This is a genomic window from Butyrivibrio sp. INlla21 (assembly GCF_900116875.1).
Lineage (GTDB): Bacteria > Bacillota > Clostridia > Lachnospirales > Lachnospiraceae > Butyrivibrio.
Window position 1 is genome coordinate 57,672 of the sequence record NZ_FPCC01000005.1, and the last position, 57,671, is coordinate 115,342.

Annotated in this window: 51 protein-coding genes, 8 tRNA genes and 1 riboswitch (2 of these 60 cut by a window edge); of the genes, 10 read left to right on the forward strand and 49 right to left on the reverse strand. The window is 43.2% G+C overall.

What is annotated here, in order from left to right; all coding sequences use genetic code 11:
* The 3 genes from BM377_RS03865 to BM377_RS03875 all read right to left on the reverse strand — a co-directional run.
* On the reverse strand, positions 1–660 hold the 5' portion of the coding sequence (locus tag BM377_RS03865) for a carbohydrate ABC transporter permease (RefSeq protein ID WP_092244018.1). It extends 249 nt beyond the left edge of the window; only the first 660 of its 909 coding nucleotides appear in the window; the start codon lies at positions 658–660; its stop codon lies beyond the left edge, outside the window.
* Between the two features lie 101 nt (positions 661–761).
* Positions 762–2,174, reverse strand: a complete 1,413-nt coding sequence (locus tag BM377_RS03870) for a type 2 periplasmic-binding domain-containing protein (protein ID WP_092244021.1) — start codon at positions 2,172–2,174, stop codon at positions 762–764.
* A 75-nt stretch (positions 2,175–2,249) separates the two neighbouring features.
* The gene (locus BM377_RS03875) at positions 2,250–3,275 is read right to left on the reverse strand and encodes a LacI family DNA-binding transcriptional regulator (protein WP_092244024.1); all 1,026 of its coding nucleotides are present in this window, start codon (positions 3,273–3,275) and stop codon (positions 2,250–2,252) included.
* Positions 3,276–3,663: 388 nt separating this feature from the next.
* Between BM377_RS03875 and BM377_RS03880 the strand changes: the two genes are divergently transcribed.
* The 3 genes from BM377_RS03880 to BM377_RS03890 all read left to right on the forward strand — a co-directional run bounded on the left by BM377_RS03880 (position 3,664) and on the right by BM377_RS03890 (position 7,591).
* Positions 3,664–6,117 carry a glycoside hydrolase family 94 protein gene (locus BM377_RS03880; protein WP_092244028.1) on the forward strand — a complete coding sequence of 818 codons (2,454 nt, stop codon included), beginning with the start codon at positions 3,664–3,666 and terminating at the stop codon, positions 6,115–6,117.
* A gap of 204 nt (positions 6,118–6,321) precedes the next feature.
* Entirely contained in the window at positions 6,322–7,107 is a 786-nt protein-coding gene (locus BM377_RS03885) for a murein hydrolase activator EnvC family protein (RefSeq protein WP_177223786.1), read from the forward strand.
* A gap of 16 nt (positions 7,108–7,123) precedes the next feature.
* Entirely contained in the window at positions 7,124–7,591 is a 468-nt protein-coding gene (locus BM377_RS03890) for a bactofilin family protein (protein ID WP_177223787.1), read from the forward strand.
* A gap of 64 nt (positions 7,592–7,655) precedes the next feature.
* On the opposite strand, the gene BM377_RS03895 is transcribed toward BM377_RS03890, so the two are convergent.
* Positions 7,656–7,943: a YerC/YecD family TrpR-related protein gene (locus BM377_RS03895; protein ID WP_092244037.1), complete on the reverse strand. Its 288-nt coding sequence runs from the start codon at positions 7,941–7,943 to the stop codon at positions 7,656–7,658.
* A 213-nt stretch (positions 7,944–8,156) separates the two neighbouring features.
* On the opposite strand from BM377_RS03895, the gene BM377_RS03900 reads away from it, so the two are divergent.
* Entirely contained in the window at positions 8,157–8,357 is a 201-nt protein-coding gene (locus BM377_RS03900; protein ID WP_013281837.1) for a cold-shock protein, read from the forward strand.
* Between the two features lie 168 nt (positions 8,358–8,525).
* Here the strand turns inward: BM377_RS03900 and hisA are convergent, their stop codons facing one another.
* The 3 genes from hisA to dapA are packed head-to-tail and all read right to left on the reverse strand — an operon-like array spanning position 8,526 to position 11,012.
* The gene (gene hisA / locus BM377_RS03905; protein WP_092244040.1) at positions 8,526–9,302 is read right to left on the reverse strand and encodes a phosphoribosylformimino-5-aminoimidazole carboxamide ribotide isomerase; all 777 of its coding nucleotides are present in this window, start codon (positions 9,300–9,302) and stop codon (positions 8,526–8,528) included.
* Between the two features lie 11 nt (positions 9,303–9,313).
* Positions 9,314–10,069: a 4-hydroxy-tetrahydrodipicolinate reductase gene (dapB, locus tag BM377_RS03910; RefSeq protein ID WP_092244044.1), complete on the reverse strand. Its 756-nt coding sequence runs from the start codon at positions 10,067–10,069 to the stop codon at positions 9,314–9,316.
* Positions 10,070–10,127: 58 nt separating this feature from the next.
* Entirely contained in the window at positions 10,128–11,012 is an 885-nt protein-coding gene (gene dapA / locus BM377_RS03915; RefSeq protein WP_092244047.1) for a 4-hydroxy-tetrahydrodipicolinate synthase, read from the reverse strand.
* A 106-nt stretch (positions 11,013–11,118) separates the two neighbouring features.
* A riboswitch (Lysine riboswitch) is annotated at positions 11,119–11,292 on the reverse strand.
* Positions 11,293–11,457: 165 nt separating this feature from the next.
* Here dapA and typA point away from each other — a divergent pair.
* A complete protein-coding gene (gene typA, locus BM377_RS03920; protein ID WP_092244050.1) occupies positions 11,458–13,296 on the forward strand; it encodes a translational GTPase TypA in 1,839 nt (612 codons plus the stop codon).
* Positions 13,297–13,352: 56 nt separating this feature from the next.
* Here the strand turns inward: typA and BM377_RS03925 are convergent, their stop codons facing one another.
* Positions 13,353–13,985 carry a YigZ family protein gene (locus BM377_RS03925; protein WP_092244053.1) on the reverse strand — a complete coding sequence of 211 codons (633 nt, stop codon included), beginning with the start codon at positions 13,983–13,985 and terminating at the stop codon, positions 13,353–13,355.
* Between the two features lie 97 nt (positions 13,986–14,082).
* Here BM377_RS03925 and BM377_RS03930 point away from each other — a divergent pair, with 97 nt between their 5' ends.
* The 4 genes from BM377_RS03930 (at position 14,083) to BM377_RS03945 (ending at position 19,310) form a co-directional block, all read left to right on the forward strand.
* Positions 14,083–16,890, forward strand: a complete 2,808-nt coding sequence (locus tag BM377_RS03930) for a transglycosylase domain-containing protein (RefSeq protein WP_092244056.1) — start codon at positions 14,083–14,085, stop codon at positions 16,888–16,890.
* Positions 16,891–16,968: 78 nt separating this feature from the next.
* Positions 16,969–17,049: transfer RNA gene (locus BM377_RS03935), tRNA-Leu, on the forward strand.
* Between the two features lie 95 nt (positions 17,050–17,144).
* Complete coding sequence (locus BM377_RS03940) at positions 17,145–18,521, forward strand: MATE family efflux transporter (RefSeq protein ID WP_092244059.1); 1,377 nt, start codon at positions 17,145–17,147, stop codon at positions 18,519–18,521.
* Between the two features lie 144 nt (positions 18,522–18,665).
* Complete coding sequence (locus BM377_RS03945) at positions 18,666–19,310, forward strand: DUF4867 family protein (protein ID WP_092244062.1); 645 nt, start codon at positions 18,666–18,668, stop codon at positions 19,308–19,310.
* A gap of 115 nt (positions 19,311–19,425) precedes the next feature.
* Here BM377_RS03945 and BM377_RS03950 read toward each other — a convergent pair.
* The 33 genes from BM377_RS03950 to BM377_RS04110 all read right to left on the reverse strand — a co-directional run bounded on the left by BM377_RS03950 (position 19,426) and on the right by BM377_RS04110 (position 48,140).
* A tRNA-Lys gene (locus BM377_RS03950) sits at positions 19,426–19,498 on the reverse strand.
* Positions 19,499–19,535: 37 nt separating this feature from the next.
* Positions 19,536–19,607, reverse strand: a tRNA-Gln gene (locus BM377_RS03955).
* A gap of 47 nt (positions 19,608–19,654) precedes the next feature.
* Positions 19,655–19,728 (reverse strand) — tRNA-His (locus BM377_RS03960).
* Positions 19,729–19,811: 83 nt separating this feature from the next.
* Positions 19,812–19,885 (reverse strand) — tRNA-Arg (locus BM377_RS03965).
* Positions 19,886–20,053: 168 nt separating this feature from the next.
* Positions 20,054–20,124: transfer RNA gene (locus BM377_RS03970), tRNA-Gly, on the reverse strand.
* Positions 20,125–20,157: 33 nt separating this feature from the next.
* Positions 20,158–20,232, reverse strand: a tRNA-Pro gene (locus tag BM377_RS03975).
* 85 nt (positions 20,233–20,317) lie between these two features.
* The gene (locus tag BM377_RS03980) at positions 20,318–20,797 is read right to left on the reverse strand and encodes a metallophosphoesterase family protein (RefSeq protein ID WP_092244065.1); all 480 of its coding nucleotides are present in this window, start codon (positions 20,795–20,797) and stop codon (positions 20,318–20,320) included.
* A 21-nt stretch (positions 20,798–20,818) separates the two neighbouring features.
* Entirely contained in the window at positions 20,819–21,439 is a 621-nt protein-coding gene (rdgB, locus tag BM377_RS03985) for an RdgB/HAM1 family non-canonical purine NTP pyrophosphatase (protein WP_092244068.1), read from the reverse strand.
* On the reverse strand, positions 21,436–22,470 hold the full coding sequence (locus tag BM377_RS03990) for an N-acetylmuramoyl-L-alanine amidase (protein WP_092244072.1): 1,035 nt from the start codon (positions 22,468–22,470) through the stop codon (positions 21,436–21,438). Before BM377_RS03990 ends, rdgB begins: the two co-directional genes overlap by 4 nt.
* A 6-nt stretch (positions 22,471–22,476) precedes the next feature.
* Positions 22,477–23,625 carry a THUMP domain-containing class I SAM-dependent RNA methyltransferase gene (locus BM377_RS03995; RefSeq protein ID WP_092244075.1) on the reverse strand — a complete coding sequence of 383 codons (1,149 nt, stop codon included), beginning with the start codon at positions 23,623–23,625 and terminating at the stop codon, positions 22,477–22,479.
* 74 nt (positions 23,626–23,699) lie between these two features.
* Positions 23,700–23,773, reverse strand: a tRNA-Arg gene (locus tag BM377_RS04000).
* Positions 23,774–23,866: 93 nt separating this feature from the next.
* The gene (locus BM377_RS04005; RefSeq protein ID WP_092244079.1) at positions 23,867–25,006 is read right to left on the reverse strand and encodes an HD domain-containing phosphohydrolase; all 1,140 of its coding nucleotides are present in this window, start codon (positions 25,004–25,006) and stop codon (positions 23,867–23,869) included.
* Positions 25,007–25,030: 24 nt separating this feature from the next.
* The gene (locus BM377_RS04010) at positions 25,031–26,218 is read right to left on the reverse strand and encodes an acetyl-CoA C-acetyltransferase (protein WP_092244081.1); all 1,188 of its coding nucleotides are present in this window, start codon (positions 26,216–26,218) and stop codon (positions 25,031–25,033) included.
* Between the two features lie 90 nt (positions 26,219–26,308).
* The gene (locus BM377_RS04015; RefSeq protein WP_092244084.1) at positions 26,309–27,028 is read right to left on the reverse strand and encodes an energy-coupling factor ABC transporter ATP-binding protein; all 720 of its coding nucleotides are present in this window, start codon (positions 27,026–27,028) and stop codon (positions 26,309–26,311) included.
* Complete coding sequence (cbiQ, locus tag BM377_RS04020) at positions 27,025–27,804, reverse strand: cobalt ECF transporter T component CbiQ (protein WP_092244087.1); 780 nt, start codon at positions 27,802–27,804, stop codon at positions 27,025–27,027. The genes BM377_RS04015 and cbiQ overlap by 4 nt, the downstream gene beginning before the upstream one ends.
* The gene (locus tag BM377_RS04025; RefSeq protein WP_092244090.1) at positions 27,804–28,814 is read right to left on the reverse strand and encodes an energy-coupling factor ABC transporter permease; all 1,011 of its coding nucleotides are present in this window, start codon (positions 28,812–28,814) and stop codon (positions 27,804–27,806) included. Before BM377_RS04025 ends, cbiQ begins: the two co-directional genes overlap by 1 nt.
* A 143-nt stretch (positions 28,815–28,957) precedes the next feature.
* Positions 28,958–30,007 (reverse strand): electron transfer flavoprotein subunit alpha/FixB family protein, encoded by a 1,050-nt coding sequence (locus BM377_RS04030; RefSeq protein ID WP_092244093.1) that lies wholly within the window; start codon positions 30,005–30,007, stop codon positions 28,958–28,960.
* Between the two features lie 28 nt (positions 30,008–30,035).
* Positions 30,036–30,827, reverse strand: a complete 792-nt coding sequence (locus tag BM377_RS04035; protein ID WP_092244096.1) for an electron transfer flavoprotein subunit beta/FixA family protein — start codon at positions 30,825–30,827, stop codon at positions 30,036–30,038.
* A gap of 139 nt (positions 30,828–30,966) precedes the next feature.
* The gene (locus BM377_RS04040) at positions 30,967–32,127 is read right to left on the reverse strand and encodes an acyl-CoA dehydrogenase (RefSeq protein ID WP_092244099.1); all 1,161 of its coding nucleotides are present in this window, start codon (positions 32,125–32,127) and stop codon (positions 30,967–30,969) included.
* 34 nt (positions 32,128–32,161) lie between these two features.
* Positions 32,162–33,034 (reverse strand): 3-hydroxyacyl-CoA dehydrogenase family protein, encoded by an 873-nt coding sequence (locus tag BM377_RS04045; RefSeq protein ID WP_092244102.1) that lies wholly within the window; start codon positions 33,032–33,034, stop codon positions 32,162–32,164.
* A 55-nt stretch (positions 33,035–33,089) separates the two neighbouring features.
* Positions 33,090–33,884 (reverse strand): enoyl-CoA hydratase-related protein, encoded by a 795-nt coding sequence (locus BM377_RS04050; protein WP_026514595.1) that lies wholly within the window; start codon positions 33,882–33,884, stop codon positions 33,090–33,092.
* 83 nt (positions 33,885–33,967) lie between these two features.
* Positions 33,968–35,158 carry an acetyl-CoA C-acetyltransferase gene (locus BM377_RS04055; RefSeq protein ID WP_092244105.1) on the reverse strand — a complete coding sequence of 397 codons (1,191 nt, stop codon included), beginning with the start codon at positions 35,156–35,158 and terminating at the stop codon, positions 33,968–33,970.
* A 181-nt stretch (positions 35,159–35,339) separates the two neighbouring features.
* Positions 35,340–37,379, reverse strand: a complete 2,040-nt coding sequence (locus BM377_RS04060; protein WP_177223788.1) for a CotH kinase family protein — start codon at positions 37,377–37,379, stop codon at positions 35,340–35,342.
* A 44-nt stretch (positions 37,380–37,423) separates the two neighbouring features.
* Positions 37,424–37,954, reverse strand: coding sequence for a ribosome hibernation-promoting factor, HPF/YfiA family (gene hpf / locus BM377_RS04065; RefSeq protein WP_092244110.1), 531 nt, complete (start codon positions 37,952–37,954; stop codon positions 37,424–37,426).
* Positions 37,955–38,360: 406 nt separating this feature from the next.
* Entirely contained in the window at positions 38,361–39,692 is a 1,332-nt protein-coding gene (locus BM377_RS04070) for a C40 family peptidase (protein WP_242948084.1), read from the reverse strand.
* Positions 39,693–39,761: 69 nt separating this feature from the next.
* Positions 39,762–40,703 carry a thioredoxin-disulfide reductase gene (trxB, locus tag BM377_RS04075; RefSeq protein ID WP_092244113.1) on the reverse strand — a complete coding sequence of 314 codons (942 nt, stop codon included), beginning with the start codon at positions 40,701–40,703 and terminating at the stop codon, positions 39,762–39,764.
* A gap of 116 nt (positions 40,704–40,819) precedes the next feature.
* Positions 40,820–41,596: an HAD family hydrolase gene (locus BM377_RS04080; protein WP_092244116.1), complete on the reverse strand. Its 777-nt coding sequence runs from the start codon at positions 41,594–41,596 to the stop codon at positions 40,820–40,822.
* 14 nt (positions 41,597–41,610) lie between these two features.
* Positions 41,611–42,333 (reverse strand): elongation factor P 5-aminopentanone reductase, encoded by a 723-nt coding sequence (ymfI, locus tag BM377_RS04085; RefSeq protein ID WP_092244119.1) that lies wholly within the window; start codon positions 42,331–42,333, stop codon positions 41,611–41,613.
* A 70-nt stretch (positions 42,334–42,403) separates the two neighbouring features.
* On the reverse strand, positions 42,404–42,757 hold the full coding sequence (locus BM377_RS04090) for a response regulator (protein ID WP_092244123.1): 354 nt from the start codon (positions 42,755–42,757) through the stop codon (positions 42,404–42,406).
* A 25-nt stretch (positions 42,758–42,782) separates the two neighbouring features.
* Entirely contained in the window at positions 42,783–43,670 is an 888-nt protein-coding gene (locus BM377_RS04095; RefSeq protein ID WP_092244126.1) for a chemotaxis protein CheX, read from the reverse strand.
* A gap of 116 nt (positions 43,671–43,786) precedes the next feature.
* A complete protein-coding gene (locus BM377_RS04100) occupies positions 43,787–45,544 on the reverse strand; it encodes a flagellar basal body-associated FliL family protein (RefSeq protein ID WP_092244129.1) in 1,758 nt (585 codons plus the stop codon).
* Between the two features lie 134 nt (positions 45,545–45,678).
* A complete protein-coding gene (locus BM377_RS04105; protein WP_177223789.1) occupies positions 45,679–46,818 on the reverse strand; it encodes an SseB family protein in 1,140 nt (379 codons plus the stop codon).
* A gap of 44 nt (positions 46,819–46,862) precedes the next feature.
* Positions 46,863–48,140, reverse strand: a complete 1,278-nt coding sequence (locus BM377_RS04110) for a M18 family aminopeptidase (RefSeq protein WP_092244135.1) — start codon at positions 48,138–48,140, stop codon at positions 46,863–46,865.
* 213 nt (positions 48,141–48,353) lie between these two features.
* Between BM377_RS04110 and BM377_RS04115 the strand changes: the two genes are divergently transcribed.
* Entirely contained in the window at positions 48,354–49,622 is a 1,269-nt protein-coding gene (locus BM377_RS04115) for an ArsB/NhaD family transporter (protein ID WP_092244138.1), read from the forward strand.
* Between the two features lie 51 nt (positions 49,623–49,673).
* Here the strand turns inward: BM377_RS04115 and BM377_RS04120 are convergent, their stop codons facing one another.
* From BM377_RS04120 to coaBC, 8 genes are all read right to left on the reverse strand, one after another.
* Positions 49,674–50,639, reverse strand: coding sequence for a 4Fe-4S binding protein (locus BM377_RS04120; protein ID WP_092244141.1), 966 nt, complete (start codon positions 50,637–50,639; stop codon positions 49,674–49,676).
* Positions 50,640–50,658: 19 nt separating this feature from the next.
* Positions 50,659–51,303 (reverse strand): peroxiredoxin family protein, encoded by a 645-nt coding sequence (locus tag BM377_RS04125; RefSeq protein WP_092244143.1) that lies wholly within the window; start codon positions 51,301–51,303, stop codon positions 50,659–50,661.
* Positions 51,304–51,351: 48 nt separating this feature from the next.
* Complete coding sequence (locus BM377_RS04130) at positions 51,352–51,627, reverse strand: barstar family protein (RefSeq protein ID WP_092244146.1); 276 nt, start codon at positions 51,625–51,627, stop codon at positions 51,352–51,354.
* Between the two features lie 32 nt (positions 51,628–51,659).
* The gene (locus BM377_RS16395) at positions 51,660–52,688 is read right to left on the reverse strand and encodes a ribonuclease domain-containing protein (protein WP_242948085.1); all 1,029 of its coding nucleotides are present in this window, start codon (positions 52,686–52,688) and stop codon (positions 51,660–51,662) included.
* A gap of 87 nt (positions 52,689–52,775) precedes the next feature.
* On the reverse strand, positions 52,776–54,656 hold the full coding sequence (locus BM377_RS04140; protein WP_092244149.1) for a thiamine pyrophosphate-binding protein: 1,881 nt from the start codon (positions 54,654–54,656) through the stop codon (positions 52,776–52,778).
* 4 nt (positions 54,657–54,660) lie between these two features.
* Positions 54,661–55,440: a glucose-1-phosphate cytidylyltransferase gene (gene rfbF, locus BM377_RS04145; RefSeq protein WP_092244152.1), complete on the reverse strand. Its 780-nt coding sequence runs from the start codon at positions 55,438–55,440 to the stop codon at positions 54,661–54,663.
* 78 nt (positions 55,441–55,518) lie between these two features.
* Complete coding sequence (locus BM377_RS04150; RefSeq protein WP_092244155.1) at positions 55,519–56,745, reverse strand: glycosyltransferase; 1,227 nt, start codon at positions 56,743–56,745, stop codon at positions 55,519–55,521.
* A gap of 5 nt (positions 56,746–56,750) precedes the next feature.
* On the reverse strand, positions 56,751–57,671 hold the 3' portion of the coding sequence (coaBC, locus tag BM377_RS04155; RefSeq protein ID WP_092244158.1) for a bifunctional phosphopantothenoylcysteine decarboxylase/phosphopantothenate--cysteine ligase CoaBC. Its footprint extends 291 nt past the window's final position; 921 of the gene's 1,212 nt are visible here — the last part of the coding sequence; the start codon falls outside the window, past its right edge; the stop codon is at positions 56,751–56,753.

Consider the following 57,671-nt stretch of genomic DNA (forward strand, 5'->3'; position numbering starts at 1 on the left):
TCTGAGAAGTGGCAATGTGATCTTATAGAAAATCTGAGTAGCCGTAGCACCGTCAACCTGCGCTGCTTCAAAAAGCGAAGGATCGATACCCATCATACCGGCCATCAGAAGAATTGTCGTATTACCAAACCACATGATACAGTTCATGAAAGCAACAAGCCAACGAACTGACCAAACGTGTGCCATAAACTGGTACGCTTCCTTGATCACTCCGATCTGTAAAAGAATGGAATTGATAGGTCCGGAAAGCGAAAACAAAGTAAAGAACAACATCGCAAAAGCTGATGCCATAATAAGGTTGGGAAGGTACATTACTGTCTTGAAGAATGCCTGTCCCTTAAGTCTGAGTGATGGATCTGTGAACCATGCACCAAGTACAAGTGAAATGATGATCTGAGGAACAAATCCCATTATCCACATGATCATTGTGTTCTTAAAGTATGTCGGAAGATCTCCGTTTGTAATAATAGTTATGAAGTTCTGTATACCTACAAAATTAGGTCCGATTATCTTAAGGCCCGATCTGTAGTTTTCAAAGAATGAATTATAAATAGTTGTTACTAAGGGTATCATCTGAAAAACCAAATATATTACAATAAAAGGTATCAGGAAAATATATCCCCACTTATTGTATCTAACTACTTTGCTTGTTTTCTTCATAAGCGCTCCCTTTTCTTAATATATGGGGCGCACTAACCCTAATGCGCCCCGTAATACCCTCTAATAAGAAATAACTTAATAGATTACCTCTAATCTATAGATTAGTCTGTTGTTACGTCAGGATACTTCTCTTTGATAGCTGTCTTGAATGCTGCAAGTGCCTCATCAAGAGTAGCGTTTCCGTCGAAGTAGTTCTTCATTGCTCTCTGGAACTCTTCGTTACATCCCTGATCGTATGCACACTGATTTGAAAGGTCGCAGTTCTCAGCTCCCTTAGCAAACATTGCAAGAGGATTCTGTCCGCCAAGTACATCAAATGCGAACTCGTCCTTGCCTGCTGCCTCTTCCATAGCGGGCTTGTTGTTTACGAAATCACTGTCAGCTGTAACGATATCAAGCATGATATCCTTGTTTGTTGTAAGAGCCTTCATGATGTCTGCGATAAGAACAGCGTTATCTGTTCCCTGAGCTGCGCAGATCCATGTTCCGCCCCAGAAGAAGCCCTGAGGTCCCTCTGTTGCTCCCCAACCACCTGCATTAGCGATTGAGCCTTCCTTGTCAGCAGCCATTGAGAAGTTGATCATCCAAGCGGGTCCAAAGTAGCAGAATACCTTTCCGTCAGGATAGAATCCCTTGTTCCAGTCTTCGCTCCAAAGGTCTGAAGTTGAAGCAACCTCACCCTTGTCAGCCATATCCTTAGACATCTCAACCCACTTCATGATGTTCTCGTCGATAACAACCTTGCCATCCTGTACCCACTTACCTGATACGTTGTTAGAGAATACACGATAAGCATCGTTTGTTGTAGCTGTCATGCTGTATCCGGCCTTCTTCATCTCAGCAGCTGTCTTTGAGAATGCATCCCAATCAGCTACAGCCTTCTGAACTTCTGCAGGATCGTCTGATCCGAGAACTTCCTTAGCAGCCTCACGGTTGTAAATAAGAACACCGGGGCAACCCTGCCATGAAAGTCCCTTAAGAACGCCGTTAGAATCTGTCATAACATCCTGTGTGTATTTGTACTGATCAGCGATATCAGCATCTGTGATACCAAGATCAGCTACAGGCAATGTAACGTCTTCATCTACATATTTAAGAGCATAGTCTGCTTCTACAAGGAATATATCAATCTTATCATCTGCTGCTGCATCAGCCTGCTTGAGAAGGTTCTCATCGAGGTTGTTCTGATAAGCATTGTCCTGGTTAGGAGTAATGTTCCACTTTACAGTTACATCACCGATTGTACCTGTGGTAGCATCTACCTCAGTATATCCCGGATAGTGATCCTTAACTCTTCTCTGGAACTCGTCATTCCAACAATAAATGTTGAGTACCTTTCCCTCATCTGCTGCAACTGCTGTTGTATCAGCTGCAGGAGTTTCTGCTGTTGCGTCTGTTGCTTCTGCTGCAGGTGCATCTGATGTAGGAGCTGTAGCAGCTGTGTTACCACATGCTGTAAGCATTCCGGCTACCATAGTTGCAGAAAGAACTACGCTAAGAAATTTCTTCTTCATAACCTTTAATACCTCCCTCTTTTATTTGAGTTTGTCATTGTATGTATTTAAAACAGCTCTCCGCCGTCTTAAACCTTAATTAAGTTTTTTGACCGAAGCTCCCGGTTCAAGCGTTCCCTTAACAACAATCTGTTCTATAAGTGTTCCCTTAGGATTGTTGATAAGATCTATAAGCTTGGTGGCTGCGATCTTACCGATCTTCTCACTGTCCTGAACAATGGTTGTCATCTTGGGTGTGAGGCGGCTTGAAATCTCAAGTCCGTCGTATCCTACAACGGATACATCATCGGGGATCTTAAGCCCTCTGTCTCTGATGGCATTGATGCCACCGAGCGCGGCAAAATCATCCGGGTAAAAAATACATGTCGGAGGATCCTGCAGATTCAACAATTTATTGGTAGCTTCATAAGCTGCATCCGTATCACGATACGGAGCTATTACTACATATTCATCCGGAATATCTATTCCGTGTTCCTGCAGTGTCTTATAGAAGCTTGCAAGTCTGCTCTGTGTAACGGATGATTCAACGCCTCTCACATATGCTATCTTCTTGTGTCCCTGACTGCACACATATTCGGTGAGCTCTCTCATACCGTTAACATTATCCGATATAACTGCGATTCTGTTATAGAAGATATGGTCGATAGTAACAACGGGAATACTACTCTTGACCAGCTCATCAACTTCCGGATCGAAGAAATCCACACAAGCGATAACCACTCCGTCAAAGCCTCTGTATATTGCATGAGACAAATATGACATGTTGTTGATCCTGGCCTTACCTCCATTGATGAAGGTAATATCAAATCCATTCTCCTCAGCCGTGTTCTTAAAACTGTTAAGAACGTGATTAAAGTAATCATGAGTAAGACCACTGTTAGCCTCATCCACAAACAACACTCCGATGTTGTTGGTCCTGTTTGTCTTAAGAGCCTGTGCTGCAGCGTTGGGTCTGTACCCCAAACTCTCGGCAACCTGTCTTATATGTTCCTTAGTTTCCTGACCGATGTCATGATGATCATTAAGTGCTTTCGAAACAGTCGCAACCGACACCCCGCAGGCTATGGATATGTCTTTTAGTGAAACTTTCCTCTTAGCCATATCAATTTCCCGTCTCTGTACTTAATCGTTTTCGTGAAATCAATATACATCATTTTCCCGTCAAAAGCAATATGAACGGCTTGTTTTTTTGTGCATCTTATACATTTTTGTCTGATTCTACCAAAAATTCTTTTGGTTTTTTATCTATTATTACGATTCTCTTTTATGTTTGTCCCTGTTTTATTGCTATTTTAATTAAACGTTTTCGTATTCATCCCCTGTAACCCTCATGGTTGACGGCATTTTTGGAGTTTTTTCTGCAACATTCAGTATCTATGCGGTTTTCAAGCTCTGTTTTTTATCAATTTTTATGTTGCATTACTGCAGATTACCATATATAATGTGCGTATATATTTCCGAAAACGTTTAAGTTAACTGGAGGGTAAGTATGAAATACGGATTTTTTGACGATCAGGCGTGTGAGTACGTCATCACAACGCCCAAGACTCCTCTTCCTTGGATCAACTATCTCGGAAACAAGGAGTTCTTTACACTTATTTCCAACACTTGTGGCGGATACACATTTTTCAAGGATGCCAAGCTTTTAAGACTTACAAGGTATCGTTACAACAATGTTCCTTATGACAACAACGGTAAATACTTCTATATTAAGGATACAACCGATTCATCTAATGAAGTTATTTGGAATCCGGGATGGCAGCCCGTTAAGACTGCTCTTGACAGCTATGAGTGTCGTCACGGACTTGGATACAGCAAATTCACTTCTACCAAGAACGATGTTAAGGCAGAACTCCTTACTTTCGTTCCCATGAATGATAACTGCGAAGTTTCCAAGATCACTGTAACCAACAACAAGAACACTGCTGCTAAGCTTTCTCTTTTCTCTTATGTAGAATGGTGTCTCTGGAATGCAGACGATGATATGAAGAATTTCCAGCGTAACCTCAGCATCGGTGAAGTAGAGGTTGTAAACGGCGGTTCTGCAATTTTCCACAAGACAGAGTACAGAGAGCGTAGAAATCACTATGCGGTATACGGCGTTAACACAGCCGTTGACGGATTTGATACAAGCAGAGACGCTTTCCTTGGTGCATACAACGGTCCCGACAGCCCTGATGTTGTTGCTGACGGCAAGTGCACAGGTTCAATCGCAAGCGGATGGTCACCCATCGCTTCACAGCAGATCAACATCGAGCTTGCTCCCGGCGAATCCAAAACATTTATCTTCACTCTCGGATACATCGAGAATCCTCAGGATGAGAAGTGGGAAGCTCCCGGCGTGATCAACAAGAAGCGCGCATTCGAGATGCTTGACAATTACAAGACTGTTGAAGCTGTAGACAAGGCTCTTGCAGAGCTCAACGATTACTGGAAGAATCTTCTTACTATTTACCATGTATCATCTTCCAATGAGAAGGTTGACCGTATGGTTAATATCTGGAACCAGTATCAGTGCATGGTAACATTCAACATGTCACGTTCTGCTTCTTATTATGAGTCAGGTATCGGTCGTGGAATGGGATTCAGAGATTCTTGTCAGGATCTTCTCGGATTCGTTCACCTTATTCCCGACAGAGCAAGACAGCGTATCATTGATATCGCTTCAACTCAGTTCCAGGATGGTAGTGCATATCATCAGTACCAGCCTCTTACCAAGAAGGGTAACTCCGACATCGGTTCAGGCTTCAACGATGATCCTTTATGGCTCATCGCAGGTACAAGTGCATATATAAGAGAAACAGGTGACCTTTCTATCCTTAAAGAAATGGTTCCTTTCGATAACGATATGAGTGTTGCCAAGACACTTATGGAGCACCTTAAGTGTTCATTCAACTTCACAGCTACTCACAAGGGTCCTCACGGTCTTCCTCTTATCGGACGTGCCGATTGGAACGACTGCTTGAACCTCAACTGCTTCTCAGAGCATCCCGGAGAGTCTTTCCAGACATTCGGTCCTTCAGAAGGTCCTGTAGCCGAATCAGTATTCATCGCAGGAATGTTCGTTAAGTACGGTGAAGAGTACGCTCAGCTCGCAGAACTCCTCGGCGACAATGCAGAGGCTGAAAGAGCTCGTGCTGAAGTTAAGAAAGTTTATGATGCTACATGCACAGCCGGATGGGATGGCGAATGGTTCGTAAGAGCTTATGATGCATATTCCAACAAGGTTGGTTCAAAAGAATGTGAAGAAGGTCAGATCTACATCGAGCCTCAGGGCTTCTGTGTACTTGCAGGAATCGGTGTTGAAGAAGGTCTTGCAGCCAAGGCTCTTAAGAGCGTTGAAGAAAGACTTGATACCAAGTACGGAGTAATGATCTTCCAGCCCGCTTATACCAAGTATCACCTTGAACTCGGTGAAGTCAGCTCATATCCACCCGGATACAAGGAGAACGGCGGTATCTTCTGCCACAACAATCCTTGGGTATCAATTGCCGAGACTGTTCTCGGACACGGTAACAGAGCATTCGAGATCTATAAGAAGACATGCCCTGCATACATTGAAGATATCAGCGAGATTCACTGCACAGAGCCTTATGTATATTCACAGATGGTTGCAGGTAAGGATGCTAAGTTCTTCGGTCAGGGTAAGAACAGCTGGCTTACAGGAACAGCAGCTTGGACATTCGTCAACATATCACAGTATATCCTTGGCGTATATCCCACACACAACGGTCTTTCAATCAATCCTTGTGTGCCTGCTGACTTTGGTGATTTCTCACTCACAAGAAAATACCGTGGTGCAACATACAACATCAGCGTTAAGCAGAACGGTGCCGAGAAGGGTATCAAGAAGCTTGTCGTAAACGGTAAAGAAATTGAAGGAAATATCATCCCTTACGATGAGAGCGTTAAGGAATACACTGTAGAAGCTATCATGGGTTGATCTTAACAATCAGTATTTCGATATTTTTACTCTTGTTTAATACATTTTGCCCTGTCGGATCTCATAAATTCGGCAGGGTCTTTTTTTGCCCGTAAGCCCGCTAAAATACGCCTTTCCGCGGCCTTCTCTTTTGACCCGAAGAGTCCAAAAGTTGCGAACACCCTTTCAAATATGGTAAAATACGTTGTTGAGTCGGAGGTGAATATGAGCGCAGATATGACTAAGCCCAGAAAACACAGACACAGAAGAAATTATACTTTTATGGTTATTTCGGGAGACTCAGACGGAACGACTAAACGTCTCCATTTAGACCATTTCAAGACTCAGGTTTTGGCTTACTCAACCTTTGCCATCGGTCTAATCTTGATCTGCTATATAATTTTTTCCGCGATGACCATCAGCAACCTCAGATCGATCCAGGTCGATCAGAAGTCACAGATTCAGACTCTTACTACAGAGAATGAAAGACTTACAACCACCAATGATACTCTCAGCAATGAGGCAGAGCAGCTTCGTGCAGCACTGAACATGAGACTGGAAAACGAGCAGCAATCCGCTGAAGAAGCTGAGAGCAATGCCATCCCTTCAGGCTTCCCTCTTACAGGAAAGGCTAACATGGATCTGGCTGTAGATAACGTTGATTCCAACAATATCACAAAATTTGAAGACAGAGCTTCCAATGAAGAAGAAGGCAATCCATTGGTTCTTTTCTCCGCTGCAGAAGGAAACAATATTATCGCTGCAGGTACGGGAACGGTACTGAGTGTCACATCAGATGCCAAATTCGGCAATTACGTATCCATAGATCACGGCAACGGATATATTTCCATCTATCGCAATTCAGGTACACCGATTGTTTCTGAGGGCGATGAAGTGGATCGTGGCGATATACTTTTTGTTATAGACGGTAACAACACCAAACTGGGTTATCAGATCCAGAAGGATGATAATTATATAAACCCGGAGGAGCTCATAGAGATAAACGGTTAAAATGGAGGATTTACGAATGTTTGGAAATGCAAAAAAAGAAACTGACATACCTGAGAGCACATTACTTGAACAGGTTGGAACCATCATCGGTCCCGGTGCTGTGATCGACGGTCCGCTTACCACGAAGGACTCTACAAGAATTGACGGAACAATCAAGGGTAACGTTACAATAAGCGGTGCTCTCATAGTCGGACAGACCGGCAAGATCATCGGAACAGCTTCAGGTGTAAACATCTATGTCGCAGGTGAGATAAACGGAAACGTATCTGCACCCCAGGGCAAGGTTGAGATCAGTGATACAGGTAAGGTTATCGGAGATATCACATGTAAAGGTATCATCATTGATGAAAACGCCATCTTCCAGGGAAGATGCGATATGACAGGCCTTGATAAGAGCTCTGCAGAGATTGCAAAAGAAAGAATGGCATCCGAAAAAGAATCATCAGATGAAAACTCTTCAGACGATGAGAACAAGGATAAATAATAAAGATATCAGAATATAAAAAACGCCGCTATGGAATATATCCACAGCGGCGTTAATTATTGGCTCAATCCTGTAATCTTCCGAATACCAACTCATATCCGTCATCGCCATAATTAAGTGAGCGATTGACTCTGCTGATAGTTGCGGTTGAAGCACCTGTCTTGTCGGCAATCTCAAGATATGTCTTATGCTCTCTGAGCATCGAAGCAACCTCAAATCTCTGTGAAAGAGACAGGAGCTCGTTTACCGTACACAAGTCTTCAAAAAAGCTATAACATTCCTCTTTATTCTTTAGGCATAAGATTGCGTCAAACAGGTGATCTACTGCATCTGTTCTGATTTTTTTATTCATATCTGCCGTTTCCTCCAAATTTGGTTTGTGAAATTAACTATATTACGTTAATAAAACTTTCACACATAAATATTTTATCACTCTAAACTTTTAAAGTAAATAGGGGAAGATTTATATTATCTGCTTTACTTTTGTACATATGTTTGATATTATAAATTTGTTGTCATAGACAACTGAACGATTATTTTTTTATTTTTATGTGGAGGTATTACAATGAACAAAGGTACTGTTAAGTGGTTCAACAACCAGAAGGGTTACGGTTTCATCTCAGACGAGGCTGGAAATGATGTATTCGTACATTATTCAGGACTCAACATGGAAGGTTTCAAGTCTCTTGAGGAAGGCGCTTCTGTAGAGTATGATGTAATCCAGGGTGAAAAGGGACCTCAGGCCGTAAACGTAAACAAGCTTTAATTCGAGATTTAAAGCTTAATTAATCAGACTACAAAGTGCCTTATTTAAAATAGATTTATTTTGAATTCGCAAGATTGTAACAATGATTAATCATCAGAGCCATCCGACATATGTCGGATGGCTCTTTTGCGTTCCATATTTATTCAATAAAACGATAAATCTTTAATATCAATCAGCACAAGCATTAATAACATCTTCAAGCTTGAGGTTGCCACCGAAGATCTCAAGTGCGCTTCCCACAGTAACATCAACCTTGCCGTTACCGATCTTATTAAGCTTCTTGATATCGTCTATACTCCTTGCGCCTCCGGCGTAGGTTACGGGTATCTTGCTCCAGTCTCCGAGAACCTTAGCAACGTTCTCTTCTATACCGTTTTGCTTACCTTCCACGTCAGCAGCATGTACTAGGAATTCATCGCAGTACTGTGAAAGTTCATCAAGTGTATCCTTGCATAGCTCAACATCTGTAAGCTTCTGCCATCTGTCGGTAACTATATAATACTTACCTTCAGATAATTTACATGAAAGATCCAGAACAATCTTTTCTTTTCCTACAGCCTTGACCAGTTTCTTCAGATTGGTATAGCTGATCTTACCGTTCTTAAATACATAAGATGTCACGATCACATGTGTCGCTCCGGCTTCGATAAACTCTGCTGCGTTATCGGCAGTGATACCGCCTCCTATCTGAAGGAAACCGGGGCAGGCATTAAGTGCTTCGATCGCTTGCTTTTTGGTATTGTTGTAAAAAGGACTTCCCACGGGGTTAAGAAGGATAATATGTCCTCCCGTAAGTCCGTGTTCTCTGTACATTCTTGCATAAAAGACGGCATCCTTGCTTGATACGTAGTTCTCGGAAGCAGAGTCTTTTTCATCACGCAAACTACTTCCTACTATCTGTTTTACTTTTCCGTTATGAATATCAATACAAGGTCTGAATCTCATAGCTTAACTCCTTACGCAAGTACATCTGCCATATCATACATTCCGGCAGGTTTTCCTGCAAGGAACTTGGCAGCCTCAATGGCGCCCTTTCCAAATACCGCTCTTGAATATGCTCTGTGAGAAAGAGTTACTACCTCATCGTGACCCGCAAAAATAACATCGTGGTCACCTACAATAGTACCACCTCTGACAGCAGAGATGCCTATCTCCTTCTTGGGTCTCTTCTCTCTTCTCTGACTTCTGTCATATACGTAATCGTACTCATTGGAAAGAGACTCGTTGATGCTGTCTGCAAGTGCAAGAGCTGTTCCGCTGGGTGAATCAAGCTTCTGGTTGTGATGCTTCTCTACTATCTCAATATCAAAGCCTGCTGCCGCAAACAAAGGAGATACCTCGCTGAGCACCTTAAGAAGAGCGTTGATTCCGACAGACATGTTCGCTGATTTAAGAACAGCTACCTTAGCCGAGCTATCTTTTACCTTGGAAAGCTGCTCATCCGAAAGTCCTGTAGAGCACAGAACAACCGGAACGTTCTTGGCTACGCAGTAATCAAGAAGTCCGTCCACTGCTGAAGCATTTGAAAAATCTACAATAACGTCGCAGTCCACATTGCAGTCGGAAAGGCTCTTGAATGTGGGGAACTCATAATTGTTCTCGCCGAATGCATCTATTCCTGCAACTACTTCTATATCATTATCTTCTTTGACAAGGCCGATGATAACTCGACCCATACGGCCGTTGCAGCCGTGCATGATCATCTTAGTCATCTTGCATTTCCACCTTTATAAACATTATTCAGTACCGGTATGACCGGCAAAATCAATCTCAGATAAGTCCGTATTTCTTCATCTCAACTTCGAGCTTCCGGGCATTCTCGGGCTCCATATCTGTAAGAGGAAGGCGAAGAGATCCTGCATTGAAGCCGATGAGCTTAAGTGCGCTCTTAACGGGAATGGGATTAACCTCAGAGAAAAGAGCTTTCACAAGGGGGTAAGCCTTGAACTGGAGCTCTCTTGCAGTCTCATAGTCACCCTCAAAGCACTTAGCGCAGATTTCGTGAGTCTGTCTGGGTGCGATGTTGGAAAGAACAGAGATAACACCCTTACCGCCAACTGCCATAATGGGAACGATCTCATCATCCTCTCCGGAATAGAGATCGATGCAACCCTCAGCAAGCATCATCATCTTTGTTGTCTGAGAAATATTACCTGTAGCATCCTTGATACCAACGATATTCTTATTCTCCTTGCAGAGCTTAACAGCTGTCTCGGGAAGAATATTGCATCCCGTTCTGCTGGGTACGTTATAAAGAATGATAGGAATATCAACAGCATTGGCAATAGCTGTGAAGTGTGCAATAAGTCCGTTCTGAGTTGCCTTGTTGTAGTAAGGTGTAACAACAAGAAGTCCGTCAGCGCCGTATTCCTGCGCAAGCTTGGAAAGCTGAATTGCTGTCTCAGTGCAATTGGAACCTGTTCCTGCGATGACAGGTATTCTCTTAGCAACCTTGTCGATACAGTACTTGATAACGTCCATATGCTCTTCTTCTGTCATTGTTGCGGATTCACCTGTAGTTCCGCATACGATGATGGCATCTGTTCCGTTCTCGATCTGGAACTCAATGAGTCTTCCAAACTCCTCGTAGTTAACTTCTCCGTTGTCTTTAAATGGTGTTGCGATAGCAACGCCGGCTCCCTTAAATATAGCCATATAATCCTCCTTCTTGGCTAGGTTCTGAACGCTTTTATCCGTGTTTAGATAAAAAAACCGACTCAGAATGAGTCGGTAACATAATCTCTTTTGATAATAAAAGAAAAATGTTGATAGCGCCCCATCCTAATGATGACAGTTATGCAGCTCTTAACTGCATACCCAAGGCCTCGGTTATCAGGTCACCGACCCTTTCGGCGTATTCTCCTTTCGCTTAGCGTCTCTTGCTCCTGACACATCGGCAAAGCTACTGATAAAACACGCAACCTCTATCTAACTTGCTTAACCTATACTACACCAGTGTGAATGCTCTGTCAACAATGTACATTACAATAAGAAGATATCTCTCTGAGTAATTTTATATTGAATATGAAAAAAACGCGTGTTATACTTTTTTAGTTTGAAAAGTAAACGATATGTTTTTTCTTATATAAAGGAGTTATTTATGAAGCAAACGAGAAATGATGTAAGAAACGTTGCAATTATCGCCCACGTTGACCACGGTAAGACAACGCTCGTAGACGGTCTTTTGAAGCAGAGTGGTGTTTTCCGTACAGGTCAGGACGTTGTGGAAAGAGTTATGGATTCCGGCGATATCGAAAGAGAACGTGGAATTACCATCATGTCCAAGAATACAGCAATTACATATAAGGATATCAAGATCAACATCATCGATACTCCCGGCCACGCTGATTTCGGCGGAGAGGTTGAGCGAGTTCTCAAGATGGTTAACGGTGTTATCCTTGTTGTTGATGCTTTCGAAGGCCCCATGCCCCAGACTAAGTTCGTTCTTGGTAAGGCAATGGATCTTGGACTTCCCGTTATCGTATGTATCAACAAGATCGACCGTCCCGAGGCTCGTCCCAACGAAGTTATCGATGAGGTTCTTGAGCTTCTTATGGACCTTGGTGCAGACGACAATCAGCTTGACTGTCCTTTCGTATTTGCTTCCGCAAAGGCCGGAACATCTTCACTTAGTGTCGACGAGCAGGGCACAGATATGAAGCCGCTTCTTGATACAATTATCAACTATATTCCCGCTCCCGTGGGTGACCCCGAGGCGAGCACACAGGTTCTTATCAGCACCATCGACTACAATGAGTACGTTGGACGTATCGGTGTAGGTAAGGTTGATAACGGCGTAGTTAAGGTTAACCAGGAGGTTGTTGTTGTTAACCACCACGAGCCCGAGAGACGTATCAAGACCAAGATCAGTAAGCTTTATGAGTACGACGGACTCGGAAAAGTTGAAGTTCAGGAAGCCAAGATCGGTTCTATTGTTGCCATCTCAGGTATCGAAGATCTCAAGATAGGTGACACACTTTGCTCGGTTGATAATCAGATCGCTATTCCTTTCCAGAAGATCTCAGAGCCTACTATTTCAATGAACTTCATTGTCAACGACTCTCCTCTTGCGGGACAGGAAGGTAAATACGTTACATCACGTCACCTTCGTGACAGATTATATAAAGAGCTTAACACCGACGTTTCACTTCGTGTCGAAGACACAGATACAACAGAGACCTTCAAGGTTTCAGGCCGTGGTGAGCTTCACCTTTCCGTTCTTATTGAGACAATGAGACGTGAAGGCTTTGAGTTTGCGGTAAGTAAGGCCGAGGTTATCTATCACACAGATGAAAACGGCAAGAAGCTTGAGCCTATGGAGAAGTGCTACATCGATGTTCCCGACGAGTTCTCGGGAAGTGTTATCCAGAAGCTCGGTGAAAGAAAAGGTGAGCTTGTAAACATGGGTGCCGGAAACGGCGGATACACTCGTATCGAGTTCAACATTCCTTCACGCGGACTTATCGGTTACAGAGGCGAGTTCATGACCGACACCAAGGGTAACGGTATCATCAATACTATTTTTGACGGATATGCTCCTTACAAGGGAGATATGAACTACAGAAAAACAGGTTCTCTTATCGCATTTGAGACAGGCGTAGCTACAGCATACGGTCTTTTCAATGCTCAGGACAGAGGACAGCTCTTCATAAAGACAGGCGACAAGGTTTACTCCGGTATGGTAATCGGTACCAGCGGAAAGACTGAGGACGTTGAGGTTAACGTATGTAAGACCAAGCATCTTACCAATACAAGAACTTCTTCATCGGATGAAGCACTTCGTCTTGTTCCGCCTAAGATCATGTCTCTTGAGCAGGCAATCGAGTTTATTGATAACGACGAGCTTTTGGAGGTTACACCCACAAGCCTTCGTATCCGTAAGAGAATCCTTGATCCCACTCTGAGAAAAAGAGCCGGTTTCAAAAACAAACAACAGTAAAAAATAAAACACGTGGAAAGTTTAATCCTTCCACGTGTTTTTTATATTCATCTTTGTCAGAAGATATAATATCCTTTATCTCCTTCTGTTATCTTTATTCTTCCTTCGCACTTCTGCGTGAGGCCGTCTTTTATCCTATCAGCATCCTCTTCTTTTACACAGATATCATACTGTACGTTTTCGGCGTATCTAGGTTCATTTATCTTGATATCGTTCTGCGTAAGATAGTACTGAACATTGTTGATCATATTGTAGTCAACTTCCAAAGTAAGAAGCTGTGAGTAGATCATCTCTCCGACTTCGGATGCTGCGATTCCTGCTTGTGCCGCCTGTGTGTACGCTCTTACAAGTCCGCCGGTTCCAAGTAGCACTCCCCCGAAATATCTGGTCACGATAATGAGTGTATCCGTAAGTCCCGCGCCCGTTATCACTTCCAATATCGGTTTACCGGCCGTTCCGGAAGGCTCACCGTTATCGCTGCATCTCGTGTTCTCACTGTTCTTTCCGATAACATAGGCGTAGCAGTTGTGACGCGCATCCCAATACTTCTTGGAAATCTCTGCGATCTTCTCTTCCGCCTCGGAAACCGACTTAACCCCGAATACGTGCGCTATGAATCGCGATTTCTTTTCAACGATCTCTCCCGTGCCGTCTTTAGTTGTGATTTTATAGGATTTTATCTCGCTCATAGGTATCAGTATATCATATTTGTTCTCATTTCTTTATTATATGTGGATTTCATGGTATAATTACCAAGTTAAATTGGTTTTACAGAGAGGTTATCATATGAACTATGGAAAGAGAGGTATCGTGAATCAGGCGAAAGCCATCAGTTCAGGTACCAATAGATGGGGAAAAAAGTTCAGTCTTTTCGGATTTTGTTTCCTCTTGGCAACAGTAATAGGAGTAATGATCATTGGAGCAAGTGCCGGTATAGGTATGTTTAACGGTATCAAAGATACTGCTCCCGATGTTGGTGATATTGACGTTTCTCCGAAGGGAATGTCTACTTTTGTTTACGATAAAGACGGTAATGCCACTCGTAAGCTTGTAGCAAAAGATTCCAACAGAATTCCAATCGGCAGAGAGCAGATTCCCGACGACCTGGCACACGCTTTTGTTGCGATCGAGGATGAAAGATTCTACGAGCATAACGGTATTGATATTCAAGGTATCATTCGTGCCGGCTTTAAAGTGATCACTTCCGGTAATGCTTCGCAGGGTGCGAGTACCATTACTCAGCAGCTCATTAAGAATAACGTATTTACAGATTGGGTTACAGAAACCAATCTTCTTCAAAAAGGAAAACGTAAGATTCAGGAACAATATCTTGCTATGCAGATTGAGAAAGAATATAGCAAAGATGAGATTCTTACCGAATACTTAAATACGATCAACCTTAGCCAGAACTGTCTGGGTGTTGAGGCGGCCGCAAGAAGATATTTTAATAAGCACGCGGAAGAGCTCACTCTTTCTGAGTGTGCTGTAATTGCAGCCATCACCTCTGCTCCCACAAGATACAATCCTATCAACAACCCGGATAATAACGCCGTAAGAAGACAGATCGTTCTTCAAAAAATGGTTGAACAGGGTTATATCACTCAGGTTGAATACGATCAGGCCAAAGCCGATGATGTTTATTCACGTATTCAGACCGTAAACGAAGAATCTAATGAAGACAACGCGGTTAATACCTGGTTTGATGATGCTCTTATCGATCAGCTCCTTAAGGATTTCCAGGATAAGCTTGGAATGACCAAAGAGCAGGCTACAGCCAAATTGTACAGTGGCGGTCTTAAGATCCTTTCAACACAGGATCCTCATATTCAGGAGATCTGTGACAGAGTATATGCTAACGAAGAGATCTATCCTGCGGGAACCAAGTATCTTCTTAACTTTGCTCTTACTGTAAAGAAGGCAGATGGCTCAACTCAGAATTACAGTTCTGAAATGCTTGAAGTTTACTTCAAAGATGAATCACATGATACTCCATATACAAGCAAAGGCTTTAACAGACTCTTTGACTCAAGAGAAGCTGCACAGGACTGTGCTGATTATTACCAGGAATGTGTAGTTGAAGAGGGCGATGAAGTAGTAGGTGATCCTCATGTAAGAATTATTCCTCAGCCTCAGGTATCGCTGACCATCGAGGATCAACATACAGGTCACGTAGTTGCCATTATCGGAGGAAGAGGTGAAAAGGAAGATAACAGAGCTTTCAACAGAGCAACCGCTTCTCCGAGACAGCCGGGATCTACATTTAAGATTATGTCAACTTATCTCCCCGGTATCGACAGCGGTAAGATCACACTTGCTTCTGTATTCCAGGATGTTCCTACGGCATACTCCCCCGGTGGAAAAGTTGTAAGAGACTGGTGGGGATCCTCAAACGGTGAATGGTACACTGCAAGACGTGCGATCGCAAGATCTGCGAACGTTCCGACAGTTCAGATGTATGCAGTTGTAACACCTGAGCTGGGATATGAATATCTTAAGAAATTGGGCTTCACTACAATAGTCGGAGAAGAAGGCTATAAGGGTGACAAGGCTGTCAACGATATTCATCTTGCAACCGCTCTCGGAGGACTTACAAAAGGTGTCCTTAACGTTGAACTAAACGCCGGCTTTGCTACTATTGCCAACGGCGGTGAATATATTAAGCCCAAGCTTTATACCAAGGTGTTACAGCCTGATAAGAACGGCGGATATGAGGTTCTTCTTGATAATGAAGCTCCCGAATCCACACGTGTAATATCAGAGGCAGCCGCATACATACTGACAGACGCAATGAAAGGCGTTGTATCGGGATCACAAGGTACCGGTACTTCGGTTAATTTCGGAACTACTCCTATAGCAGGTAAGACAGGTACAACAACCGATTATAACGATGTATGGTTTGCAGGTTATACAAACTATTACACCGCAACAACTTGGACCGGCTTTGATAATAATGAAAAGCTTAAATCTTCAAAAGAAAAGAACTTTTCTAAAGAAATGTGGAGAGCTGTAATGGAAGAGATTCACAAAGATCTTCCTTCATCAGACTTCCCTCAGCCTTCATCAGGCTTGGTTAAAGCAACTGTTTGCTCCGAATCCGGAAAGCTTCCTATTCCCGGCGTTTGCGACGGAACACTCACTACCGAGTTGTTTGTAGAAGGTACAGAGCCTACTGAAACCTGCGATGTTCACTATCAGGGCGAGATATGCGCTTTCGATGGTCGTCCCGCTTCAGAATGGTGTCCGTTTAAGACTCAGGGTGTTGTTGCAACTCACCCTGCTCCTCCACCGGAAGTTGCAAGGTTGTATGTAAATGGCGTTCAAGATAACTCTGCATATACTACAACAACTGATGAAGAAGGTAACACGGTTCAAGTTCCGAACACTTGTCACCACACAAATGAGTTTATGCAGCAAGATGGTATAGATGGCATACTCGCAGGTGAAAGAGCCGAAATGGAGCGAAGAGCTGCAGAAGCAGCCGCTGCTCAAGCCGCAGAAGGTGGTGATCCAAATGGAGCTCCTCCGGCACCGCCCGGACCACCCGGACAACCTACCCCCGCTCCTATCCCTGAGGATGTTGCCGCAGGTAACTAAAAAGCTTTAATTTCAGTTGCAAACATAGTTCAATCTATGTATAATCAAATATGTTGTCGCCCGAAAGGGCGACAATAAGCGGATGTGGCGGAATTGGCAGACGCGCTAGATTTAGGTTCTAGTGTCTCCGACGTGCAGGTTCAAGTCCTGTCATCCGCAGTAAAGTGGAAAGCATATATACAGCTTTCCACTTTTTTGTTACAATTCTTTATTACAGACACCATTGTTTTTTCAATGAGTCGGGGAGATTTTTTATGAAAAAGTCTAATAACAATCAGATAACTCAAGGCCCTATTTTCAAGGGGATGCTTGTCTATTTCGTCACCCTCTTGGTTGGCGCTTTTTTTCAACAATTTTACAATACAGTCGATGCCGTTATAGTCGGTAACGTAGTCGGCGCAGACGGTCTTGCCGCAGTCGGCGGTTCCGCTGCCACTATCGTAAATATATTCGTCGGATTTTTTATGGGCTTGTCATCGGGAGCAACCGTTGTCATAGCTCAGTTTTTCGGCGCCAAACAGGAAAAAGAGGTTGAAAAAGCCGTTCATACCGCCATGGCAATTGCTATCGCCGGCGGTATCATAATAACGATTGTAGGCTTTGCTATCACCCCAAATGTCATCTCACTTATGAAGACCTCTGAACGTATAAAAGAGCCTTCTATCATTTATCTTAGGATCTTTTTCCTGGGTATGACCGCAAACCTTGTCTACAACATGGGAGCCGGTATCTTAAGAGCCGTAGGCGACTCCAAAAGGCCGCTTATAGTTCTTATAATCAGCTGCTTTACCAACGTAGGCCTTGACCTGTTCTTCGTTGTTGTCCTTAAAATGGGCTATATGAGCGTCAAAATGGGCGTTATCGGTGTTGCCGTTGCAACTATACTATGCCAGCTCCTTAGCGCCGTTATTGTCGTTACAATGCTTATAAGAAGCAATGATATTTATAAGCTGGTTCTACACAAGATCCGCTTTGACAGGCAAATGTTCACCAAGATAATCAGGATAGGGCTTCCGGCAGGCATTCAGTCAACAATGTACACTTTTTCAAATGCACTTATACAGACTTCGATCAACGAACTCGGAATTGATTATACCGCTGCGTGGGCAGCATACGGCAAGATTGATGTTGTATTCTGGATGGCTGTAAATGCGATCGGAACTTCCGTTACAACCTTTGCGGGACAGAATTTCGGAGCCGGCAAATACGACCGTGTAAAAAAGAGCACCGGATACGCCTTTGTCATTGCTCTTCTTATTACCATACCGCTTAGCACAGTTATGTATTTTTACAGTGATATACTGCTTAGGATATTTATTAAAGACAGCGCCGAAGTCATCAGCATTGGAATTCAGATGGTCAGATTCCTGGTTCCTTTCTATGTAACGTACATATCTGTTGAGATATTCTCAGGTGTACTCAGAGCCATGGGTTCAGCCTTTATTCCGATGATAATAACTCTTTCCGGAATATGCGCACTTCGTGTTATATGGATATTAACGGCCTTCCCTATATTCAAGACGGTTGAAACGGTCGAAGCCAGCTATCCCATCACGTGGATCGTAACTTCCATACTGTTCCTTATTTACTACCTGTACTTTACAAAAAAGCGCATCAAGAACGCAGCTTAACGAAGCGCAAAAACTGAGATATTTAAGTCATAAAGTAGTTAGTGCTTTCTTTCTTCTTTTGGTACAATGGATAAATGAGAAGCATTCTCATAATTGTATTTACGGAAACAATACCGCACAGACAGCGGTCTGAAAGGAGAAAGCATGAAAATATATAATGTTACTGATCCCGAGTTTACAAACTACGGAAGGATCATCGAGGGTTACGAAGAAGAAAAGAAGCAGATCATGGAGGCTTTAAGAGATAAGACTCCCATTCCGGAGGGCACAGATTATGTTGCCGAGGAGCCTGCTCTTCAGTCACTTCCCGCTGCAGATGTTATCACAAACAGCCTCTTTGGCGGATCACCCATGCAGTTTGGATGGTGCAACGGACACAACACCAAGCTCAACTGTCTTGAGTATCATCGTTCAAGCGAGATCAACATGGGCTCTACAGACTTTATCCTTCTTCTTGCAAAAAGAGAAGAGATCGTAGACCACAAGATTGATTCAAGCAAGGTTAAAGCATTCCTTTGCCCTAAGGGCGTTATGATCGAAGTATACGCAACAGCACTTCACTATGCTCCTTGCCAGGCAAGTAAAGATTCCGGCTTCCAGGTTCTTGTAGGACTTCCTAAGGGAACAAACGTAGGTAAGCCTGATTTCAAGCCTGCCAACACAGAGGATACACTCCTTACAGCTACAAACAAGTGGCTCCTTGCTCACGAAGAGTCATCAGAGGCTAAGGGCGGCGCTGTAGTAGGTATCACAGGTGTGAACATCGACATCGCAGGAGATCTGAAGTAATTATATAAATAAATCAAGGCCATGGAAGCGATGCTCCATGGCCTTTTTCATTTGAAAATATGACACAAACAAAATAAAAACCGCTCAAACGCATTGTCTGAGCGGTTTAAAATCATGAGACATGGGGGATTCGAACCCCCGACAACTTGATTAAAAGTCAAGTGCTCTACCACCTGAGCTAATATCCCATATATTATGCAATTGCGCGACGAGATTCGACGCTAACTGGGCTAGCGGGATTCGAACCCTCGTATGCAGCAGTCAAAGTGCTGTGCCTTACCACTTGGCGATAGCCCAATGTTGTAAAAGCATAGTAGCATATTCCGCTGTAGCAATTACAAGCGGGTGGCTAGAGGGACTCGAACCCTCGGTCTCCAGAACCACAATCTGGCGCGTTAACCAACTACGCTATAGCCACCATGTATGGTCACACATGGTTTACTGCAATGTCATGTGTTCAATTTGGAAACATATAATGCTCCCTGTTTAATAAAAAAGAAGTGTGCCCGAAGGGATTCGAACCCCCGACCCACGGCTTAGAAGGCCGTTGCTCTATCCAGCTGAGCTACGGACACACGGTAAAAGAGCAATGCTTGCTCTGCATTGGGATTCTCACTAAACTCGAGAGAATCTTGAATGGTGCTCTGCTCTGGGACTCTCACTAAGTTCGAAAAAACCTCACTAAGTGTTCGCCCATGGTTCACACCAACTTCGTGAAAAACCTCAGTAGGTGTTCCACTCAAAGCGGGTGATGGGAATCGAACCCACGTATCTAGCTTGGAAGGCTAGTGTTCTACCATTGAACTACACCCGCGTGTATTCTGTCTGCGATACGGTGGCTTCCTAATCGGGGTGACAGGATTCGAACCTGCGACCCCCTGCTCCCAAAGCAGGTGCTCTAGCCAAGCTGAGCCACACCCCGTCTCTTTCGCCGTTGTGGCTTAAGCCGTAACGCGAGATTTATTATATAATGATTCTCGATAGCTTGTCAACAACTATTTTATCAATTATAAATATTTGATTTCAGCGTCAATTCGGTCTCCGTCTATGGTTAGGATGATGTAACTCGGTCTCCTTCCCTCCTGTCTCGGATAAGACAAACTTCCGGGGTTAAAGACGTAAACTCCGCCCATAGTCTTGGCTACAGGCTTATGTGTGTGCCCAAAGCATATTATCTCCGCTCCGCGCGACAAACCCTCAGCTCTGATATTCTCAAGATCCATGGATACAAGGTACATATGCCCGTGCGTTAAGAATACGCTGTGCCCATCCAGCGTAAAATCAAGCTCTCTCTTAAGCGTAGAGAAAAAGTCGTTATTGCCGGATACGAAATACACCGGACAGTCTGCGGCGATGGCAAACTTGCCCTCTGAGCCTTCAAAATCGCCGCAATGGATTATCCCGTCAAGATTCTCCTCTATATCAAGGACCATATAAAAATTGTCATCTCTTCCGTGAGTATCACTCACCATCAAATACTTGTGCATACCGTTCTCCCGTTAAGGATTTTAAACAAGCTCCGCCTTCAAAAGCTCAGCCATCTCTCTAAGTGCTTTTCCTCTGTGACTTATGGCATTCTTTTCATCAGCAGATATCTCTGCGCTTGTCTTTCCGTACTGCGGAAGAAAGAATATCGGATCATATCCAAATCCGCCTGTTCCGGCGATTTTGTAGCCGATTATGCCTTCCATGTTACCTATTGTAGACAGTTCTTTTCCCCCTGGTAAAACCGCCGATATCGCGCATACGAACCTGGCTGTGCGCTTCTCATCAGGTACTCCGTTTAGTCTTTCGATAATATTGTTGTTCTTCTCGGTATAAGAAGTATCTCTTCCCATATATCTGGCCGAATAGATACCGGGCTCTTTGTTGAGATAATCAACCTCAAGTCCCGAATCATCTGCAAGAACTATAGTCTCCTGCGCTGCCTTGGCATCCGCGTTCTTAATAAGCTCGTACACTCCCCTTGCTTTTATCATTGAATTTTCTGAAAAAGTAGTGCCGTTTTCCTCTATATCTCCTTCAACACCGGCCTCTTTCATCGAAAGGATCTCAGCGCCAAGTCCGCCCAAAATCCCACGTATTTCTCTCATTTTTCCTTCATTTCCTGTCGCAAATACTATTCTCATTCCATCTCCTCAAATGCTTCCAAAACGGCATCATATATGCCTTCTGCAGCTTTTTTCTTATATCCTGCGGATTCAAGGAACTTGCTGTCCTTAGATCCGACTTCTATCCGCGCACCCGGGACGGTCGATTCCATCAGGAATCTGTCGTCTTCCTCGAGGGCGAATATCCCTATGGCTTTCGCACCTGTTTTTTTGGCGCAGTTTCTTTCAAGCTTATCCGCAAATGCAGCGTTGTTTAATCCTCTGGTAAAAAAGATATCGTTGTACCTGGATATGACTCCTTCTTCCGCGTAGTCTTTGCCTGTTCCGATCTCAACGACCAGATCCGCTTCCGAAGCCTTTATCGCATCAATTCTTTTCTGCTCGGTGGCGGCAACATCTGCCGTTCTTGTAAAAAAGAATTTGATATTATTATCACTGTCTTTTTCAGAAAGCTCCTTAAGCGTCATTGCAACATCAAGTGCAGCGTCCGAAGAGGAAGTATTCGATGTACTTTCCTTGCTTTCTCCGTCATAAGCAGGATTGACCAAAACTATCTTATCATATTTCCGCGAAGGCCTTGCAAACTCAATCTCTATAGTGTTTGACTCTGTGAGTGAGCTTTCATTGACATAAAAGTCATCCAGCTTAAAATCAAGGCATACGCTGCCCGTATCGTTCTCTTTGTAGCATATCGCACTTTCAAAGATATCCAGATCCGTCACCACAGCATTATCAAGGTAGAACCCTTCCTCCCTGCTGTCGATGTGTATCAAAAGCTCGTGATCCATGTATCCGTCCTCAAGCACGATATCATCGGAGCTTACGCTCTTAGAAAGAGGAATCGTAAGCTTTCCTTTTTGAGAATCCGAAACATTCCTGTCAACAAGTATCTTATAGGCATCCTTGGCAGTTCCGCGGTCAATCGTCACACCTGACGCATCGGTTATCATAATGTGCTTGGTAGCCGATCTCTGAAGCATGACCGCAATGGATATAACGCCGAATACCGTCGCCTTTATGGCAAACCTTTTCATCGCTGCATTATCCATAGCTTATCACTCGCTTCTTCTTGGTGGCTTGGGCCCCATGAACTGATAAAAATATGTCTTCAACATTCCGTTATATATCTTTCGATTCTTATCGGCTTTCCTTCCGATATACTTTTCCGCCTGCTCATATCCGCTGATAAGATACATTGACCACGAATCAAGACTCTTGTATCGCTCACCAATTGTCTTATAAAGCGCAGGAAGCTCGCCTCCTTCACCGATTCTTTCGCCGTACGGAGGGTTTGTTATGATAAAGCCGTATTTCTTCCTGTGACTGAGATCCGCTATATCCCTCGCCTGGAAGTGGATCATATTCTCAACGCCGGCCTTTGCCGCGTTTATCCTTGCTATATCAACCATTGCCGGATCAAGGTCATATCCCTGAATATCGGTATCAATATCGGTTATGATCTCATCCCTGCACTCATCTCGTACATCCTGCCAGTTCTGAGGTGTAATTATATGCGTCCATGCTTCTGCCGTAAAATGCCTGTTCATGCCCGGCGCGATGTGCGCAGCCATCATAGCTGCCTCAATCGGAATTGTTCCGCTTCCGCAAAAAGGATCCACCAAGATCCTGTCTCCGTGCCATGGAGTAAGCATGATAAGCGCAGCCGCAAGATTCTCCGCTATGGGAGCCTTGGACTCAAGCTTTCTGTAACCTCTTTTATGAAGTGAATCTCCGGTCGTATCAAGCGCTACCGTCACTTCGTCTTTCATTAAAAAGACTCTGATGGGATAGCTCTCGGCATCCTCCTTAAACCAGTCGGTGTGATAGCTCTGCTTCATGCGTTCAACAATGGCTTTTTTTACAATTGACTGAATATCTGAAGGGCTAAAGAGCTTACTCTTAACACTTGACGCCTTTTTAACCCAGAACTTACCTCTCTCAGGGATATACTCTTCCCACGGGAGCTCTTTTACCCCCTGGAAAAGTTCTTCAAAAGACTGCGCTCTAAAGCTTCCTACCTTTATAAGTATCCTCTCGGCAGTTCTCAACCCAATATTGGCACGGCATACCGCGTCCGCATCTCCCGCAAAGGTGATCCTACCGTCGGAAACCTCTGTTATATCGTATCCGAGATCTATTATTTCTTTTTTAAGTACTGCCTCCAGTCCGAAATGGCACGGGGCTATCAGTTCAAATTTTCTCATAGTTAAAAGTATACCATATTTCCTATCACATAATAAAAAAGAGAGAACAGCAATCTGCTCTCTCTTAGCTTAGATGTGAGTGACAAGATTCGAACTCGCGACCTTCTGGTCCGTAGCCAGACGCTCTATCCAGCTGAGCTACACTCACATAATGTCGCCTGCGGCAACAAAGTATATTATATGCACCGCAGGCGAAGTTGTCAACACATTATTATTGTTTGCGCGATGTGCGCGTTTACTGTCAGCTACTGTACGGAGAATAGCTTCCCTTCATAGCAGCTTCAGCTGCTTTGGTCTGAGCTACAAGCTTCTCCATGTCAGGTCTTGCAAACTCAAAGCACGCAAGTAATGTAGGTGAAAAGACTCCGCACTCGCCGTTCTTTATCATCTCATAAGCCTTATCAACAGGATACGCGGATTTATAAACACGATCACTTACAAGTGCGTCATATACATCGGCAAGAGCCGTAAGCTGAGCACCGATCGAGTTGTCTTCTCCTACGAGTCCGTCAGGATATCCGCCACCGTCGTATCTCTCATGATGATGCCTGCATATATCAAGACACATCTCATAGTACTCTTTGTCCTGAATATCCTTGAGCATCTCTATTACTTCGCAGCCCCTTGTAGTGTGAGACTTCATCACCTCAAATTCTTCGTTTGTAAGTCTTCCGGGTTTCAAAAGAATGGAATCCGGAACAGATATCTTACCTATATCATGCATAGCCGATGCCTGCGTGATAACATCTATAAGATGAGGCGTAAGCCCGACCTTGGGATAGTTATTCATTGCAGTAAGAGCAAGTATTCTTACAAAGCCCTTGATCCTCTTAAGATGATAGCCGGACTCCATATTTCTGAACTCAACGATAGTCGCAATGGTATCTATAACTTTTTCATTGCTGTAACGAAGCTTTTCTTCCTGCTTTTTAAGATAGATAAACTGCTTCTTTAAGACTCTCGTCTGATCGTCTGTCTGCTTTTCAAGATTATTCTTGCGGTCGAAAAGCTCAACCGTTCTTGACACTCTCCTGTTTACGATAACAGGATCAAAAGGCTTGTGAACAACATCAGCCGCTCCGTACTGGTAGCTTGTACGTTCAGCTTCCGTAGAAGTGTCCGCCGTTATCATGAGAACAGGAATAGTCTCATTGAGATTATCCTTTTGCGCCATTGCTTCCAAAACCGCATAGCCATCCATTTCAGGCATAATGATATCGAGCAAAACAGCGGCAAGATTGTCCTTGTTTTCCTCAATCATCTTCATAGCTTGCACGCCATCTCCGGCTTCAAGGATATTATATTTATCTTTGAATATTTCTCCCAGTATTCCTCTGTTGATCTCGTTATCATCAACGACAAGGATTGAGCGTTCTGCCATAAATCCTCCTAAAATAGGGATATATTAGTTGCTGTATTTTTCTACAATTGCTGCGCAGCCCATTCCACCGCCTACGCACAATGTTGCAAGTCCTTTTTTGGCATCTCTTCTCTGCATCTCATAAAGAAGAGAAACAAGAATTCTGTTTCCTGAGCATCCAACGGGATGTCCGAGTGCGATAGCACCGCCGTTTACATTAAGAACATCATTGGAGAATCCAAGGTCGTGCTGAACAGCTACAGACTGTGCGGCAAATGCCTCGTTAGCCTCGATAAGATCAAAGTCTCCGATTGAATATCCAGATTTTTTCATAACTTTATTTGTAGCAGCTACAGGTCCGATACCCATGATGCTGGGCTCTACGCCTGCAAGCTCACCTGCGATCCATGTTCCGAGTGGCTTTACTCCAAGCTCTTTTGCCTTCTCTTCGCTCATTACGATGATAGCAGATGCAGCGTCGTTAATTCCCGAAGAATTGGCTGCCGTAACCATACCGTCTTTTTTGAACGCGGGCTTAAGATGTGAGATTCCCTCAGCTGTAACTCCGCTTCTGGGGCCTTCATCCGTATCAAAAATAATTGTCTCTTTCTTTTTCTTAATCTCTACGGGAACGATCTCTTCCTTGAACTTGCCGTCTGCGATAGCCTTCTCAGCCTTGTTCTGAGACCAAGCCGCAAACTCGTCGAGCTGCTCTCTTGTAAGATGCCACTGCTCAGCGATATTCTCGGCTGTGATACCCATGTGATATCCGCCGAAAGCATCTGTAAGAGCGTCCTTGATCATAGCATCCTGAAGCTCTCCGGAGCCCATACGATATCCGTAACGTCCCTGCTGCATAAGATAAGGAGCCATTGACATGTTCTCCATACCGCCTGCTACGATGATATCAGCGTCACCCATAGAAATGAGCTTAGCTGCAAGGTTTACACAATGAAGTCCCGATCCGCAAAGTACGTTGATTGTTGTCGCGGGAACCTCAACGGGTATTCCTGCATTTAATGCAGCCTGTCTTGCGGGATTCTGTCCAAGTCCTGCCTGGATAACGCATCCCATATATACTTCATCAACCTGCTCGGGTTTAACTCCCGCGCGGTTTAATGCTTCCTTGATTACAATTGTTCCGAGTGCCGGAGCCGGTGTTGTGCTGAGCGCTCCACCCATTGTTCCTATTGCTGTTCTGCAGGCACCTGCAAGTACTACTTTTCTAGCCATTCTTACCTCCGATTTTATACACTATACCAATTATTATTTTATCACTTTAATGATTAGTGCTCAACGTATTTGTGTGAACACAATTTCTCATTAAAGGCCGTGCGCCTCTAGTAGTTCACTGTTTCCAAGGACATCTTCTGTCCTTCCGTCAAAAACGATAGTTCCTTCATCCAAAAGAATTGTTCTATCACAGGTCTTACTGACAAAATCAAGATCATGCGATGCAATTATCTTAAGTCCGCCGATGCCCTTTAAAACCTGAATCAGATTTCTTCTGTTCCTCGGATCCAAGGCCACTGAAGGCTCATCCATGATTATTATATCAGGTTTCATCGAAAGAATCGTAGCAATTGATGCAAGTTTCTTTTCTCCGCCCGATAATTTGTACGTCTTATTATCTCTAAGATTCTCTATTCCGACAAGTCTTAAAGCTTCGGAAACTCTTTCTTCCACCTCTTCTTCCGAAAGCCCGTAATTACGAGGGCCGAAAGCCACGTCGTCTTCGACCGTTGTTAAAAAGAGCTGGCTGTCGGAATCCTGAAAAACATATCCGATGTGTTCTCTTATGTGATCCAGATTCTTTTTGTTCATCTTATGCCCGGCAACCGTTATATCACCGGTATAATCAAGAAACAGACCCACCATCAATTTCATGAGTGTGGATTTTCCTATTCCGTTTGCGCCGACAAGTCCAATACTTTCACCGTAATTCGCGGTAAAAGAAATGTCTTTTAAAACAACAGAATCTTTTTCATATGAAAAACTAAGTCCTGAAATATTCAGAAGTTCTCCGCTTACTCCGGTCTTCATAAAACACCTCTTCCCGCATAAAATCTAATAAACAAAAGTATCAACACCCACACTATCGGATAGATAACGTCAATCTTTTTTACTCCCTTTTTCTTGGGAATGAAATCTCCTTTGAATCCGCGAAGGTGCATGCTCTCATACACAATCCTCGCTTTATCCATGCTTCGGAGGAGCCACTGTCCGACAAGCGTTCCCCAGGATCTGTATTCTATTCCTTTTTGTCCGGGAGCTCTCAGCCTGTAAGCAGTATATATCCTGTCCGCTTCGTTCGACATAACATCAATGTATCTATATATCAGCATTATAACAATTACAATTATCTTGGGAACTTTGACCGTTCTAAGCGCATAGCAGATATCGTCTATGGAAGTTGTAGCAATGAGCGCATAGACCGCCAGCACCGTATAAAGACCTTTTATCATAAGAGTAAGCATCGAGACCATTCCGCCGCTAACCGAATATCCCGCGATCATAACCGTAGTCTTATCAAGGAAAGGATTGAATATTCCAACAAACAAAACCAGCGGAAGTATCAATCTCATTCTATAGATTCCATCTTTAAAAGAAAGTTCGCCTATGATAAAAGTAAAGATAATATATACAGACAAAAGAATCAGCGGAACAATATCATACTTTCCTACTGATGTGACCAAAAAAATGTAAATAACGCTAATAAGCAGCTTCCCCAGAGGATGAAGGTTATTCATCCAATGGGAACGCTGCTGAAGATCCTGAAGTTTATTTAATTCAACAAGTCTTTTTTCAATAGAATTCATTAAGCTGTTTTAGTCTCTGTCTTTTTCCTAAAGAACCTGAAAACATAGCAGAATACAGCCGAAAGTGCTGCAACAAGGATAGCTCCAACTATGCCTGAGAAGCTTGTTCCAACGGCTGCTTCACTGTCAGGGAATGCATAGTCGGGTAAAAGAGATGTGGTCTCCTGAATGGATTCCGCAGTCTCATATACCGTTCCTTCTGCTTCAAGCTCTGATGTTCCGGCAACCTGCTCCATAGACCATTCAAGTCCGTCAGGGAATGCCGATGCATAAAGTGATACAAATCCTCCGCAGATAAGTGCTGCCACTGCCAATACTATGATTGTTTTCTTTAAGGATAACTTTGCTTCCTTCTTTTCCGAAGCCTCGCCAACGCCCCAAAGAAGCTCAGGTCTTGCTTCATATATAAAGATAAGGACTGCTGATGTAATAAGTCCTTCAACAAAACCGATAGCAAGGTGAATCGGCTGCATTGTTGCTACAAAAGTCGAAAACGGAAGCTCCGTAATTCCCGATATCAATGTTTCAAGTGTAACCGAGAATGCACCAAGCTGCAAGGTAAGAACGCATCCCAATATCGATGCGAGAATTATCTTGGCTCTCGAAGCTCCTTTCTTCATTATTGGACGCCATATGAGCAGCGCTCCTACAAAGCACCCGTAAAAAGCCATATTCCAAACATTACATCCCAGCGCCATAAGTCCGCCGTCAGCAAACAAAAGACACTGGACAAGCAGTACTCCTATCATTGTAAGGAATCCCGCATAGGGTCCCAAAAGTGCGGAAAGCATCATTCCTCCGCAAAGATGTCCCGAAGAACCTGTTCCGGGAATCGTGAAATTAAGCATCTGCGTTGCAAACACAAAAGCTCCCATGACACCCATTACAGGAATCTTGGATTCGTCGCTTTCCTCTCTTACTTTCTTTACAGAAACGCCTGCCGCTCCTGTAGATAAAACATACATTGTTCCGGCAACCGCAGGAGCAATTAGAGCATCCGCCATATGCATGATATTTTTCCTCCAAATACTTTTCTGAGTTTAGTTTTAATCTCATCAAAAGTATAGTTATAGAAAAATAGCGCCGCAACCCCCCTAGGGGGATTGCGACGCAATAAACTATTGTATAAGGTAGTTCCGCAATCACTTCGTGATTACTTTTTTGCTGCAAGAGATTCTTTGATCTTCTTTGTAAGAGCGGGAACGATCTTGTTAAGATCTCCTACTACACCATAATCAGCTACATCAAAGATAGGAGCATTCTCATCCTTGTTGATAGCGATGATGATGTCAGACTCTTCCATACCTGCTACGTGCTGGATAGCACCTGAAATACCGATAGCAAAGTAAAGAGCGGGACGAACTGTCTTACCTGTCTGTCCAACCTGAAGATCCTTGGGCTTCCAGCCTGAATCTACAACTGCACGTGAGCAGGAAACTGTTCCGCCAAGTGCCTCTGCAAGGTCATCAAGAAGCTTGAAGTTCTCTGCTGAACCAACTCCACGTCCGCCTGATACAAGAATCTTAGCTCCCTGGATATCAGCTACGCTTGAAGCCTCCTTAACGATCTTAAGGATCTCTGTATAGCAGTTGTTCTCTTCGAATCCGGGATTGAACTCAACTATCTCAGCCTTAGCGCCCTTGATAGGATCAATCTTCTGCATAACGCCGGGACGAACCGTAGCCATCTGAGGACGGAAGTCAGGGCATGCAATTGTAGCGATTGTGTTTCCACCGAAAGCAGGACGTGTCATAAGAAGCTGTTTGTGTTTCTGCTCCTGTCCGGGAACAGCGTTAAGCGGGAAATCACCGATATCAAGACTTGTACAGTCAGCTGTAAGTCCTGTATGTACTCTTGAAGATACTCTGGGGCCAAGGTCTCTACCAATGGCTGTAGCACCTACAAGAAGGATCTCAGGCTTAAACTCGTTAATAACAGATGCAAGAGCGTGTGTGTAAGGCTCTGTTCTGTAATCTTTAAGAGCAGGATCGTCTACTACGATTACTCTGTCTGCGCCATACTCGGCAAGCTTGTCTGAAAGTCCCTTCACACCGCTACCAAGTAATACAGCAGTTACTTTTTTCTCATCAAGATCTTCTGCAAGATTCTTTGCTTTGCCCAGAAGCTCAAGTGCAATGCTTGAAAGTTCATTGTCTACCTGCTGAGCAAATATAAATACACCTTTATATTCTTCTAAAGACATGACTCTTCTCCTTATCTTTTAATAAATATTAGATTACGTGTTTCTCTGTAAGTTTACCTACGATATAATCAACTGCCTCATCAACTGAGTCGGGAGCAACCTTTTCTCCCTGTCCCTTCTTAACCTTATCTGAAGCCTTTGCGATCTGTGTAGGTGAACCCTTAAGACCAAGGTTTGAATCGTCAACGTCCTTAAGGTCATTTCTGCCCCATACTGTAACTTCCTTCTCGAATGCATCGAAAATTCCGCCGGGAGTCATATATCTGGGCTCGTTAAGCTCTGAAAGAGCTGTTACAAGGCAAGGCATCTTAGCCTTAACGATGTGATATCTGTCCTCGAACTGTCTCTTAACTTCAACAGTCTTAGCCTTCTCGTCAACTTTGATCTCTTCTGCGTATGAGATAACAGGAAGGTTAAGGTGCTCAGAGATCTGAGGTCCAACCTGAGCTGTATCTCCGTCGATAGCCTGACGGCCTGTGATGATGAGATCATACTCAAGATTTCTGATAGCACCTGCGATTGTAGATGATGTTGCCCATGTGTCGGCACCACCAAGTACTCTGTCTGTTACAAGGATTGCCTTGTCGGCACCCATTGCAAATGCTTCTCTAAGTACAGCGTCAGCCTTGGGAAGTCCCATTGTAAGAACTGTAACCTCTGCGCCATACTGATCTTTTAATCTGAGGGCTGCCTCAAGTCCTGCTTTGTCATCAGGATTCATGATTGCAAGCATAGCACCTCTATCCAATGTTCCATCGGGTTTGAATTTAACGCCGCCCTTTGTATCGGGAACCTGCTTAATGCAAACAACAATTTTCATTATTTTTTCTCCTTATTTATTTTGTCACAATACCATATCAAGGAAGTTATACCTCGTTTTCACTCGGTATAACACGTTCGAACCAGACTCAAAAACACTTCGTCAGGTTCTCACAGCCGAAAAGAACCTCGCCAAGTGATTACTTAAGTAGAGCTCCAGAGATAACCATTCTCTGAACTTCGGATGTTCCCTCGTAGATCTCTGTGATCTTAGCGTCACGCATCATACGCTCAACTTCGTACTCTCTGATGTAACCGTAACCACCATGGAGCTGTACAGCCTTGGTAGTAACATCCATAGCAACTTCTGCTGCGAACAACTTAGCCTTAGCAGCCTCTACGCCGTAGTAAGCCTGGTTCTTCTTAGCATCTGCAGCCTGATATACAAGGAGTCTTGCTGCCTCGCACTGTGTAGCCATGTTAGCAAGCTGGAACTGTGTGTTCTGGAAAGCGCCGATTGCTCTGCCGAACTGCTTTCTCTCTTTTACATACTCAACTGTTCTGTCAAGAGCGCCCTCAGCGATACCAAGAGCCTGAGCAGCGATACCGATACGTCCACCGTCAAGAGTGTGCATAGCGATGTTGAAGCCCTTTCCTCTTGCACCGAGAATGTTCTCAGCAGGAATATGGCAATCCTGGAAGATAAGCTCATATGTAGAAGAACCGCGGATACCCATCTTGTTCTCCTTTGTTCCGAATGTGAATCCGGGAGTTCCCTTCTCAACGATAAATGCTGAGAACTTCTTCTGCTTTCTTCCCTTCTTGTCTTCTACGATATCTGTGTAAGCGATGATGATGTAAACATCAGCAACCTCACCGTTTGTGATAAAGCACTTAGAACCGTTAAGGATCCACTCCTTACCGTCTTCTGTAAGAACAGCCTTAGTCTGAACGCCCTGAGCGTCTGTTCCTGCCATGGGCTCTGTAAGACCGAAAGCACCGAGCTTCTCACCCTTTGCAAGGGGAACAAGGTACTTCTGCTTCTGCTCTTCTGTACCATAAGTCATGATAGGATCACAGCAAAGTGATGTGTGAGCTGATACGATAACTGCGGTTGTTCCGCATACCTTAGCAAGCTCCTCTACACACATAGCGTATGTAAGGGGATCACATCCCTGTCCGCCGTACTCCTTGGGAATCGGAATACCCATGAAACCGTACTTCTGCATTTTCTTTACAGTCTCGATAGGGAATTCCTCTGTCTCATCAACGTCTATTGCATGTGGCTTAACTTCTTTTTCTGCGAATTCTTTGAAAAGAGCTCTCGCCATTTCATGTTGCTGATCAAGCTGAAAATCCATTATTATTTCCTCCAATTTTTATATATAAATATTTTTATTTATCAGTGGGAACCTTATTTCCGTCTGCGTAGTTGTAGAATCCGATTCCGGTCTTAACGCCGAGCTTCTTACCGCGAACCATCTTACGAAGAAGAGGGCAAGCACGATACTTGGAATCACCTGTCTCTGCATAGAGAACGTCCATGATAGCAAGAACGATATCAAGTCCGATGTAATCGCCGAGCTCAAGGGGTCCCATAGGATGGTTACATCCAAGCTTCATAGCTGTGTCGATACCCTGGATATCTGCAACGCCTTCTGAATATACGAAGATACCTTCGTTGATCATAGGAACAAGAATTCTGTTAACAACGAAACCTGCTGCCTCGTTAACCTGTACAGGAGTCTTGCCAAGGTCTACTGAGATCTTGTTGATCTTCTCAACCATGTCATCGGGAGTGTTGGCACCCTGGATAACCTCAATAAGCTTCATAACAGGAGCGGGATTGAAGAAGTGCATTCCGATGATGGGCTTTGAAAGTCCTGAACCAATCTCTGTGATTGAAAGTGATGATGTGTTTGATGCGAAAATGCAATCAGGGTTCTTAACGATGTTATCCTGAAGCTCCTTGAAAAGGTTCTTCTTAATATCCATAACCTCAAGAGCAGCCTCTACAACAAGATCTGCATCAGCACAGATGTCGTTAAGACCTGTCTGAATCTTACCTGTGATCTTATCAGCCTCTTCCTGAGTCTTCTTTCCCTTAGCAACCTGCTTATCAAGACCCTTCTTGATCTTAGCAAATCCACCTTCTGCAAACTCAGTCTTGATGTCGCAAAGATAAACCTTCTCTACGCTATCAGCCTGAGCAAATGTCTGAGCAATTCCTGAGCCCATTGTACCTGCGCCAATAACAGCTACCTTCATTTTAAAATCCTCCTTAAATTATCATTGTCTATGTTAATGTGATTGTTTCGCGTATTTATGCGTTCTTGAAGTCTACGACCTTAACCTTCTTGGGATCGTCTTTCTTTCTGAGGAAGTTAGCCATTCCCTCTTTCTGATCCTCTGTCTCGAAGCAAGAACCAAAAAGCTTCTCCTCGATAACAAGTGCTGCATCGATATCTGTCTGAAGGCCGTCGTTGATAGCCTTCTTGCAAGCGCGTACTGCGATAGGAGCGTTTGCAGCGATCTGTGATGCCATCTTCTCAGCAGCTGCAAGGAGCTCTTCCTGAGGATATACAGCATTTACAAGACCGATTCTGTAAGCCTCATCTGCCTTGATGTTTCGTGCTGTGTAGATAAGCTGCTTAGCCATTCCTGCGCCGATGAGACGTGCAAGTCTCTGTGTTCCGCCAAATCCGGGTGTGATTCCGAGACCAACCTCAGGCTGACCGAACATAGCATTCTCTGAGCAGATACGAATATCGCAGCTCATTGAGATCTCACATCCGCCGCCAAGTGCGAATCCGTTAACTGCCGCAATAACAGGGAGAGGGAACTCCTCAATCTTACGGAATACATCGTTACCCTTCTTACCGAAAGCTTCACCCTCAGCCTTAGTAAGTGTGCTCATCTCTCCGATGTCTGCACCTGCAACGAATGACTTGTCTCCGGCACCTGTAAGAACAACGGCTCTTACAACATTAACGTCAATGCTGTCAAAAGCAGCGCCAAGATCATCAAGAACCTGTGAGTTAAGCGCGTTGAGCGCTTCAGGACGATTGATGGTTATAACAGCGATTTTGTCTTTAACTTCGCAATTTACAAAACTCATGTTTTCATCTCCTTTGTGTATTTGAGCGCACAATAGTCTGCCCTGAAAAACACGGCAGACTATCGCGTCATTTATTTATAGAATTATTCGTACCTTTCAACGATAGTAGCGCATCCCATTCCGCCACCGATGCAAAGAGTTGCAAGACCCTTCTTAGCATCAGCTCTTCTGCCCATCTCGTGAAGAAGAGTTACAAGAATACGGCATCCTGAAGCTCCTACGGGATGTCCGAGTGCGATAGCGCCACCGTTAACGTTAACCTTGTTCATATCAAAGCCAAGATCCTTAGCTACAGCAACAGACTGTGCTGCGAAAGCCTCGTTAGCCTCGATAAGATCGATATTGTCAAGTGAAAGACCTGTCTTCTTAAGAACCTTGTTTGTAGCTGCAACAGGGCCGATACCCATAACCTCGGGCTCAACACCTGCAAGTGCTCCGCCTACCCATGTAGCCATAGGCTTGATTCCGAGCTCTTTAGCCTTCTCTTCGCTCATAACAACGATAGCAGCTGCACCGTCGTTAATACCCGAAGCGTTACCTGCTGTTACAAGTCCGCCTTCTTTTCCTGAGCAGCATTTAAGCTTTGAAAGAGACTCAGCTGTTGTGCCGGCACGAGGGCCCTCATCAACCTTGAAGTCTACGATTTCTTTTTTAACCTTTACGGGAACGGGAACGATCTCATCGTTGAACTTGCCGTCTGCCATAGCCTTCTCGCACTTCTGCTGAGAATTAGCTGAGAATGCGTCAAGCTCTTCTCTTGTGAGGTTCCATCTGTCGCAGATATTCTCTGCTGTGATCATCATGTGATAGTGATTGAATGCATCTGTAAGAGCATCGTTTACCATTGTATCAACAACAGTTCCGTTGTTCATACGATATCCGAAACGGGCGTTGGGAAGTGCGTAAGGAGCCATTGACATGTTCTCCATACCGCCTGCTACTACTATATCAGCCTCGCCTGCCTTGATAAGGTCGGCTGCCATGTTAACACAGTTAAGGCCTGAGCCGCATACTACATTGAGTGTAACTGCAGGAGTCTCAATAGGAAGACCTGCCTTGATTGAAGCCTGTCTTGCAACGTTCTGTCCGAGACCTGCCTGGATAACGCATCCCATAAGTACTTCATCAACCTGCTCAGGTTTAACACCTGCACGATTAAGTGCCTCCTTGATAACGATTGAACCAAGTTCAGCTGCAGGAGTGCCACTGAGTGCTCCGCCCATTTTGCCGATGGCGGTTCTGCATGCGCCTGCTAATACTACCTTCTGTGCCATAACGTAATACCTCCGTTTGTGGGCGTTTATCGCCCTTTTTAATTTGTATTTTCTTATTTATTTTTCATTTTCGATCTGATTGACAAATTTTTATCAGAACAGGTTTATTTTAGCATACCACCCATTCAAATGCAAGGAAAAGAACGGGCTTCTTCCACTACACATCATGTTGTGCGGATTATCAATACTGTACTAAATCTTCCTCTAAATACTCTTTAATATACGCTCCTCTTTCTTTAAAAAAGTTGTCGAGTTCCAAAAGATCTTTTTCATATTCGGCTTCACTGTAATCGGATTTTTCGAACCTTCTGACCGTTTCGATGTTCTGCTTCCTATATATAGCATCCCATTCCATCAACTTCCGATGCAAAACTTCATATGAGAATTCACTTCCCAAAAGGTGATCCATCTTATCTCTAAACCTGTCCTTAAAGTCTTCCCTTTCATAAAGGCATCCCGGAAGAAACATCTTTTCTCCTTTATCTCTGTAAAAAGAAATCGTGTTAAAAGAAGGATCGCCGCAGGTAATATCCAGATCATAACCTGCCCACTTCCAACCGCTTTCATCATCTTTGTAGAGCAGCTGATTGTGATCGGGATCTATATCCTCATCATTAAAGAATAAAAGGAAGCAATAATAATCGATCATGCTGTCTATATCAATGTAAGACTCGATCAATTTGTATTTTTCTTCATCGGAAAGATCGTAATACGCAAGCGCATCAATAGATTTTCTGTAATCATCCAATGCCGCATCTCCGCCTGTCTCGGCTTCCGAGTTCTTAATAAGGTAAAGATCTTCCGGCAGGATATCATAATAATTCTCAAAATACTCTTCATCATATTGTTCGCGAAGAGTGTACACTCCCCAATATTCACCGTTAAGAAACAGCACGCAAGGGCGCGATCTCCAATTTGCGATATTCATATCATCGAGAACCGCATGAAGAAACGCTTCCTGATACACTATCCTTCCGTCGCCCTTCCTGAGCCTCATTTTCTTTTCATTTTCATAGAAGCCACAGGAAAAAGAGTTCTCGTCAGAGTATATTTTTCTCGCAAAAAGATTAAGCGATTTCTGATAAACAAAGCGCGTCGACTCTCCCGAAATCCTTACTCCGATATCCTTTTTGTCGGTGATCTTTCGCTTATCATCAAACATAGTCATATCGGCACGTCGTTCCCACTCTCGTCCTGTATATGCGGAATTAGTGTAGTAAAATCTATAGACTTCCTCACCGTTCTCATCTATAAAGCTTGAAGGCACTTCATCATCCGGTATATTCTCGAATCCACCTAGCTTCTTGTATTCGTCATATTTTTTACCAAGCGTGTAAATGCCTTTGTCATGGTCAAAAAGGCTGTCCGGATCCATCACAAGAGACATTATCTCTACGCCATCATACTCAGGCTTATCATCAAATCCAACAAAATACACATGGCTTACCACTTTGCTCTTTTTACCCGTGAACTTGTTGACAGCAACCGCCTTGATAACGTTCGCCTTATCCACCTTGTAATCAGGCGCCTTGTAGGTCGGATACATTACCTCGTTAGCGTATATGTTGTCTTTGTCACTTGCATCATAGAGCTTTATAGGCTCTTTGTATTTATTTGAATTTTCCGTGGGTTCGCTTCCGTCATCGGTGTAGTAAACAGAATCAAAAATACCTGCGGAAAGTTTTAGCTCCGTTCCTTCTTTATAAAAGCCATCTTCTATGGAAAACTTCGGTTCATCTATATACTCAGTCTCAATGGCCTTGGCGCCGCCATTAGACTCTCCGGGCGTACCGGTAAGAGTTTCAAAACTTCCAAATCCATCTTTTTTCCGTGCAAAAGAAACATCATATGAAAGAAGCGGAACGGCGATCGCATCAATCACGCGTCCTCCGTCTGTGCTCAGATAAACAGTTTCACCGTTTTTATCTATATTAAAAGGCGCTCCCTCTTTGGGCAGCCAAATTATCCTATGCTCACCCGGAGCGATTGGCGTCTCGATCTTTATCTTCTTAAGTTCTTTCTTGGAATCGGACAGATAATAGTCCTTGTCGATCTCCTCGTTCGAGGAATTAAAGATTTCTATATAATCGGAATAATCGCCGTTTTCATCCGCGGCGATCGAAAAATTATTTCCACACACTTCGTTTATGGAAATAATAGGCTCATCATCTTTTTGCTCACAATAAAAAAGGGTTGCTGCGCCGGCTGTCAGCAACCCCATGAGTAAGCCTATCCTCTTGTATCTGTTAGAGAAAAATGTACGTATCATAATTCAGGTTCGATCAATCCGTATGTGTTGCCCTTTCTCTTATATACTACATTAACCTGATCGGTCTCTGCATTAACAAACACAAAGAAGTTGTGTCCCAAAAGTTCCATCTGTACGCATGCATCCTCAGCATACATAGGCTTGGGATCGAATTTCTTCATTCTTTCGATGCGAATGGCTTCTTCATCCATATACTCGCTCTCGATATATTCTTTTTTAAAGTTGCTGGCCTCAGCCTGCTGCTTGTCAACAAGTTTGCTCTTATACTTTTTGAGCTGTCTTTCAATGATCTCTTCTACAAGGTCAATAGATACATACATATCATTGCTTACCTGCTCGGCACGAATGATCTTGCCTTTAACAGGAATGGTAACCTCAATCTTATGTCTCTCCTTATCGACATTTAATGTGACGTTGGCAATAGTATCGGGAGTGAAATACTTCTCAAGCTTTCCGATTTTCTCCTCGACTGCTGCCTTCAATCCGGGTGTTACATTGATGTTCTTTCCAATGATAGTAAATTTCATGCAATCATCCCCTTTACTGCGGCTAAAAGAGCCGTTTTTTGTATATATACAGTATATCATTTTATGAAGCGGGTATGCAATTTATAAGAGCCATTTGATGCACAAACTTCCCCCTGAATATCGCTTTTTGTAAAAAATGCACAATAAAATATCCGCTGTTTTCCATTGTATAAAATATACTTTTTAATCAGCATGTTGTGGATAAAGTGGATAACTTCGTGTATAAGTTCATTTTTAGCCATTTTTTTCAAAAAAATTGTGGATAACTTTTTCAAAAAAATAAGGCAAAAAACTTTGCAAACCCAGTTGACATTTGGCTTTATGTGCATAATGGAGAAAATATAGAATGAATGAATTTAGGACTTGAAAAAAGAGCTCCTTGTGTGTAACAAGGAGCTCTTGATTATTAGAATATTCTTCTTACGGCAAGTACCGGACGATAGGATGCATCCGATATCTTGATACCTGTCTTGGCAGTTGATGCATGTACAATCTGTCCGCCACCGATATAGATACCAACGTGACCTGAGTAGCAAACAATATCACCAGGCTGCGCATTGGCAAGTCCGTCAACCGCTGAACCCTGACTTCTGTCAGCACCTGAACTGTGAGGTAAGCTTACACCAAAGTTAGCATATACACTCATAACAAATCCTGAGCAATCGGTTCCGTTTGTAAGTGACGATCCACCATATACATAAGGATTTCCTACAAACTGCTGAGCATACTGAGCAACGGCTGCACCGATCGAGCTGCTCTCTGTTGTGTATGAAGCAGCTGAATTGTATGATTTACCGGAGTTTCCTCCATCTGCTTTATCTTTGGAAGTATTAGCCTTAGCCGCTTTATTGGCTGCCTCTCTGGCTGCCTTCTCCTTAGCAAGACGCGCTTCCTCTTCTGCCTTGGATTCAGCCTGTACAAAGTCTGTCCAAAGTCTTACATAATCAGTAGAAACGTATCCTTCACCTTCCTCGACGTTAACCTTAACCCATCCGTCAAGTTCTTCGTCTACAACAAGTTCATCATCTATAGGAATAAGTTCAATTACACTGTCATCGGTACTCGGGCCGCTTCTTACATGAAGAGTTGTTGTTGTAACGGTAGCCATTCTTGTGCCGACCTTCTTGGCAAGCTCAACGGCTTCATCACCTGTCACACAGAACTCTGCCTTAACGTATCCCTCTACCTTACCTGACTTGATCTTGTACCAACCGTTGTCTTCCTCTATGAAAGTACCAACGGATTTATCATATAATTTACCGACTATCTCGCCTTCTTCACTCGGGTTGTCTCTTACATTAACATAATGATCGACCTGAGCGATAACAAGAGTCTTAAAAAGTTCTTCCTCTTTCTCTTCTTCTGACTTCTGCTCCTCTGTCTTCTTATCAATTACAGCTCCTGTTGCAGACTGAATATCTTTAAGGATGCTATCAGTAATGTTAGAAGCTGAAGGAGTCTCATCCGTAACCGCTTCAGAAGACTCTATGTCTTCCACAACGGATTTGCTGACACCTGAAATAGAAGTTTCAGCTTTAGAATCCTTGGTGTCATCTTCCAAAGACTGCTGAAGATTGGAAAGTGATACCTGATCGTTTCCTAAGGCGTATGTTATGCCCGCCTGCGGAAGAACGCTGGAAACCTTACCCGATGCCGCATATGAAACATTATTTATATTTGCAAATGTTATGATAGATGCGGCAGAAAAGACCGCGATCCGCATAGCTTTTTTACTCAATAAAAACCTCCAAACTATCTGCCAATTAAAAGTTGCACCCTTTTAGAATACGTTATTTTGGCTATTATGTCAACTTTTAGCCTTTCCGACAAGGAAATCTTGTACACTTGTAACAGTATTTGCACCGTCCGCAACCGCTGTAACTACCTGGCGTAGTCTCTTTTTTCTGGAGTCTCCCGCAACGAAAATTCCGGGGGTATTTGTAGCTCCGTCTTCACCCGCGATCACATAGCCGTTTTCATCACATTTCACAATATCCGCAAAGACATCCGTAGAAGGATGTATACCGATTGCAACAAAGATACCGTCGACGGAAAGTTCCTTTTCTTCTTTATTATTAACGTTTTCTATAAGAAGACGATTAACTTTATCTTCGCCTCTGATCTCTTTTACCACACTGTCCCAGATCACTTCGATATTCTTTATGCCAAAAAGTTCATCCTGAAGTATCTTGGCCGCTCTGAGTTCATCTCTTCTGTGAATAAGATAAACCTTTTCTGCAAATCTGGATAAGAAGATCGCATCCTCAACGGCAACATCTCCTCCGCCGTTAACCGCGGTCACCTTTCCTCTGTAGAACGCACCGTCGCAAGTCGCGCAGTATGAAACGCCTTTGCCGATATATTCTTCCTCGCCGGGAATACCAAGCTTGGAATAATGTGCACCAGTGGCAAGGATTACAGTATGTGTCTCGTAATCTCCCGAATCCGTCTTAATCTTATAAACAGGAGCCATGGTATCAGAGCCCTTTTCAACACATTCGATGCCTGTCACTGTTCCATCAGCAAACTCGGCTCCGAGCTTGTCGGCATGCTCTCTGAATTTCATGGCAAGATCAAACCCGTTGACACCCGGAATTCCCAGATAATTGTCAACCTCGTAGGTATCGATTATCTGCCCGCCACTCACGGGATTCTTTTCTATTATAAGCATGTTAAGTCCGGCTCTCTTTGCATAAACAGCCGCAGAAAGACCTGCGGGGCCGGATCCGATTATTATAAGATCGTACATAATTGACCTCCTTAAACAATGAAACTCTTCAAGAGACATATTTATCTCTTTTATTTAAATTGCGTACAATTTAATTGTATCACTGTTTTGTTGTTTGTAAAGTCTTTTTGTCTGTCTTATATAAGTTCAAATTTCTTCAGCGCATTCCAGATACCGTCATCCTCGAGATAAGTTGTGACGAAATCAGCTGTCTTTTTTACTTCCTCCGGAGCTCTTCCCATCGCAACGCTCTTGCCGGCTACTTCAAGCATATCCATGTCGTTTACGCTGTCTCCGAATGCTATGGTATTCCCGATGTCTTCCGACAAAAGCTCACATACCTTTTCAATTCCCGTTCCTTTATTAAATCCCTTGGGGACCATCTCAACGATCGCCTCGTTATGGATAATGAAATCATAAAGATCGGAAAGCTCATCAAAGCAGCTCTTGGTATCGCAATCGATAGTTGCACACGATAGCTTGTTCATCTCCCACTTGCCCCAGTTATCGTTAATGCCTCTGAGTCTGTCGCCCATCTCGGCCATTACCTTTTCACCGTACATATCGCCTTCAAAATCACTTCGTTCAAGATAAAGATATCGCGGGCCTTCGAGAATGGATTTAAAGTTATAGCGGTTTACCGTCTCAACGGTTCTTATAGCATCATCACTGTTTATAAGTCTGTTGAAAATAATCTCGCCGTTGTTTTCTATCATGCATCCGCATGCTGAAACTATTCCGTCAAAGCCAAGCCCGAGCAATTCTTTATTGCTGATAAAAGATCTTGCTCTTCCCGAGTTCAAGAAACATTTATGTCCGTTCTCTTTTGCTCTTCTTATTCCTTCCTTGGTAGTATCAGGGATCCAGTTCTTGTAATCCCAAAGCGTTCCGTCGATGTCAAAAAATAAAACCATTAAAAATTCTCCAATCAAATCCAACCGCCGTCTAGCGTTATTATCTGTCCCGTCATGTATGCGGGCGCATCGGCTATCAAAAGGGCAAGGTCCGCCACTTCCTTGGCCTCTCCCATTCTTCCCATGGGTATCTCATTTTCAAGCTCTTTAAGATCTTCTTCAGATAAATGTTTTCTGTTCATGTCCGTGTCAATGACACCGCATGCGATAGCATTAACCTGTATCCCGCTTGGCGCCAGCTCTTTTGCAAGTGCTTTGGTAAAAGAATTAACGCCGCCCTTGGAGGCTGAGTAAGCAACCTCACATGATGCTCCGACGCTTCCCCACACGGAAGATATGTTTATTATCTTACCACAATGCTTTTTTATCATAAGGGGAATCGCAAATTTGGATGTATAAAAAAGAGAATCGAGGTTTGTAGACATAAGCCTATCCCAATCTTCTTTTTCCATATCCGTAAGCAGTCCCAAAAAAGCCACTCCGGCATTGTTTATAACAATATCGATGTCATTGATGTCGCCAAAGAGTTTTTTTACCGAATCGTAATCGCCCATATCGCAAGTACATGCGCGACATTTAATTCCATATTTTTCCGACAGCTCTTTTGCCAGCATATCAAGCTGTTCTTTACTTTTTATGCATGTAAGGATGAGGTCGTCTCCTGCCTTTGCAAAGCCTTCGGCCAGAGCTTTTCCTATTCCTCTGGCTGCCCCTGTGATAAGTACTTTTCTGTTCATTTTGTCACCTTTGTATAAAAAAGAAATACCGCCTTACATATTACTGTAAGGCGGTCATTAAATCAAATTTTCAGCATCTTGACAATGCATCGATGACGGTTTCCTCAATAAAGGGCTTCGCCACAAATTCAACCGCCCCAAATTTAACCGCCTCCAACATCTTCTCCTTCTGTCCCGCGGCCGTTATCATAACGACTTTTGCATCGGGATTGTTCTTTTTAATGAGTTTTAGTGATTCTATTCCGTCAACTCCCGGCATCGTTATATCCATCGTCACAATATCGGGATTAAGCTTGACGTACTCATCAAACCCTTCCTGTCCGTCCACGGCTTCTCCAACAACATTGAAGCCCGCTCTTTCCAGGATGTCTCTGAGTATTCTTCTGGAAGTTCTTGAATCATCAACTATCAATACACTTTTCATCTACTCACCCTCCGGCGTAGCCGTTTCACTTAACTTCAATGTCTTTGGATATAGCTATAAGGTACTTAACTTCGCCTCCGCATATGTAGATCGGCATAACCATGATCTCTTCGCAGCTGGCTTCAGGGAAGGACACATAGAAATTGGGCGGCTCAAGCTCAATGCGTGTATCATTTCTGCTTTGCTCGGTAGCATACAGACCGTTTATACAGTTAATAAGCTCGCATATCGCATCAAGTGCGTCCTCTTTTGTCTCAATAAATTCTTCTTTTGTATATGCAATGGCCATTCTCTGCACATCTTCATACTTACCTGAAATTGCAACTACGGCTTTCTGATCTCCGTGGAATTTCTGAACGCCCAGAACCTCATCTTTTATTGTAGATACTTTATAAGCCTTTCCGACAAAGATATGGTTGTCCACAAGCCGGTACATATTTTTGATTCCCATTGAGAACATCGCTCTGTATACAGGATCGTCCGTTGCAAGGAAAATGGGCACAATCCTCTCTACGTCGCCGGATTTTAATGCGGACATATCGGATTCGGTAAATCCGTGGAGTACCTGATAATCCTCTTCAACTTCTCTGAGTTTCTCCATGGAAAGATATCCAAGATCCACTATTGCCTGTATGAATGCCAAATATGAATTACCTTGAAGTTCCAAAAGTCTGCTGACTTGTGTTTCAGACAGATAGCCCCGCTCGACGGCAATGTCGCCAAAACGTTTATCCATAGATGCCTGCATAGCATTAACCTGCTCTGCCTGAGCTATAGACATAAGCTTCTCAGAGACAGCGATTACTCCAAGCTTAGCCCTATTGGATTCCTGCAAGCGATACGCTTCCGCAATCTGATTCTTATCAAGTAAGCCTTGTTCTAACAAATATACGCCAATTAAACGATCAAACATGTTGTCGCTCCTATCAGAATCTTATATTCTGTCTAATGCAATAAAAAAACGGACAATAGCCTACATTAATATTGTAGACTATAATCCGTTTATAAACAAGCTATCAATAATTAACTTTATTCCATAAGCCAACCATAATTCTGAACTTCAATTGAATCCATCTTTCCGTCGTCTCTTACATGAATCTCAATTTTGTTTCTTCTGTTCTGATCAATCGGGATCTTATAGCGTCCATAGCTCTTATCATACTCATAGTTTGAAATTCCCTTTGATGAAAGCCATGCCTCTACATCACTCTGAGTTGATGATCCCTTGATTCCACCGGGCAATTCAACTTCAAGCTTATTGATACTTGAAGTATAATATGTGATCTGAGTTACGATCGTGTACTTAATATAGCATGCGCTTGTTGTAACATTATATGCACTTACATACAGACGGTCGTCTCCCTTGGCAAGAGTAAGTGCATATCCTGAATTGGCACCTACCGTATGAGTCTCATCGCCGCCAAAGCTCCATCCGTCTTCCAAAAGTACTTTAAGCGGAACAGGTACATTGTATACTTTTCCGTTTATCGAAATATTACCGGATAAAGGATCGTCTCCAAGAGAAGAAGGTGCCTTGTACTGGCTAAGGTACTCGGGCTCATCTCCGCTAACCTGTTCTTCTCCGATGTCAGAAGGCTTTTCCTGATTCTTTAAAGAGACATACGAAAGTTTATTGGTCTCTTTATCAAAATTATACTTTATTTCAACCGTCGTCATGTAGTCGGTATCATTAGCTTCTTCATAAGAAATGTCATAAAATGAACTTCCGTCATATTCATTTGAAGGTTCACCATAAACAGCTATAATGCTCTCTTTGGTGGCGTCGTTAAACTTTACGTCTCCGCCATGGAATGATAGATCCATTCCACCCTTCTCTACATCAAAATCGTTAAATTGAATACTTGTAACATAACCCTCGCCAAGCTCCTTCGCATCAATCGAGAAATTAGTTACGTATACATCAAGTTTTCTTGATTCTGTTCCGGGTGTAAGCACATAGATAATCTCACGGTCACCCGAACCAAGTAATATCTTGGCATCGCTGTCCTTGTTATACTGCCATCCGTCGTCTATAAGCTCCTGAATTCTTACAGGAAGCTGATAAGTTTTTCCGTTAAGAGTAAAAGAAGTCAATCCGTTGGGATCAGCCTCCGCGTGAGGTACTGAAGCCTGCTCTTCTTTTTCTTCCTTTTCTTCAGCTACTTCTGTTGCCTGTGTTGAAGCCTCATCTGCTGATTCTTCTTCCTCTTGCGTAGAAACAGGTGTTGCAACAGTTGCTTCTTCCGATGCTTCCGCTACCGCAACATCTTTGTCACTCTTGTTTCTGCCCATGAACATGGCAGCATTTACCAATGTAAAGACAATCAAAACAGCCGCAACTATGCCGCCGATAATAAACAACTTTTTCTTGTCATTTCCCTGAGGGGGAATATTGTTTCCGCCAAAGGGCTGAGCTCCGCCAAACTGATTCTGCTGATAATTTCCGTGCTGGCCGAAATTCCCTTGCTGAAAGTTCCCCTGTCTGAAATTTCCTTGCTGCTGAAAATTACCCTGCTGCCGGAAATTAGCCTGCTGGAAAGGTCCCTGCTGCTGGAAAGCACCCTGTTGTCCGGGATTTGCAGCGGGCTGACCAACATTTCCAAACTGTTGCTGGAAATTATTTGGAGCCGGTGTAGGGTTTGGATTCTGAACCTGTCCCTGTTGAGGCTGGGTTCCCTGATTCGCATTCCCCACTGGCTGATTCACAGGCTGATTTGCCTGGTTTACATCCCCTGTCCCTTGATCGATCGGTTGTCCGGTCATGGGATCAAACTTTTTTTCACTCATTTCATACTTCTCCTCTCAAACAAAATAATCACAACACTTAAACAAATATTTCTATTTATTTACACAAGTATATTATGTTTTTTGAGAAATGAAAAGAGTTTTTTACACTTTTGGTTACATTTTTAATATTTGCGTCAAATAGCTTCCATTCTCTCCTTGGGAATAACAATTCCCTGGCCATCGGGATTGATCCTGATACCGTCTTTATCCTTGGCAAATTTAATCACATCGGCATACTTAAATACAGCCGCATTCCATCCGCTTCCGTTTAGCTTCTTGGAAAACTCGAGCCCGTCGGTAAATATCGGAAGGTATTCTTTTCCCTCTTTTGTCTTTATCACCGGGAATTTGAATTTGGTGTCCTTGCCGGGTTTCATTCTTCCGTCTTCAAGAACTTCCACATCTCCCTCATGCTGCATGGGGACAATGAAACTTCCCTTCTTGATACAATCGACCATCCTCGCCTCTTTTGCCTTAAGAACTTCAGGCTTCTGCTCATAGTTAACAGGCCATGAAAGCTCCGATATAAAATCCAGCATTGTAAAATTAAGCGCAGGATTGACAATCTCATTTCCGGAATTACCCTTCCAATCTCCTACAGCCATAACAATCTCATTTCTCTTAAACCTAGCCTTATATGCTCCGTTATCGATTATCAGATTCTCAATTCCGATGTAATAGAGATAGTCAAAAAAGCCTTTTCCCGATGATGCATCGCTGATATTCTTCACTTCATTTACGACAATCTTTCTGTACTGCTTCATATAGAGCGCAGCGGCCTTACTCGCAAGCTCTTTTTCAAAATAGACATTGACAAAGCCGGCGTCTATAAAAGGATATCTTGTTCCGGCATCATAGAGAACAAACAGCGTTTCGGCATTTCTTATCCTATCAAGTACTTCGTTATATACTTTTCTGTGATTTTTCTCATATTCGTGAAGCGGTGACTCTTTATGATACGCTTCAAGAGTTGTCAAAAGAAATAACAGTTCCTGCGAAGTCAGCTCTTTGATCACATTGTTATCTATATCTTCTTCATAGATCAGCATGCCGACTTCATTCTTGCGTTCAAAAGAAACCGTATCTTCCAAAAGCTCGCATTCTGCATCCTTAATGTTTACTTTGTTTATTCTGGAAACCACGGGCCACCTCAGATTCTCGTGAGCCTTCTTTACTTCTTCAATTGCTTTTTCTTTTTCTGCGGCCTTCTCTCTTTCGAGAGCCTCCTCACCGTCTTTTCTTTTATCTTTGGAAAAAAGATCTAATATTCCCATTTGCAAAACCTCTTTCATATTATTTCTTATGCTTTACAAAAGCATCAATTCTTATATTCGTAAAATGCCTTAGCTGCCTTTACCAAATATTCGGGATCCAAGCTTCCCGCGGATTCATACGGCGAATGCATGGCAAGCTGTGCAAGTCCAATATCCACTGTATCTACAGATACCTGTGCGGTTGAGATATTTCCAAGCGTTGAACCGCCTGCGATATCGGAGCGATTGGTGAATGTCTGGAACGGCACCTTCGCCTTTTCGCAAATAAGCTTAAAGAACGCCGCGGAAACAGCATCTGTCGTATACTTCTGGTTTGCATTATACTTGATGACTATGCCTTTGTTCATAACCGGTCTGTTCACGGGATCTGCCTTGTCTGCATGATTGGGATGAACCGCATGTGCATTATCCGCTGATATCATAAAGCTGTTTGCGACCGCGGTGTAATACTGCTGATTGTTTCTTCCGAGAGCTTCATTTATGCGGATAAGCGTATCCTTAAGGAATGTGGAATCTGCGCCCTGCTTGGTTCCGCTTCCGACTTCTTCATTATCAAACACGCAATGCATGGCAACATTATCGGAATCGCCGGCATTAAGAAATCCCTCAAATGTGGTATACACGCACTCCTGATCGTCAAGTCTTGAACTTGAAAGATATTCCTCGTTGGCGCCCCAGAATGTGGGTTTCACCCTGTTATATAAAAAGAGGTCGTGGCCCAATATTTCCTCTTTTTCCACTCCGGCTGCTTTTGCGATCACATCAAAAAACTTATCCTTGGCTTCGGCATCACCAAATACAGGGATCATATCAACCTGCGGATTGTATTTGTATCCGTCATTGGCATCTCTGTTCATATGGATCGCAAGTGAAGGTATCATGAGAAGATCCCTGTCCACATTTACAAGCTTGGTCTTATAGCCCTTCTTCTTTGACTTAACTATGAGTCTTCCCGCCACGGATAGAGGTCTGTCAAACCACTGCGCACAGAGCATTCCGCCGTACTTCTCCGTATTGAGCTTAACGTATGCTCCGCTGCCCTCCATTTCGGGATTCTCTTTTATCTTAAAGGAAGGAGAATCGCTGTGACTTGCGATCATGTAAAATCCTTTGAAGTCTTTTTTGGGAATCTTAAAAGAAATAACGGAAGAATCATTACGGGTAACAAAGTACTTTCCCGCCTTGAGTTTCCACTCTTCGTTCTCCTTAAGCTCCGTAAAGCCCTCTTTTACAAGCTTCTCCTTTAGGTTTTCGACCACATGAAAGCAAGTGGGGCTCTTATCTATGAAATTCATCATATCTTTTGCAATCTTTTTACTCATATAGCACCTCTGTAATTAGTGAAGTTCTGCTCTCGCGTTCGCTCGCCAGAACTAAGTGGTACACCTCGACTCGAAAAGACCGAGTCTGGTGATCACTTAAATTATAGCACGCCTTTTTTACGTGGCACTATTTGTTTGACAAATGCATTTTTCTTACGTAGTATTGCTTTATATCGAATTTTATAATTCATGTTTTTATGAGGAGATCCTGAATTGAAAACAATAGCAATCATTCTATTTATTCTGATGTATATTCTTATGATCACTTTGCCGAAGAGACGTGCGATAGTTGCTCTTTCAACCGCCGTAGTCTTTGTAATATTGGGGATCCTTCCAATAAATAAAGTATTCGGTGCTATAGACTGGAACATTCTAATGATGATCTTTGGTACGATGGTCATCGTCGATTACTTCATAGAATCCAAGATGCCTAACTTAATAGCGGATAAGCTTCTTAATCTCGCTCCCAACGTTATGTGGGTTACGATTTTCATGTCGCTGTTTTCGGGAATCATCTCGGCATTTATAGACAACGTTGCAACGCTTCTAATGGTTGCTCCCGTAGGACTTGCAATCTGCAAAAAGCTTAAGATATCGCCCGTACCAATGATAATCTGTATCGCGGTTTCATCCAATCTTCAGGGCGCGGCGACTCTTGTAGGTGATACAACATCCATCATGCTGGCTGGTGCCGCACATATGGACTTCAACGACTTCTTCTGGATGAACGGTCACCCCGGAATCTTCTTTGCCGTTGAACTCGGTGCTCTCGCAACCGTTCCTATTATGATGTATCTCTTCAGAAAAGATAAAGAACCTGTACATTCAAACGAAAACACAGTAGTAACAGATTATGTTCCCACGATAACGATGCTCGGTCACGTAGTATTTCTCGTTATTGCTTCTTTCTTCCAGAACAAGCCCGAGATTACAAACGGTGTGATCTGTATGGTATGCGGTATCATCAATATCATCTGGGAGATACAGATTTCAAAAGGAACCGACAGCATGTGGCATTCGCTCAAAGCAATCGACTATGACACAATGCTCCTTCTTGCAGGACTCTTCTGTGTAATAGCCGGAATCAGAAACGTAGGTATCATCGATGATCTTGCGAACATGATCGCAACAGCCGGAAAAGGAAATGTCTTCCTTCTCTACACGGTAATCGTATTCGGATCAGTCGCCGTATCTGCATTTATTGATAACATACCGTATGTAGCAACGATGCTTCCGGTTCTTTACAGTCTTTCAAGGGTTATGAACACAGATCCGATTGTTTTATATTTCGGTCTTTTGATCGGAGCAACACTCGGCGGTAACTTAACTCCCATCGGAGCATCTGCCAATATCGCAGGTGTCGGAATGTTGAGAAAAGATGGTTACGAAGTAAGCTTCGGTGACTTCATGAGAATCGGAGTTCCGTTTACATTAACCGCAGTTGTAGTCGGATATCTCTTTATCTGGTTTGTATATGCATAAAATAAAGGCTTTCGCTTTGATCTTAAATCATAAAGCGAAAGCCTTTTTTCATCATCCGATACCAATACATTCATAGCACAGCCTGATAGCTTTGTTTTTTACATCGTTAAAGCCATTGTTATTTAATCCAATAATTATAATAACGACTGCCAGTGCAAATACTACAATCTGCAAAATTCTTTTTTTACGATCGAGCTTCCTTACTCCAAAGTGTATAGCATCTTCAGGGCAATGTTTTATACATTCACCGCACTGTATACATTCTCTGTCACAGACTCTTTTTACATCCATTTTGCAACTGCGAACGCAGGCGTTGCAGTGAGTGCATTTCTTCTCATCAACCTGTATTCCTAAGAAAGAGATCGGCTGAAAAAAAGAATATATCGCGCCAAGCGGACATATAAATCTGCAGAAGCCTCTATAAGCAAAAATACATAGCACCACTATCGAAACAAGCATAAAAATTTTCCAGCTAAATATAAAGCCAAGCATCGGTCTTAGTTTTTCCTGCATAATTGTAAGCGGAATTCCCGCTTCCAAAGTTCCGGCAGGGCAAATGTATTTACAAAATCCGGGTGCGGAATAAGACACCGGAATAAGTATCGCAAATATCAAAAGCAATGCGTATTTGATCCATGAAAGACCTCTTGTGACATTACTCTTTTTTATCTTTGGTGTAGGAATCTTATCAAGAAGTTCCTGTATCAATCCAAACGGACACAAAAAGCCGCATATAAATCTTCCGAGAAATAATCCCATTAGTAAAATCGTACCAAGTATATAATATGGGAATTTATACTTAGATGATATAAGCGCAGACTGCAAGCTTCCAAGCGGACATGAAGCAATCGCACCGGGACATGAATAACAGTTCAGCCCCGGCACGCACATTCCTTTACTGTTTCCTTTCCATATCTTGCCCTCTGCAAAGCCCTTAACATTGCAGTTATACAAAACCGCCGCCATAAGCTGTACATAGCGTCTTGAAAACTGCTTGAAATGCTCCTTACCTTTCATCGGCACCTCGTTTTATCTTTTACTTCATGCACTCATCAATTGCGCCCTTGTACTCAGCGTACTGTTTATCTGCACCATCAGCTCCGAGATAAATCTTCTCGATTACTCCGTTCTTGATAACAAGAGTATAAGGAATACCCTCCGTAGGATAGAGCTGTCCTATTTTGCCTTCCACATCGTAAGCGATAGGGAATGTATATCCCTCGTCCTTAACAAGCTGATCAACGGTTGCCTTATCTTCCATGCAGTTTACGCATAGAATTGACAAGCCTTCGATATTATCTTTCTTAAGCTTCTCAAATGCAGGCATCTCTCCCATGCAAGGAGGGCACCATGAAGCAAAAAAATTAAGAAGGACTACTTCATTCTCATGTTCTGAAAGCTTAAATTCCGTACCGTCAACAAGCTCCGCTGTAAAGTCAGGAGCCTTATCTCCCTCAGAAAGCTCTTTTATACTGCCTTCTGTTTCAGCTTCAACGCTTGTTTCCGTGCTTACATCGACACTTTCTTCAACGGTTGATCCTGCGCTTGTATCAGCACTTTCCTCAGTCATTGCTTCGCTCTTCTGAGCTTCCCCACTTTCAGAAGCCGCACCGCAGGCAGAAAGACCCACGATGGATAAGCTCATAACGGTTACAACAAATAATTCTTTAAATTTTCTCATCTTTATCTTTCCTTTCTTTATCTTTACTTATACATAAATAACTATCTTTTAATCAAAAAATCTGATCTTGAGATTAAATGAATCCTCAGATACTTCCATGCAAAGTCTTTTAAGCGCGTCATAATATTTCCCGAGTTTCTTTTTTGCATACTTTGTATTGTAAAAGATAATATTCCATCCGTTACCCATCTCGGTCAGAACGTCGTTTAGTGCATCGAGGTTCTTTCCGTAATAATCCGGAAGCGGAAGTTCTTTTACAAGAAGCTCCTGAAACTCTTCGTTGGTTGTCACTTCTGACATATCAATATAAAAAACTTTCCCCATTCTTTTTCCTCTTTTATATTAACTTAGGTCATTTACGGCTCGTATAACAGTTCAAACTTGGAGTAGTGATCATCCGTGAAATAAATATGGAAATCATCGGAATACACTATTCGTCTGGATCCGCGCTTTGATGCATTTAACGTATCAATATCGCATTCATGATATCCGATACCCTCGGGCAACTTTCCCTCGGCGTTCCTAAATACATCTCCTCCGATGCATTTGCCGGGTGCAAAAGCATCAAGGCCTCCACCGCCCCAGCCAAGCTGTTGCGCCTGTGCCTTGGTAATATAGTTGGGCGGAAGTTTGTGATATAAGTGCAGATACAATGCCACATCTTCCTTGGATGAATAGGTTCCGCCTTCAACAACTTTAGGTTCTTCATCTTTGGGAGTTTCATCATTATCGGATTCACTCCCCTGATCTTCCTTATATGAATTCTTGTTATTCTTTTTTGAAGAACGATTCTTTGATCCGGAGCCAATAGTTGTTGATGAGCCGTTCTTACCTTGCGCGCCTGTAAGTTTAGAGCCGGTTCCGGAAGTTGATGAATAATTGCCGCCAGTACCCGAAGGGCTGCCGGAGCTATCCGCAGTTTCTTTTCCAACGGTTCCCGAAATAGGTGCACCGGCACCGGAACCATCTCCGCCGGCGCCGTTTTTATCATCGCCATCCAATCCTTCCGAGCCTTGTCCTCCAAGTCCCGAAAGGGCCGCGCTGCCTCCGGATCCTCCCGATCCTAAGCCCGGCGTACCGCCAGCCTGCATGTTTCCAAGGTCCGCTCCTCCGGTGTCGCCGGTATCGACGGGAGCTCCGCTTTCTCCCATGGCTTCTATGCCACCTAACTCTCCGCCTCCTGACATATCACCCGAAAGATTTCCTTCCATTCCGTCAGGCGTTCCTTCAATCGCTCCATCTCCTTCGACAAACGAACTTCCACCGCCGTTCTGTCCTTCAAGATTAACATCTGTTTTCCCAAAGGAGCCCATGAAGAAGATAAACAGTGCAACAATTATTATCGCACCTATAAAATATTTAATTACTCCATTTTTCTTGTTCATACGCGTGTTCCTATTTCCTTTTATAAAGCGTTATCAGTTACATATAATATCTCCCCTTATAATGATAGCGATAGTATCATTGAATCATCAGATAAACATATTCTCTGCAAGCTCTTCCCTTGAAAGGAAAGGAGCAAGATCTTCAAGCGGAGGACTCGTAAGAGTTCCGTCCGGAAGTCTCCTTGCGGAGCTCTTGGGCGCCCATACCTGATCGGTATCCGTAAACACTTCACAGAGCACCGGTGCCTCAGTATCAAGTGCCTCATCCAATTTATCGGAAAGCTCGGCTCCCGTGTGAATTCCTATATAGCTGTATCCAAAAGCGGATGCGATTTTTTCAAATGGAGGGAATGCCAAGTCACCGCTTTCAGGTCCGATCCCGCACTTGGAATAATCAGAAAAAAGATTATTCTGCGTAAGCCTGATTGAATGATAACCCGCATTGTTTATAAGAAAAATCTTTATAGGAAGCTTATTGGTAACTATGGTCTGAAGCTCCTGAAGATTCATCATGATACTGCCATCGCCCTCAAGACATATTGTATCCTTCTTGCCCGCAGATAAACACAAACCTATCGCAGCAGGAAGTCCGTATCCCATGCTGGCTACGGCATTATTTATTATAAATCTGGTATTGTCTTTTATTGTCCAGCTCTGGTGTCCCGCAACGCAGCATGCACCGTTACTTACCGCCGTAAGGCTTCCCTTTGGAAGCTTGTCTGAAAGTGCTTTGATAAAGCCGTAAACATTAACAAGTTTATCTCCCGTATGAAGCTGCTCATCGGATACAACAGGATACTTCTCTCTCCACTTGATGCACTGTGCTCGCCATGCATCATCGGAAAAAAGATATCCCTCTTTATCGCCATTTGCAGAATCAAGCTTATCATTAAGTTTCTCCAGATATTCTTTTACATCTGCATGAATCTTTAGGTCGATATGAAGTGTGTGCTTATCCATCTCTGAAGAATCAATATCAACCATGATGACCTTGGCTGCTCTCGCCCATGTTCCCCATGTATAGCCTACCTGCCTGATGGAAAGTCTGCTTCCGAGAACAAGAACCAGATCGGAATTCTGAATGGCAAAGTTTCCGGCTCTGTCTCCCATGTTTCCGCCGCGGCCGCAGTAAAGCGGGTTGTCTGATTCTATCACATCAATGGAATTCCAATATGTACAAACCGGTATTCCAAGCTTATCAACAGCTTTTCTGAATGCTTCAAAGCCACCCGAAATACGGATTCCTCCGCCGGCATAGATGACGGGTCTCTTGGCTTCTTTTAGCATCTCGATAGTCTTATCTATACTCTCATCAAGCTGCGCTGTGCTTATTTTCTTTTCACAGATATCTTCAGCTTCGTCATATCCTCGAAGCTCATCGGGATTGATATCGGCAGCCTGGTAATTAACGGGCACATCAATCCATACAGGTCCGGGTCTTCCGGTATTCATAAGATGCCATGCTTTTTCGAGATGATATCTGATATCCGCAGGATCTTCCAACATAACTGCATACTTACAGATATGCGAAGTCATCGCTGTAATATCATACTCCTGATCTCCGATGGCTCTTGGTTCATAATCGCCATCACTATCCTTGCAGCCTGCCTGTGCTGCGCACTCTTTTCCATAGTTCTTTTTCCAATAACGAACTGTAGTGTCATAGCGGACCTGTCCGCTAACAACAAACATAGGAAGTGAATCTAGCCAGCCTCCGATAACTCCCGTGATCGCGTTTGTTCCGCCGGGACCTGAAGTCACACAGAGCGCCGCAACTTTATTCTCATATCTTGAATAACCTTCCGCGGCGATAGCCGCACCCTGCTCATGATGAAAGTGGGTGCACTTCATTCCTTCCGTATGTCCGAAAGAATTATTTAAATACATAGCGCCACCGCCTACTACCATAAAGCAGTCGGTGACGCCTTTTTTTATCAAAAATTCAACTATATAATCTGAAACTCTCATAATATTACCATTTTATCCAAGGCGCTTTACCTGCCTCGATAAGCTCCGACAATTCGTCCCTTTCTCTTGCAGTATCCATACATTTCCAGAAGCCGTCATACTTATATGCCGCCATCTCACCGTCTTTTACGAGATTGTGCATAGGCTCTTTTTCAAAGAAAGTAGCATCGCCTTCAATGTAATCAAACACGCCCGGCTCAAGTACCATATATCCACCGTTTATTCTGGCTCCGTCCATGCTTGCTTTTTCTCTGAAATCTCTTACAACGGATGTGTCATCTTTATCAATATCAAATACACCGAAACGCTGACCTGCAAGGATAGCGGTTACAGTGGCGATCTTTCCGTGGCTTTTGTGGAACTTAAGAAGATCGTTCATATCGATATCGCAAACACCGTCACCGTATGTCATGAAAAATGTCTCATTGCCGACATGCTCTTTTATCCTCTTTATACGTCCACCGGTCATGGTGCTGTAACCTGTATCTACAACCGTTACTTTCCACGGCTCTGCCTTCTGTGAATGGAAGGTTGTCTGTCCGCTGTTTGCAAAATCAAAAGTCACATCGCAGTTATGAAGATAATAGTTGGCAAAATACTCTTTGATTACCTCCTGCTTGTAACCTGCGCATATGATAAACTCATTAAAGCCGTGATAGGAATACTCCTTCATGATATGCCACAAAATAGGTTTACCGCCTATCTCGATCATCGGCTTTGGACGAAGATGACTCTCCTCACTTATTCTTGTGCCGAAACCTCCGGCAAGTATTACAACTTTCATTTCTTAATATAAAACCTTTCTGAATCAAAAATAATACTATTATCTTAACGAACCTGGCCCAAAATTACAAATTTCACCTTATATATTCGCATAAATACTCAACATCTTTGACGTATATTCCGAAACATCAAGCCTATTAAGCTCTTTTAACTTTTCCCTGTAACCATCAAGCGTTTCGCGGGAATTCCACATTTCAAGGATTACTTCCTCCAGTTCCTTGGCATCTCCGCTCTTAAATAATCTTCCGTTCACTTTATCTTCCACAAGCTCAGGTATTCCGCCGATATCTGCCCCCAGTACAGGAACAAATCTCTCCTGACTCTCCATAACGGAAAATGGACAATTCTCATACCACTCAGAAGGATAGATCGTAAATTCTGCGTTTCTGATAAGTGTTTCCAGCTCATCTCCGGATTTAAATCCAACGTTTACAGCATTCGTAAGCTCATCAATTTGCTGCGCATATTCACCGTTTCCTGCAAAAACAAAGTTTATTCCTGCAAGCTTTTTACATGCCTCTATCAATGTGCGAACGCCCTTCTCACAAGAAAATCTTCCGAAATACAACACATATCTGTCAAAAGGAATATCAAGAGCTGCATACTCTTTTCCTAAATTCTCGGGATGCTCGACAAAATTATGTATTGCAAAGGTCTTGTATTCAAAAAGCGGGTTTTGATCCATCTTTTTCTTAATAAACTCGGATGGACATATGATCTTATCTATATATTTATATACTCCGTTAATCTTCCAGAAATAAGCTTCCGCCGCACCTACAATCGATTTAAGAGTAGATCCGTGTATACACTTTCCTTTTACGCAGTTTCCGAATGCTCCGTGAATACATTTCTCACAGTTCTCATGCGTAGCAGGATTATTAAACATATGATTTGGGCAAAGAAGCTGGTAATCGTGAGCCGTAAAAACTATTCTGCAGTCTCTTTTTTCTTTTTTTCTCCATTTCACCGTCTCCGTGATAACAGAGGGAGTAAGTTGATAATTAAAATTATTAAGATGCACCACATCCGGTTTAAAATCATCCAGCACAAGACGTATCTTCTTTGCGGCTTCTCTACTGTAAATCGTCTTTATCGGATATGTGATCTTTTTAAGAGGATTGCCGCCTCGGAAATCCATATCCGATGTATAAGCACTTACATTATTTCCGACTATTCTACCGTCATGCTCCATCCCAAAAAATTGGACTTCATGCCCCATATCTTGTAATGCTTTTCCAAGTTTAAAAATATAAGTCTCCGATCCGCCGTTTGGATGAAGAAATTTATTTACTATAAGTATCTTCATGTTGTTTACCTTTTTTCTCTCATACTCATGAGCCTTGTCAAAAGAAGATCAGAAGCATCATCTTTACTCATGCACTCAAGGGCCTCTTCGTTGTCTTTAGTTATAAAAGTAAGGACATTGGTATCAACACCAAATCCTGCCCCCTTAACCTTAAGATTATTAGCGCATATCATATCAAGATTTTTCTTCTCAAGTTTTTTTCTTGAGTTTTTCAAAAGATCTTTTGTCTCCATTGAAAAGCCGCAGAGAATTTGTCCTTTTTTCTTCTTTTCTCCAAGCTCCTTCAAAATATCTTTTGTCCTCTTAAGCGGAATGCTCATTTCCTTATCGGAATCCGATTCTTTTTTCTTGATCTTGTCAGTTGCCGTTTTTACAGGTGTATAATCCGCAACTGCGGCCGCCTTTATTATTATGTCCTGTTTTGATGCTCTCTTAGTCACTTCCTTGAACATATCCTCAGCGGATGTGATCTCCACAACATTCACATTCTTAGGCCTATCAAGATTGGTCTTTCCGGTTACGAGCGTAACGTCAGCGCCTCTTCTTGCGGCTGCCTTGGCAATGGCATAGCCCATCTTGCCGGTAGAATGATTGGTGATATATCTCACCGGATCGATTGCTTCCATAGTCGGGCCGGCCGTTACAAGTACCTTCACTCCCGACATATCTTTTTCACAAGCTATCTCCTGAACAATCGCATCTGTTATAACGGAAGGTTCTTCCATTCTTCCTTTTCCGACTGTTCCGCAGGCAAGGAATCCCTCACCCGGCTCTACGACAATATATCCGAGATCACGCAGAGTCTGCATATTTCTCTGAGTCACAGGATTTTCATACATTTTTGTATTCATCGCAGGTGCGATCATCTTGATGCAATCACAGGCAAGAGCTGTCGTAGTAAGCATATCATCGGCAATTCCGCATGC

What these genes read in the sequence shown, in the direction of transcription:
- trxB (WP_092244113.1), bottom strand. Translation starts at nt 40,703, where the DNA reads ATGTACGATCTTATAATAATCGGATCCGGCCCCGCAGGTCTTTCTGCG.
- BM377_RS04110 (WP_092244135.1), bottom strand. Translation starts at nt 48,140, where the DNA reads ATGAGTAAAAAGATTGCAAAAGATATGATGAATTTCATAGATAAGAGC.
- BM377_RS04090 (WP_092244123.1), bottom strand. Translation starts at nt 42,757, where the DNA reads ATGAAAAGTGTATTGATAGTTGATGATTCAAGAACTTCCAGAAGAATA.
- BM377_RS03930 (WP_092244056.1), top strand. Translation starts at nt 14,083, where the DNA reads ATGAACTATGGAAAGAGAGGTATCGTGAATCAGGCGAAAGCCATCAGT.
- BM377_RS16395 (WP_242948085.1), bottom strand. Translation starts at nt 52,688, where the DNA reads ATGAACAAGAAAAATGGAGTAATTAAATATTTTATAGGTGCGATAATA.
- BM377_RS04125 (WP_092244143.1), bottom strand. Translation starts at nt 51,303, where the DNA reads ATGAGAAAATTTAAAGAATTATTTGTTGTAACCGTTATGAGCTTATCC.
- BM377_RS04150 (WP_092244155.1), bottom strand. Translation starts at nt 56,745, where the DNA reads ATGAAGATACTTATAGTAAATAAATTTCTTCATCCAAACGGCGGATCG.
- BM377_RS03945 (WP_092244062.1), top strand. Translation starts at nt 18,666, where the DNA reads ATGAAAATATATAATGTTACTGATCCCGAGTTTACAAACTACGGAAGG.
- dapB (WP_092244044.1), bottom strand. Translation starts at nt 10,069, where the DNA reads ATGACTAAGATGATCATGCACGGCTGCAACGGCCGTATGGGTCGAGTT.
- BM377_RS03925 (WP_092244053.1), bottom strand. Translation starts at nt 13,985, where the DNA reads ATGAGCGAGATAAAATCCTATAAAATCACAACTAAAGACGGCACGGGA.
- BM377_RS03890 (WP_177223787.1), top strand. Translation starts at nt 7,124, where the DNA reads ATGTTTGGAAATGCAAAAAAAGAAACTGACATACCTGAGAGCACATTA.
- rdgB (WP_092244068.1), bottom strand. Translation starts at nt 21,439, where the DNA reads ATGAGAATAGTATTTGCGACAGGAAATGAAGGAAAAATGAGAGAAATA.
- BM377_RS03880 (WP_092244028.1), top strand. Translation starts at nt 3,664, where the DNA reads ATGAAATACGGATTTTTTGACGATCAGGCGTGTGAGTACGTCATCACA.
- BM377_RS04095 (WP_092244126.1), bottom strand. Translation starts at nt 43,670, where the DNA reads ATGTTTGATCGTTTAATTGGCGTATATTTGTTAGAACAAGGCTTACTT.
- BM377_RS03885 (WP_177223786.1), top strand. Translation starts at nt 6,322, where the DNA reads ATGAGCGCAGATATGACTAAGCCCAGAAAACACAGACACAGAAGAAAT.
- BM377_RS04100 (WP_092244129.1), bottom strand. Translation starts at nt 45,544, where the DNA reads ATGAGTGAAAAAAAGTTTGATCCCATGACCGGACAACCGATCGATCAA.
- BM377_RS04060 (WP_177223788.1), bottom strand. Translation starts at nt 37,379, where the DNA reads ATGGGGTTGCTGACAGCCGGCGCAGCAACCCTTTTTTATTGTGAGCAA.
- BM377_RS04025 (WP_092244090.1), bottom strand. Translation starts at nt 28,814, where the DNA reads ATGCATATGGCGGATGCTCTAATTGCTCCTGCGGTTGCCGGAACAATG.
- ymfI (WP_092244119.1), bottom strand. Translation starts at nt 42,333, where the DNA reads ATGAACAGAAAAGTACTTATCACAGGGGCAGCCAGAGGAATAGGAAAA.
- BM377_RS04130 (WP_092244146.1), bottom strand. Translation starts at nt 51,627, where the DNA reads ATGGGGAAAGTTTTTTATATTGATATGTCAGAAGTGACAACCAACGAA.
- BM377_RS04040 (WP_092244099.1), bottom strand. Translation starts at nt 32,127, where the DNA reads ATGGATTTTCAGCTTGATCAGCAACATGAAATGGCGAGAGCTCTTTTC.
- BM377_RS03900 (WP_013281837.1), top strand. Translation starts at nt 8,157, where the DNA reads ATGAACAAAGGTACTGTTAAGTGGTTCAACAACCAGAAGGGTTACGGT.
- BM377_RS04080 (WP_092244116.1), bottom strand. Translation starts at nt 41,596, where the DNA reads ATGGTTTTATTTTTTGACATCGACGGAACGCTTTGGGATTACAAGAAC.
- BM377_RS03995 (WP_092244075.1), bottom strand. Translation starts at nt 23,625, where the DNA reads ATGAGAAAATTTGAACTGATAGCCCCGTGCCATTTCGGACTGGAGGCA.
- BM377_RS04050 (WP_026514595.1), bottom strand. Translation starts at nt 33,884, where the DNA reads ATGAGTTTTGTAAATTGCGAAGTTAAAGACAAAATCGCTGTTATAACC.
- hpf (WP_092244110.1), bottom strand. Translation starts at nt 37,954, where the DNA reads ATGAAATTTACTATCATTGGAAAGAACATCAATGTAACACCCGGATTG.
- typA (WP_092244050.1), top strand. Translation starts at nt 11,458, where the DNA reads ATGAAGCAAACGAGAAATGATGTAAGAAACGTTGCAATTATCGCCCAC.
- rfbF (WP_092244152.1), bottom strand. Translation starts at nt 55,440, where the DNA reads ATGAAAGTTGTAATACTTGCCGGAGGTTTCGGCACAAGAATAAGTGAG.
- BM377_RS03875 (WP_092244024.1), bottom strand. Translation starts at nt 3,275, where the DNA reads ATGGCTAAGAGGAAAGTTTCACTAAAAGACATATCCATAGCCTGCGGG.
- BM377_RS04010 (WP_092244081.1), bottom strand. Translation starts at nt 26,218, where the DNA reads ATGGCTAGAAAAGTAGTACTTGCAGGTGCCTGCAGAACAGCAATAGGA.
- cbiQ (WP_092244087.1), bottom strand. Translation starts at nt 27,804, where the DNA reads ATGAATTCTATTGAAAAAAGACTTGTTGAATTAAATAAACTTCAGGAT.
- BM377_RS03990 (WP_092244072.1), bottom strand. Translation starts at nt 22,470, where the DNA reads ATGGATAATGCAGCGATGAAAAGGTTTGCCATAAAGGCGACGGTATTC.
- BM377_RS04045 (WP_092244102.1), bottom strand. Translation starts at nt 33,034, where the DNA reads ATGAAGGTAGCTGTTATTGGCGCAGGTACAATGGGCTCAGGAATTGCT.
- BM377_RS04140 (WP_092244149.1), bottom strand. Translation starts at nt 54,656, where the DNA reads ATGAGAGTTTCAGATTATATAGTTGAATTTTTGATAAAAAAAGGCGTC.
- BM377_RS04055 (WP_092244105.1), bottom strand. Translation starts at nt 35,158, where the DNA reads ATGGCACAGAAGGTAGTATTAGCAGGCGCATGCAGAACCGCCATCGGC.
- BM377_RS04030 (WP_092244093.1), bottom strand. Translation starts at nt 30,007, where the DNA reads ATGTCTTTAGAAGAATATAAAGGTGTATTTATATTTGCTCAGCAGGTA.
- hisA (WP_092244040.1), bottom strand. Translation starts at nt 9,302, where the DNA reads ATGAGATTCAGACCTTGTATTGATATTCATAACGGAAAAGTAAAACAG.
- BM377_RS04035 (WP_092244096.1), bottom strand. Translation starts at nt 30,827, where the DNA reads ATGAAAATTGTTGTTTGCATTAAGCAGGTTCCCGATACAAAGGGCGGC.
- BM377_RS03895 (WP_092244037.1), bottom strand. Translation starts at nt 7,943, where the DNA reads ATGAATAAAAAAATCAGAACAGATGCAGTAGATCACCTGTTTGACGCA.
- BM377_RS03940 (WP_092244059.1), top strand. Translation starts at nt 17,145, where the DNA reads ATGAAAAAGTCTAATAACAATCAGATAACTCAAGGCCCTATTTTCAAG.
- dapA (WP_092244047.1), bottom strand. Translation starts at nt 11,012, where the DNA reads ATGGCTATATTTAAGGGAGCCGGCGTTGCTATCGCAACACCATTTAAA.
- BM377_RS03980 (WP_092244065.1), bottom strand. Translation starts at nt 20,797, where the DNA reads ATGCACAAGTATTTGATGGTGAGTGATACTCACGGAAGAGATGACAAT.
- BM377_RS04005 (WP_092244079.1), bottom strand. Translation starts at nt 25,006, where the DNA reads ATGGCAGAACGCTCAATCCTTGTCGTTGATGATAACGAGATCAACAGA.
- BM377_RS04015 (WP_092244084.1), bottom strand. Translation starts at nt 27,028, where the DNA reads ATGAAGACCGGAGTAAGCGGAGAACTTCTGAATATTTCAGGACTTAGT.
- BM377_RS04120 (WP_092244141.1), bottom strand. Translation starts at nt 50,639, where the DNA reads ATGAAAGGTAAGGAGCATTTCAAGCAGTTTTCAAGACGCTATGTACAG.
- BM377_RS03870 (WP_092244021.1), bottom strand. Translation starts at nt 2,174, where the DNA reads ATGAAGAAGAAATTTCTTAGCGTAGTTCTTTCTGCAACTATGGTAGCC.
- BM377_RS04105 (WP_177223789.1), bottom strand. Translation starts at nt 46,818, where the DNA reads ATGGGAATATTAGATCTTTTTTCCAAAGATAAAAGAAAAGACGGTGAG.